This is a genomic window from Bradyrhizobium sp. USDA 223 (assembly GCF_044909005.1).
Lineage (GTDB): Bacteria > Pseudomonadota > Alphaproteobacteria > Rhizobiales > Xanthobacteraceae > Bradyrhizobium > Bradyrhizobium yuanmingense.
On record NZ_JBIYDR010000001.1, the window covers coordinates 56,544 to 114,214 of the forward strand.

The following is a 57,671-nucleotide window of genomic DNA, read 5'->3' on the forward strand; positions in this document are numbered from 1 at the left end:
GAATCAAGGTTGATCGATCCAAGGCTAACGAGCTTGGCATCACCATGCAGACTATCGGCAATGCGCTTGCCACCTTACTTGGGGGAAACTACGTCAACCGCTTCAATTTGCAGGGCCGCTCTTACCAGGTGATCCCGCAGGTTCCCCGAGGGGAACGCCTGGTGCCGCAAGCAATCGGGAGTTATTACGTAAAGACCGCGACAGGCTCAATGCTTCCGTTGTCTACCGTAGTCTCCATCGAGACCGCCACCGATCCGAACGCGCTCACCCACTACAATCAGCTCAACTGCGCGACTTTTCAGGCAGTGCCGATGCCCGGCGTCACGATCGAACAGGCTGTGGATTTCCTGGAAGCCGAGGCGAAGAAACTGCCCGCAGGCTTCAGCCACGACTTCCTGGCCGACGCGCGCCAGTATGTGCAAGAGGGTAATCAACTGGCCATTACATTTGCATTTGCACTCATCATCATATTCTTGGTGCTTTCGGCGCAGTTCGAAAGTCTGCGCGATCCGCTCATCATCATGATCAGCGTGCCGATGGCAATGGTCGGCGCGTTGATTCCGCCATTCTTTGGCTGGGTGACCATGAACATCTACACCCAGGTTGGACTGTTGACACTTGTCGGGTTGATTTCTAAGCACGGCATCCTAATGGTTGAGTTCGCCAATGAGCTGCAGCTCAAGGAGAGAGTTGACCGTCGCTCGGCTATAGAGATGGCGGCGCGGGTCCGATTGCGCCCAATATTGATGACCACGGCGGCGATGGTCACGGGCTTCATGCCCTTGTTGACTGCAACGGGAGCTGGCGCGGCGAGCCGCTTCTCGATCGGGCTCGTCCTCGCCGCCGGCATGTCTGTTGGCACTCTGATCACGCTATTCGTGCTTCCTGCGCTCTATGTCGCGATCGCGTCCGATCACCGTGACGACGCGAGCGCCGACTGCGCGAACCTCGCCAAGCTCGACCTCACCGGCGCTGCTCACGCCGAGATGGCCAGGCAATGACCCATCAAATCAATCTGGGTTTGCTCCGTGTGGCGCGCGAAGGAGCCTAGGACCGTTTTACGTTTCCTGGGACATCGAGATCTTCGGGAGCAGGGCGCCTCATCTGCTCGGCGAAGAACACTTCGGTGGTCCGCTGCTGGCTGCTCAGGCGTAACGGCGCCGGTTATTCACGGCTTCGGAACCAAGCTCGACGTCGCGGAGGGGGCAAAAGACAATTGGTGCTCTCTTGATAAAAAGGTGGACCTACCAATCATCGCGAATGGCTCGGCCTGCCATTCGGATCGTTGGTGGGGTTGCTCTGATCCGTGATGCAGGCTTCCTTTTCGTGAACAAGCCGATCACACTTGTGCCGTTGATCGCTCTCAGCGCGAAACGCGCGGTATGCCAGCTGAATGCCCTCCTTGAGCGAGGTGGTGGCGCGCCAGCCGAGCCCGGACAGCCGACTGACATCGAGCAGCTTGCGCGGCGTTCCGTCTGGGCGCGACGTGTCGAAGCTGATCTCACCGCGAAAGCCGACGGCGGCCGCAACCATGAGTGATAACTCGGCGATGCTGATGTCCTCGCCGGTGCCGATATTGACCGGTTCTGGCGAGGAATAGGTCTTCATCAAATGGATGCAGGCGTCAGCGAGATCGTCGACGTAGAGAAATTCGCGGCGCGGCTTGCCGGTACCCCACACCACGACGTTGCTGCCGCCCGCAATCTTGGCCTCGTGGAAGCGGCGGATCAGCGCGGCCATGACGTGGCTGTATTCCGGGTGATAATTGTCGCCGGGGCCGTATAGATTGGTCGGCATCACGCTGATGAAATCGGCGCCGTACTGGCTGCGATAGGCCTCGGCCAACTTGATGCCCGCGATCTTGGCGATGGCATAGGGCTCGTTGGTCGGCTCCAGCGGGCCGGTCAGCATCGAATCCTCTCGCAGCGGCTGCGGCGCCAGGCGTGGATAGATGCAGGAGGAGCCGAAGAACATCAGCTTCTCGCATCTGTTGGCATGGGCCGCCTGGATCACGTTGCTCGATATTGCGAGGTTGTCGTGGAGAAACTCGGCGCGCAGCGTGTTGTTTGCGACGATGCCGCCGACCTTGGCAGCGGCCAGGAACACGGCCTGCGGCCTCTTCGCTGCAAACCAGGCAGTCACCGCGGCCTGGTCACGCAGGTCAACCTCGCTTCGCGACACCGTCAAGAGATCGACCTGCTCGCGTGCGAGCCGGCGCATCAGCGCCGAGCCGACCATGCCGCGATGGCCGCCGACGAAAACCGTCTTGCCTTTCAGCTCAAAAGCCGCGCTTGCCATTTGCTGCGTCCTGTCTGGCTTGGACGAGATCGCTGGCGACCATTTCCTTCACCATTTGCGAGAACGACGTTTTCGGCGTCCAGCCGAGTTTCGCGCGCGCCTTGCTGGCGTCCCCGATCAGGAGATCGACCTCGGTCGGACGGAAATAGGTCGGATCGACCTGTACCAGGGTCTTGCCAGAAGCCTTATCGACGCCGATCTCCTCGGCGCCCTTGCCCCGCCATTCGATTCTGCGCCCGACCTCGGCAAACGCTAGCTCGACGAACTCGCGGACGGACCGCGTCTGGCCGGTCGCAAGCACGAAGTCTCCGGGTTCGTCGACCTGCAGGACCCTGTGCATGCCTTCGACGTAGTCGCCGGCATGGCCCCAGTCGCGCTTGGCGTCGAGATTTCCCAGATAGAGCTTGTTCTCGAGGCCGACCTCGATGCCGGCGACGGCGCGGGTGATCTTGCGGGTCACGAAAGTCTCGCCGCGGATCGGACTCTCGTGGTTGAACAGGATGCCGTTGCTCGCGAACATACCGTACGCCTCACGGTAGTTCACCGTGATCCAGTAGCCATAGAGCTTGGCGACGCCATAGGGCGAACGCGGGTAAAATGGCGTGGTTTCCTTCTGCGGCACCTCTTGCACGAGGCCGTAAAGCTCGGAGGTCGAGGCTTGGTAGAAGCGCGTCTCCTTTTCCATGCCGAGGATGCGGATAGCTTCCAACAGGCGCAGCACACCGATCGCGTCGGCATTGGCGGTGTATTCCGGGCTCTCGAAACTGACCTGGACGTGGCTCTGTGCGGCCAGGTTATAGATCTCGGTCGGCCGAATTTGCTGCACGAGCCGGATCAGGTTGGACGAATCCGTCATGTCCCCATAGTGCATTAGGAATGGCACATCACCGGCGTGCCGGTCCTTGTAGAGATGATCGACGCGCGCTGTGTTGAAGGAGGACGACCGGCGCTTGATCCCATGCACGGTGTAGCCGAGACCGAGCAAATGCTGGGCGAGATATGCGCCATCCTGCCCGGTGACGCCGGTGATCAGCGCAACGCGCCGTTTAGAATTGTGAGCCACCATGATCTCGCTTAGTTGCGACGGAAAGAGTTCGCTCTGAGAACCATTGCGAAGCCGCTTCCCGAAAATTCGAGATGCGCACGCGCGCTCCACCGTCAACTCAAGGAGCGCGATCGTTAGCCCCTGTCATACACATCGCGTAGGAATACACACCATATACATTGATTTATAAGTGGACTGTTTTATGCCAACACATCGATCTTCAGAGATGAAAGTCAGGCGACGTCGCAACGGCGATGATCCGAGGCAGGTGAGATGAATTGTAAGCGCCGGTACGCCCGCCCGGGCGCGCTTGCCGCCTGCCTATGTCGCCAACGAGACAGATGCCGTCCATCTGTGAGCCTCATCGATCCTGACGAGCATGTATGGATCCGCGCGCTCTCATCGGGGCGCAGAGGAGCGGCGGGGTTGCGGCTTCCGAATAGAAGAACCCGTCTTATCGTCGGCATAAAATTATAATCCACGCCGTTCCCTAATAGCTGGTTTGCAGTAGGCGATGCACAGCCGATGCAAGACAAAGGGACTGGCAAACGTTGGTATAGACCGTCGAACGTTTCGATATCGAAAGTTTACGTTAGTACAATGGAGCTTCGACGCCGATCTTTTAATCTTGACCGAACGTAAGTTGCCTCAGTCCGAGTATGACAAGTCTCTTAAAGCCCGCGCCGGAAATTTGTTCCCGGGAGAACTGGACAATTCAAGCTAGAGCTGCTGCGCAGGTATATCACCAGCAGACCATGTAGAGGATGTGGGCAGCGTTCTTTTTTCTGCCTGAAATGGAGAGAAGCCGAGACGAAACGTGACCCCTATCGAGGAGTCGATCCTGAGCATCGACGCAGTTGTTGCCGCATCAACTTCATCCGGTAGGCCAGTATCGCTGCTCATTTCTTTTTGGAGACTTAGAAGTGAGAGTCGTGAGGTGGCTCATCAGTAAGGGTGAGGCTGTTTGTGCCAAGCTGGACGTTGCCGTGCAGGCGCTACTGCACGTTTGGCTCTCGTCCAGGCGGTCACGGCGTTGGCGATCCCGTCGCAGCGTCATTCGACTAGCTAGCTAAAGGGTGGAATGAAGCCGACGAACAATGATGGCTGAAAGAGATCTAAATCACGCGGGCGAACGGGGATGCGATAAAGACGGCCGCGGAAGATTCCGAACTTGAAGCCCGTTGTTATCGGGCAAGCGAGTTCTATCACGGGGCTCCTATAGCGCGGACGCCGGACTCCTCGAACTTGGGCTGCATGGATAAATATGTGTGGAATTATTGGCATTTTGGGACGTGGTCCGGTCGTTGGGCAGTTGGTCGCGTCGCTCAGGCGACTGGAATATCGAGGCTACGACTCAGCGGGTCTCGCGACTCTCGAAGGTCTCCGTATCGAGCGCCGCCGCGCTCAAGGTAAGCTGAGAAACCTTGAGGAGCAGTTGAGCTACAGTCCCCCTGCAGGTCAAAGCGGCATCGGTCACACCCGCTGGGCGACTCATGGAAAGCCGACCGAGAGCAATGCTCATCCGCATGCGACGGATAATGTCGCGGTCGTGCATAACGGGATCATTGAGAATTTCCGCGAGCTGCGAGCGGAGCTGGAACGAAATGGAGCCGAGTTTTACTCAGAGACGGACACCGAGGTTGTGGTGCATCTCGTCGAATTCTACCTCAAAAATGGCTACTCACCGCAGGATGCGGTGCAGGCGTCGTTGCCGCGCTTGCGCGGTGCCTTCGCGTTGGCATTCCTTTTCAAGGGGCACGACGACCTTTTGATCGGTGCGTGCAAAGGGTCGCCCCTTGCGATCGGACATGGTAACGGTGAAGTGTACTTAGGATCTGATGCGCTCGCGCTCGCGCCTTTGACCGATACTATTACTTATCTTGAGGACGGTGACTGGGCCGTGCTTACACGCGCGACGTGCGTGATCTATGGTACAGACGGCTCTGTCGTCCCACGAGAAACATCAAAGTCTGATGTATCGTCTCTCCTTGCGGACAAGGCGAATTATCGCCACTTCATGGCTAAGGAAATTCACGAGCAGCCGACAGTTGTCGGCAAGACATTGGCGCATTATCTCGATGTGGCGGCCAAACGGGTAGCGCTGCCGGTCGCGTTGCCGTTCGACTTCAATTCCATTGAGCGCATTTCAATTACTGCGTGCGGCACGGCAAGCTACGCTGGCCACATCGCGAAATACTGGTTCGAGCGGCTGGCGCGTTTGTCTGTCGAGATAGATGTAGCCTCTGAGTTCCGCTACCGGGAGGCGCCTCTGCGCCGGGGCGATCTCGCGATCGTCATCTCGCAATCGGGCGAGACGGCCGACACACTAGCTGCGTTGCGATACGCCAAGGGCCAGGGCCTGCACACGATATCTGTCGTTAATGTCCCGACGTCGACGATTGCGCGCGAGAGCGAATCCGTTCTGCCGACGCTGGCGGGGGCAGAAATCGGCGTCGCTTCCACCAAGGCATTCCTCTGCCAGCTGATGGTACTGGCGGTGCTTGCCATCGCAGCAGGGAGAGAGCGAGGCAAGCTGTCTGAAATCGATGAATCGAAGCTCGTGCAAGAGCTCATCGAGATGCCGCGGTTGATTGCTGCGGCCTTGTTGGTCGAGCCGCAGATTGAGAAGCTCGCGCGCTATATCGCCGCCGCTAGGGCCGCACTCTACCTCGGTCGTGGCACATCGGCGCCTCTGGCGTTGGAGGGCGCGCTCAAGCTGAAGGAAATTTCCTATATCCACTCAGAAGGTTATGCCGCCGGCGAGCTCAAGCACGGGCCGATCGCACTCGTCGATGAGGCTATGCCTGTGGTGGTGATCGCACCTTACGACGGCGTTTTCGAGAAGACCATTTCGAACATGCAAGAAGTGGCGGCTCGGGGCGGCAAGATCATCCTGATCACCGATGCGAAGGGCGCTTCGGAAGCGACGGTGGACACGCTCGTGACCATCGTTCTGCCGACAATGGTCGCAAGCTTTACGCCGATGGTCTATGCCATTCCGGTCCAGCTCTTGGCTTACCATACTGGCGTCGTAAGCGGCGCGGACGTCGATCAGCCGCGTAATCTCGCAAAATCGGTCACTGTGGAATGAGGCTGCAGTGTTGGTATCGAGATGGATCTCGACGAGTTCCCAATCCGAAGTCGCTGGTAGCCGCCGTGCGGTCGTGCAACCTCAACCGATACTACCGTCAGCCCGCCTTGGTGTAGTAGGATTGGTCACCCTAGCCGCGGCGCGGGATGCCTCTGGGCTTGCAATGTGCTGGCGAAGCCGTTCAGGAGGCATTGCAATCCGCCACAGGATGCCAAGAGTTCCAGGCTTGTTGGCCTAATGATGCTCCAAGCCGTATGCTGGGATTGAACGGTCGCGATGCAGTCGTCATGAAGCACGCGCTCTACAATGCCGTTCTGCATAGTATCGCGATCTATGGGAAGGATCTGATTGGCGTCCGCAGGTGAATGGTCAATCGACCGTTCCCAACGGAGGCGGATCCTCGCACTGCTCGCTTCTCATCCGACCTAGTGAATGGCAATGGGCGAGCGCGCCGCCGTTCCATTAGAAGCAGGTCCTGTGTCCGCTAACGTGAGGGCGGCCAGCAGCATCACGTCAGGTTTTGGTAAGCCCGAGTCCCTATCTGCGCCGCATGGCCTAGCAAGCCTGAACTAGACGTGGAAACTGCATGTCTGACCGGAGTACCAATTGCCATGTATAATCGGATCAATGGCTCGTCCTATTTCACATCCTCTCCCCTTGACGAGGCTGATGAGCAAAACGACGCAGACACTTTCGCGGATGCGTTTCGGCAACTGCGCTTAGCCCCGCCAAACTCCAGCGGCACTTCGTCTTCGGCAGCACGGCCCTATTGGCTTGATTCAAGCCCGCCTGTCGTAGAGATCGATAAGAGGTCGTTCAGAAAAGCAGCAGAGGGCTATCACAGCGACGAAATCAGGAAAATCGCCGATAACCCACAAGAATATTCGGACTTCGTCTCTCAGAAAGCGGCGCGAACTGCAGAGGTTGCTGAGGAGTATGGAACAACTCAAGATTCTGTAAATGCGCGATACTTCAGCTATCAATTAGGAAACAAGAGTGTCGGTCTTCTTCGAATGGAAGGGGGCGACAGCATGACGAATTTCGACGTGGAAAAGTGGCAGGAGCTGTTTCCCGGGCGACCTGGGACGACCGGAACTGTAGATCTCCAGGTCGTTCATCCGCTTGTCGAGAACGCCGGCGATATTCTGCTCGAGCATCAACTTGGAATGGCCGGTGAACGGCCACTGCTGAATTTGCGTCCGGCTAATCCGGAGGCAAGAGCCCGTGCTGCAAAGATGGGGTTCGTTGAGGTTGACGCCGATAACATGGTTCTCGACCCAGTGAAGTCAGACAAGTGGGTGAGGAATGGCGACGGCAAGTGGCAGCGAGAAGGCACCGCTTCGCGGTATCTTCGCAAAGCTGACGACAGCCAAGACCGTAAAGTCGAGATGCCAGCGAGTGCTTCAACATACGATTATGAGGATGATTTCATGTGACCATGGAATTACCGGCATTTGGCCTCGTGGAAGAAATCGATCTAGCCTGCTCCGCACTTCTCTGCGGCGGCGTCGGCGTTTAGCTCAGAGTTCCTCGTTTGACTCAGAATGCTCTCTCCTCAGTTCTCCTTTGGCTTAGCAGTTGCTGATTGTCGCGCCTGGGAAGTAGGGCTTCTTGTACAAGCCTATTGCTGAGAATGCTCGCCTGCGGCGACGACCTGTTGTGACCCCGGGGCCGGCCGAGGGGCCGGCACGTGTGGCGCCAGCACGTTGGACGGCTGGGACCACAACTCTTCCGCAGATGAAGCTTGCGAAGAAATAATGGCGTGGGCGCCTGACGATAGTCAGTCGCAACAATGTACAGCGAAGCGGCCGCCCAACGGACAAGCCGGGCCCCGCAAGCGTCAACGGACGTAACGATGCGGTGAGCACGAGCATAGTGCAGAACGCTCTCACCAGAAGAGGGATACCCAATACATGGGCCGCTGCTGAGCGAAGCTCCATTGTCATCGTCACCGCCGTGGGGCTGCACAGCCAATCTCGTGCTTGCCGGGCCATCTCGGCACTCTGCAATGGAATATATAGCCTCGCTCCAGATGGAGCTAAGAAGTGCTTTAGCGCAACGACGGCTCTGGGTCAGCGTTACGATGAGCGTTGGCGTGGAATCAGTCGAGTTGGCGTGCCAGCATCTCTCGCAGGATAGTCTGTTCTGCAGCCTCCCATATCCGTAAAGCGTGGACGGGCAAGAAATTGCTGGCCGCTAGCATATTTACAGTAAGCCCGGGTTCGGACTGCGAAGACGTTGCAAGGTGGCGTGATTGTCGCCCACGAGCGTTTAGATCGGTGACCTTGCCCCCGGGGCTTAATCCAGTTTGAAGTTCGTTCTGGCCCACGACGAGGACCAGAGCATGAAGCGTAGCCGCTTTACGGAAGAGCAGATTATCGGGATCTTGAAGGAGCACGAGGCCGGGGTGTCGGTCGCCGATCTATGCCGCAAGCACGGCGTGAGCGACGCCAGCATCTACAAATGGAAGGCCAAGTACGGCGGGATGGACGTCTCCGAGGCCAAGCGGCTGAGGACGCTGGAGGACGAGAACACGAAGCTGAAGCGGCTCCTGGCTGACGCCATGCTGGACAATGCGGCGTTGAAGGACCTTTTGGGAAAGAAGTGGTGACGCCCGCGGCCAAGCGGAAGGCTGTCGCGCATCTCGTGGATGCCCACGGGATGAGCGAACGGCGGGCGTGTAAAGCCATCGGCTGCTGCCGCATGACCATGAGATATCGGACGACCCGAGCGGATGATGCCGGCGTTCGCCAGCGCATGAAGGCGATCGCCCAGGAGCGCCGCCGCTTCGGCTATCGGCGCCTGCATGTTCTGCTCAAGCGGGAGGGCTTTGCGATCAACCACAAGAAGCTATTCCGGCTGTACCGGGAAGAGAAGTTGGTGGTGCGCCGCCGTGCCGGCCGCAAGCGGGCGATCGGGACTCGGGCGCCGATGACGGTGCCGATGGCACCGAACGACCGCTGGTCACTGGACTTCGTCTCCGATCAGCTCACGGATGGCCGCCGCTTCCGCATCTTGACCGTGGTCGATGACTGTACCCGCGAGTGCTTGGCGCTGGTGGCCGATACCTCGCTCTCCGGGGCCCGGGTGGCGCGGGAGTTGGATCGGCTGGTCATGGAGCGCGGCAAGCCAAAGATGGTGGTCAGCGACAACGGCACCGAACTTACCAGCAACGCCATCCTGACCTGGGCCGATCGGAGCCGCGTCGCCTGGCATTATATCGCTCCGGGCAAACCCATGCAGAATGGCTTCATCGAAAGCTTCAACGGTCGGCTCCGGGATGAATTGCTGAACGAGACGCTGTTCACGTCGCTGGCTCAAACCCGCGTCGCGCTCGGATGCTGGCGCGCCGATTATAACTACACACGACCGCACTCACAGCTCGGATGGAAGACACCCTCCGAGTTCGCCTTTACCTGCCACCCGCGCCGGGATCTGGCGCTGCGCTATGCCGATGGCTCCGCGCCAGCTCCCGTCGCTACCACCGCCCAACTGGGCAAATCCAATGGCTTGAGCGAACTCAGAACTGGATAAAATCTGGGGGCAAGGTCATCGGACATGAACTCAAGCTGCAGGTTGGAATCAGATATCGCCCCGGGCGCCAGGTGCCTTCAGTGCGCTGTCGAGGCACTTAAGTAACTCTTGTCCGCCAAATGGTTTGGCGAGGAAGCCAATTGCTCCCGCGTCCAGGGCTGACGTGCGCACACGCTCGCTGGGAAAAGCGGTAATGAAAATGAAAGGTGCTTCGTAACCACGCGTCCGCATCTGTTCCAGCAGCTCCAGCCCGCTCATCGTCGACATCTGCACATCGGTAATGACACAGGATATCTCGTTCAATTGCGGCGACTGCAGGAGCGCCTCGGCCGAAGCAAATATCTGCACGAGGTAGCCACGCGATTTTAAGAGGTTCCCTGTCGCCGCACGGACTGAGGCGTCGTCGTCAACGACGGAAATCAAAGGCGTGGACAAGATGAGCCCTCCTGGCGCGGGAATAGCGGCTGCCAAAGCACTAGCCACCTTCGGCGAAAGATGGGCTGGAGAGATGAAGCTGTAAAATCATACTTGCGTTTGTTCAGGACGATTTGCACGAAGCCCCAGCGTCTCGCTCATTCTGATCAGCTCGGCGAGCGAACGGGCACGCATCTTTTTCATTACGTGACCCCGGTAGATCTTGACGGTAATCTCGGCGAGCCCAAGTTCGGCGGCTACCTGCTTGTTCATCAGGCCGGCCGTGACCAGTTTCATCACCCCCTGCTCTCGCGGGCTTAAGGTCTCAAATAAAGACTGCAGGTTCGCGACGGTTCGCTGAGCTTCCCGTCTTTTGCGATCGCGTTCGGTCGCCGCAACCACGGCATCAAGCAGTTCCTGATCGCGGAAGGGCTTGCTGAGAAAATCGACCGCACCTCCCTTCATGGCCCTGACGGTCATGGGAATGTCGCCATGACCGGTGATGAAAATGATCGGGATGTGTATGTTCAACCTGGCCAGCTCGGTCTGGTAGTCAAGGCCGCTCAGGCCTGGCAGCCGGACATCAAGAACTAGGCAGCTTGGGACGTCCGGAATTGTGCTCTGCAGCATTTCCCGGGCCGATCCGAACGCAACGACCTCCAATCCTACCTGTTTAAAGAGGTTAATAAGCGAGCGGCGCACGGAGATGTCATCTTCTACGACAAAGACGATCGCCTTCCTCGAGGCCTCGGCACTGCTACCCTGACCTGGCGAGTCAAATGGTACTGTCACTGGATGGCCTCCTTATGCACGGGCAGGACAAACTGGAAGGTCGCGCCCGGTTCATCTTTCTGAAGAAACGATAGCCGCCCTCCGTGAGCTTCCACGATAGAACGGCAGATCGAAAGTCCCATTCCAAGGCCGCTCGACTTGGTGGTGAAGAAGGGATCCAAGACGTGGTCAGCGTCCTTCTCAGCGATCCCGACGCCGCAATCGGCTACGGCAAGCTGCACGCGCCCCAGATCGTCCTTGGATGATTGAATCAGAAGTTCGCGCGGCCGGTCTGTAATTGCGTCCATCGCCTCGATTCCGTTCATCACCAGATTGATGATCACCTGTTGTAGCTGAATTCGATCACCGAGGATCCTAGGCAGCACGGCCGTCAACTCGGTTCGCAACGTCACCCGGTGGCTCACCAGCTCTCGTGTTACCAGCGCAATGACGTCCCTGACGACATCATTAATGTCTAGCGGCACCATCTCAATCTCGCCTTTCTTCGCGAGTGCGCGAACACTACGGATCACCTCGCTTGCCCGGATCGCGTCTTCGATGATCCATTCCACTGAAGAGCGCGCTTCGGCAAGATCAGGAGCTTCGCGAGCCATCCATCCGAGGCACGCATCGGCGTTCGTGAGAATAGCGGCGAGTGGCTGGTTTATCTCGTGGGCGATGGAGGTTGTCAGTTCTCCTAACGTCGTTACACGCGTCACATGGGCAAGCTCCGCCTGTGCCTTTCGCAGGTCTTGTTCGGCCTGATCGGCGCGAATAATGGCTGTGATGTCAGTGCTGACGCCACGGTAGCCCAGAAAATTGCCGTTTCCGTCGAAGAAAGGTTTGCCACTCGAGCGGACGTAGATCGGAGATCCCATCCTATTCACTGTGCGGTAGACGAGATCCCGAAACGGCTGATGCGCCTGCAACGTCGCCCGATGTTGCCGCCACTTTTCGGGCTCGTCTTCGACGTCGCACGCAATCTCCCAGCGAGGCAGGTCTATCAATCCTGTGGCCAAAATTCCTGCAGTGCTGGTGTGCTCGGATAAGCGAGTGACCCGATGATCTGGACCGGTCTCCCAGAGCCAGTCGGAAGCTGTTTCGGCGTAGTCGCGAAAGCGCTGTTCGCTTTCGCGCAGCGCGACAAGTGTGTTTTCCAGGCGTTCCCTAGCTGCGTGTTGATCGGTGACATCCATATGTGTTCCAATCAGCTCGCTGACCTTACCATCGCTAGCGACGACAACATGCGCAACGGAGTGTATGCGCCTTATCCCGCCATCTGGCAGAAGAACACGGAAGTCATATTCGAACCGCTCCTGCTCCTTTTCTCTCGCCTGGCGCTGCACCTCCTGTAACCGCGGCAAGTCTTCCGGATGGATGCGCGAGCGAATGGTCTCTATCGATACCGGCTCTTGTGGGTTAAAGCCAAACAGTCGATCAACTTCCGCGGAGCGATACACGAAATCTAGACCATGGACGTCCCAGGACCAGCTGCCTGTGTGGGTGAGATGCTGGGCCTCGGCCAGATAGGCCTCACTGCGACGCAACTGCTGTTCTGCTCTCCTCGCTGCTGTAATATCGGTAGCTGCCCCGACAAACTCGATTTCACCAGAAGCGGTTCTCGTGAGTCGTGCCTTCGCATGGATGTGCTTCACAGAGCCGTCTGGTAGCAGCAATCGATACTCGTGCTCGAAATCGCTCAAATCCCGCATCGCTCCATCGATAACCTGTTTAACCGAAGCCCGATCATCTGGGTGAGTGCGATCAACGACAAGCTGCGGCGAGGGAGTCGTTTGAGGATCTAATTGGAAAATCCGAAATGTCTCCTTTGACCAGAACGCCTCGCCGGAGGTGGCGTTCCAGCTGAAGCTGCCTGTATGACTCAACTCCTGAGCTTGAGCCAAATGCGCTTCGCTCCGCTGCAGGGCAAGTTCGGTCTGCTTTCGCTCCGTGACATCTTCGCAGGCGATAAGGACAATGGGCCGGTCGTCGGCCCAAAGCATGGCCTTGGCGTTTTCACGTACCCACAATACGGAGCCGTCCTTCCTGACTTTCTGGACGTCCCACGTGCGCGATTGTCCAATATCCTCAAGGCACGCCCGAATGCATTTGTGAACGAATGCGCGATCCTCCTCAAGAAATATGCAGAGCACGGAGTGGCCGATCAGTTCTGCAGGAGCATAGCCGAGTTGGGTCGCGCCGAATGTATTGACGTTAAGGATAGTGCCGGCTTCATCGACCATGAAGTACATGGCCGGATTGTGCTCGAAGATTGCTCGCCACCGTTTTTCACGATCCTCCAAATCCGCCGCACTCCGCTGAAGCTTGACCGCAGCCACATGCGCAGCCTCTCTTTCCTGGCGGAGCTTTCCGATCAAGTACGTTCCTACGATCGAGACAATAAAGAATGCGGCAACCACTGGAAGATCGCGGGGGTCATCGATTTGTAGGCTGAACGCGGGCGGCGCAAAGTAGTATGCGAGAGCAGCGATTGCCATGATGCAAAGCGCGGATGACGCGATGAAGCTGCCCATCAACGAGAATAGCAAGACTACTAACAAATAGGCGAACGCCGTCGCGGCGAAATGGGCATTAAGGTATACGCAACTCAATGTAACAGCGGCTAGCGTTATACCGCCGAAGGTCAACTGAGGGGCTGAACGTTTAAGACTGCTGATCTGGATAGACATTTTGAGACCGTCCGGCCTGTTCTCCGGCGGGAGAGCTATAGCATTCTAGGCAAAAATGGGGCAATCCTCGACGCTTGGATCGAGCGTGTCCGAGATTGATCACCTGCGGCCGAACTCAGCACGTGCGGGGAAAAAACGCATCATAAACGTACGTATAGTTGTCCTAAACTTTTCGATGAGGGGTCGCTGACCGTGCGGCAGTCGAAGCTGAAACGTCTGCTTTGCTCCCCTTGACGATGGCCTTACGGCAGTCGCTCGAGCCTGACGAGCAGAAATAAGCGGGCGAACCACTCATCTCGCCGGCACAGTCGGTCCTGCGGAGGAAAGCGCAACCGTCATATGTTGAGACAGGAAGGCCAAGTTGCGCGAGTGCTACTTGGCGATTAGGCCATCAGCCTAGCTGCGGAGGTCGTCTCCAATTGGTTTCGGTGGGATCGAGCGCCGACATGACACCGAGCCGACGGTGCCGTGGGCGACTCGCCGCATTCAGGTGGACGGTAGCCTTGACCGGCAAAGAGGCGCCCTGAAGAAGCCCGCACTTCTTTGATCGCGTGCTTTTCAGGGGGAGCTGCCTGGCCGCGACGCGGGAGCAAGAGCTGTGCACTGGAGAGCGCACGAGAAAGTGCCGGCTTGCCTTAACTTGGCCTGGCCGATTCGAAGTACAAGAAGTGTGAATCTTGCATTCAATTCGGGTTCGGCTGGTGGCGGTTAAGATCCGGGGACCTACTTCATTGTGCTTGTAGGGTCGATAGTGGTCGAAACTGCGGGCTGGTTGAGCCGAGCCTGCAGCGTTCCGTGCTCTAGCTCGTCTTCCCACCAGGATACGAACACGGCCGCGATGCCATTGCCGATGATGTTGGTCAGGGCACGCACCTCGCTCATGAACTTGTCGATCGAAAACACGATTGCCATGCCCGGCACAAGCGCTGGGTTTACCACCGACAATGTCGCAGCGAGGGTGATGAAGCCAGCGCCGGTGACGCCGCTTGCTCCCTTCGACGTTAGCATTGCCACAAGCAAGATCGTCAGCTGCTGGTTAAAGGAGAGATCGACGCCGAGTGCCTGGGCAATGAACAATGTTGCAAGTGTCATATAGATGTTGGTGCCGTCGAGGTTGAAGGAATAGCCAGTTGGCACCACCAGTCCGACGACCGTCTTGGAGCAGCCCAGCCGCTCGAGCTTCTCCATCAATTGCGGCAGTGCGCTTTCGGAGGACGAAGTACCGAGCACGATCAGAATCTCGCCTTTGATATAGAGGAGGAACTTGAAAATTGAAAAGCCGACGAGGCGCGCGATCAGGCCGAGCACCACCACAACAAACAGCGCGGCAGTTGCGTAAAACAGCGCGATCAGGCCGATCAAATTACCGAGTGCTGCCGGCCCAAACTTGCCGACCGTGAACGCCATGGCGCCGAAGGCGCCGACCGGGGCGGCTTTCATTACAATAGCGATTACGCCGAACACTGCGTGCGCGACGTCGTCAATCATGCCGCGCAGCCGCTCCCCACGCTTTCCCAGAGCCATCAAAGAAAAGCCGAAAAGGATCGCGAACAGGAGAACCTGCAGAACATCCCCGCGAGCGAAGGCGCCGACCACGCTATCGGGAATGATGTTGAGAAAAAAGTCGACGGTCTTCGAAGCTTCCGCCTGCTTGACGTAATTGGCGACCGCCGCAGCATCCGGCTTGACCGCAAGGCCATGGCCGATTTGGACGAGATTGCCCATAACAAGGCCCAACAGCAAGGCAAAGCTGGAGACGATCTCGAAATAGAACAGCGCCTTGAGGCCGACGGATCCAACTTTCTTCGCATCCTGAATATGCGCAATACCAGATGTGACGGTGCAGAAAATAATCGGCGCGATCACCATCTTGATCAGCTTGATGAACCCGTCACCGAGAGCCTTAATCCAGTCGTTGGTGGCTAGAGATGGCCAGAGGCAGCCGACCACGGCGCCCATAAAGATCGCGATCAGCACCTGAACGTAGAGTATCTTATACCAAGCTTGCGACGCGCGTACAGGCGCCGCAGTTGCCATGGTGGTCATGACGCTTCCTTCCCGAATATACTCGAATGTGAGCCGCCGCGCTTCAGAGGCGGCAGCGTCATACGAGACTCATCATTTTAGCCGTGTCCGATTGAAGACGGTTCCGGGAGCCGGCGCGTCCTTCCAAAGGCAGGCGTGTAGTTACGTTGTCCATTCTCGTTAAGCAAGATACGCACCAGATGCCTAAACTGCGGCCGATTGATTAGTCGTGGACAAGTCGTCTGCCTGGGCGGCATTGGCTGAGTCGAGCGCGGACCACATTCGCAAGGTCGAACAAAATAATTGCAGCGTAGCGCACATTGGCGGAGTTACGTCTCGACTGGGAGCCTTAGCGTGATCGATATGCACACAGTGCTGAGATCGATGCAACAACACGTGGCATCGGTAAAATCGATAGTTTGGATTGCACGCATTTGCCGGATGGAAGCGCGGCTTGGAAAACAAGATTGTTCGTAAAAGCCATTTGTCTCCAGGCCTGTGCTGACGATCCGCATTGGCCAGGGCGGTCACGAGGCCGGCTTCGCTCGCGGCCCCTCGCGCCTTTTGCGCCGTCGCAGAAGCAGCTTACAACGAGTTCTCGGCTATCCGTTCGTGTTGCTGCCAAACGGCGGGCTTCCTGCGGTCCGCTCCACTACTGGCGCGGCGAGCCGTCGACCAACCACACAGGCATCTCTTCGGCTGACAATTTCTAACGCTTCGTTGCAGGGCCGTCGCTGTCTGCTCGGAAACAAAGGTGCTGGAAACCTAACAGAGTGTTAGGTCCACTCCAAAGTGACGTCGCCGTCCACGCGAATTTCTCTCGCTGAGCATAGAGCTGCCACTGTTCGCACCCGGCACAGGAATTGCTGATGACAAATGAGAAGTTGCCGCCGTCGCATGAACCGAAGCGGAGCTGCCACAGGAGTTGTCGATGAGGCTTGCGATGCCGCTCTTGCTCGCACAAACGAAGCGCGTGAATTTGGCGGCCGCCACGAGCTGCCGCGCGACCAACTGGCGATTCGCGCCACCGCGCTGCGTGAGCCGCACGTGCAGGCCATCACTGTCAGGATACGTCGGCCCGCGCTCCCTGGCGGGCTGACGCAGATGGATGTGGTTTGGGCAGAGATTTCGCAATCCCTTGCGCTCACGATTGAGCTCGCCAGCTTGACGACCGTGATCCTTCTCTTGATTGGTGTGCCCCTGGCTTGGTGGCTAGCGCGCTCAAAGACCTTTGCGGGCGAGGCGGTGGCCACGTTGATCGCCCTGCCGCTGGTGCTGCCGCCAACGGCTCTCGGCTTTTGCGTCCTCGTTTTGCTCGGCCCCCACGGACCGGGTGGCGTTCTCGCCTCTTTCTGGGGGGAGCGCACGCTGGCCTTTACTTTCGCCGGAATCGTGGACGGATCGGTCCTCTCGGCGCTGCCGTTGGTCGTGCAGCCGATCCGTAACGCCTTTGTTGCGATAGGCGATTTCCCCTTGGAGACGACCGGGCGCGTTTCGCCGTTGTATGCCTTCATCGCCATCACCGCGCCACTGGCGCGATTGGAATTTGTTAAAGCCGCCGTGGTTGGCTTTTCTCATACGATCGGCACATTCGGCGTCGTGATGATGATCGGCGGCAATATTCCTGGGCGCACCAAGGTGTTGTCGGCCTACGTCGTAGACTACGTCCAAGCGTCGCGCTGGCGTGAGGCAAGTGTGGTTGCTGGTGGTATGGTGATGTTCGCCTTTGCGACAATCTTCACTTTGGCGCTCATCGACAGACACGGTGCCAGGAGGGGCACCTAATCGTCTTAGGACTGCCGCCCGACATCCGATAATGCGGGCGGCAGTCTTGCAAACTGGGCCCATCCATCCTTCCGAGGGTACAATGAACAAGCTTGCTATCGCCACGGCAGCCGCTGGATTCGCTCTCAATTCGGTGCACTCCGCGCCTCTGCCCGAAGCGGCGGCCGATGAGGTCGGCGTTTCTCAGCAGCGCCTTGCCAAGCTAGACGAGTTCTTCGCTGGCGAGATTGCAGCAAACGCGTGCCGGGCGCGGTGATTGCAATCGCGAGAGACGGCGAGCTGATTCACTACAAAGCGTACGGCCAACTCGACCCCGTAAAAGGAAGCCCATGCGGCTCGATGCGATCTTCGCGCTTGCTTCTATGACCAAACCGATGGTGGCCGTTGCTGGGCTCATCCTTATGGAGGAAGGTCGCCTTCCTCTACACGCCAAGCTTACGGATTACTACCCGGAATTTGAAAACATGAAGGTGGCAGTGCCACAGCATGACGGCTCATTGAAATGTCAAACGCAGAGTTCTGCGATCTACATCCACGATCTTTATCGCCACACATCCGGACTCACCTACGGTGCGCCCGACAGCTCAGACCAAGTGGCGCGTCTCTATCCCGGTTTCGCCGACCCGCCCCGAAGGGGCGATAAGCAGACTTTCATCGAAGCGATTACCAAGCTGCCGCTAGCGCACCAACCGGGGACGGAATTCGAATACGGCTTCTCGGCCGATGTGCTGGGAGCTGTCATTGAACAGGTCAGCGAACAGCGATTGGGCGGCTATCTCACCCGCAATCTATGGAAGCCGATCAAAATGCAAGATGCCACTTTCCATTTGTCGGAATGGCAACGCGAGCGCCTCGCGCGTTCCATTTTCGGAGGACCCCCTGACGGGAAAGCCACAAGACATCGAACTCCTCGAAAGCCAGACGAAGTTTGACTGCGGGGGAGCATGCGCATTTGCGACAGTCGGTGACTACGTGCGCTTTGGACAAATGCTGCTCAACGGCGGGGAGCTCGATCGGCAGCGGATTCTTGGTCCGAGGACGGTGCGCCACATGATTTCCAACCACCTCGGGCCAGGGATCAAAAATAAAGTCGCCAATGTGGAAGCGCACCGTGCCGGCCTCGGCTTCGGGCTTGGAGTGGCTGTACGGCTAGCCGGGGGGCTTTCGGCGGTTCCAGGCAATCCAGGAGAGTTCACCTAGACCGGGGCCTACGGCACACAATTGTTCTGCGACCCAAAAGAGCGTCTGATCGCGGTGGTCGGAACCGCGGCGCCCGGGGAGTACTACCGCGAACAAGTCCAATATATCGTCTATGCCGCGATAATCCGATGATCCACTTTCCCCCGAAAGGTTCGATGATCCGTTTTGGGTAGCAGACAGTGTTGCTAATACGGATCGATGTCGACTGAATGTAGGGGCCGTTGCCTTCTATCCGCGTCGGATGGATCGCACCAATGCTTCAAGACACGATCGCCTCCGCTATCGCGAAGAAGCTCCTGCAAGTGGGTGGGTGTCGCGATGCGCCAAGACGTCGCGCCGTGCCATCGATTGGCTTGTGCGATGAACGCTCCTAGATAATAACTTTAAACGTCGCGTCTCTTGCCCACAGCGCCGTAGCGATGACGTGCGAGGAGGCGCTTTTACCAAAGTCAGATCGAGTCGACCCAGCCCCCAAAGCAACGTCAGCGGCGCGCATCTCGGCTCGGTCCATTGCGGCGTCTCTTCCTCGCTCGACGGCCGCTTTTGGACGGCTGCAGTCGCGATCATGAGAGCTTGAGCGCCTCGTTGGTCAGAAATCGGCAAGCCTGATTGGGAGCGCGCATTGCGGTGACCGTCAACTGCACCAATTCTATTCGACAATCGGGCTGACGAGTGTCGCGATTGTAGGTTAGTCTCCGTGCAGTGGTGAATCTTCATGCTGATTTGTTCAAGTGCTCACATCTCCGCAACTGAACCATTAGCATGACAGATCCATGGCAAAGCTACTGGCAGGTGGCCAGGTTCACAATTTCGCAAATCTCAGCGGTCGCTTGATGTCTTAAGGGTTTCGCTTCGCTGGCCTGGTTCTTGCTAAACCGCCAGCAATTCGTAACGGCCACGACTACTCACTTGGAAGGTTTCATGGCTGATGCAACGGAAACGTTCTACAGCGTGATCAGACGTCAGGGTATCACGCGCCGTAGTTTCCACAAATTCTGTAGTGTGACGGCCGCGAGCTTGGGACTTGGTTCGCTCACCGCAAGCAGTATTGCCCAGGCCCTGGAAACCAAGCCGCGTGTGCCCGTCATCTGGTTGCACGGGCTCGAGTGTACCTGTTGCTCGGAAAGCTTTATCCGCTCGGGCCATCCCTTGATCAAAGACGCGCTGCTGTCGATGATTTCGCTCGACTACGACGATACGATCATGGCGGCGGCTGGACACCAGGCTGAGGCCATCCTGGAAGAAACTCGTGCCAAGTACAAAGGCAGGTATGTGCTCGCAGTCGAAGGCAATCCACCGTTGAAGGAGGGTGGCATGTTCTGCATTGACGGCGGCAAACCGTTCGTTGAAAAGCTCAGGTCGATGGCGGAAGAGGCCATGGCGGTTATCGCTTGGGGCACGTGTGCGTCCTGGGGATGCGTGCAAGCGGCCAAGCCCAATCCGACTGGCGCGGCGCCAATCGATAAGGTGCTCACCAACAAGCCCATCATCAAGGTGCCCGGGTGCCCTCCTATCGCAGAGATCATGAGTGGTCTCGTGACTTTCATCATCACATTCGGAAAGCTTCCAGAGCTCGATCGCCAAGGACGTCCGAGTATGTTTTATTCCGAGCGCATTCACGACAAGTGCTATCGGCGTTCCCATTTCGACGCTGGCCAATTCGTCGAAGCGTGGGACGATACGTACGCCCGCAAGGGCTATTGCCTGTACAAGATGGGCTGCAAGGGGCCAACCACCTACAATGCCTGTTCGGCCGTTCGGTGGAACGGCGGCGTTTCATTTCCCATTCAATCCGGCCACGGCTGCCTCGGCTGTTCCGAGGACGGCTTCTGGGACAAAGGGTCATTTTACGACCGACTTACAACCATCAAGCAGTTCGGCATTGAGGAGAACGCCGACAAGATCGGCATGGCCGCTGCCGGCGTGGTCGGGCTAACCGTCGCTGCCCATGCGGCGGTCACCGCCGTGAATCGGTGGACTCACAACCCGGATCGCGCGGCCGATAAAGGCAAACCGAGTTGAGGAGACACGACGGTGGCCGTCCAGACGCCGAATGGGTTCAGTCTCGATCGTTCCGGCAGGCGAATCGTCATCGATCCGCTGACGCGGATCGAAGGCCACCTGCGCGTCGAAGCCAATCTCGATTCCGACAATGTAATCCGCAATGCGGTCTCAAGCGGGACGATGTGGCGTGGCATCGAAGTCATCCTGCGCGGGCGCGATCCGCGCGACGCCTGGGCGTTCACCGAGCGGATCTGCGGGGTCTGCACCGGCACCCATGCGCTCGCCTCCGTACGCGCGGTTGAAAATGCACTAGGAATTACGATTCCGGAGAATGCCAATTCGATCCGTAACATCATGCAGTTGTGCTTGCTCGTGCATGATCACCTCGTACATTTCTATCACTTGCATGCGTTGGATTGGGTCGACGTGGTTTCCGCGCTCAACGCCGATCCCAAGTCGACCTCCGCACTGGCGCAGTCTATCTCGCCCTGGCCGCTGTCATCCCCCGGCTATTTCAGAGATTTTCAGATCCGGCTCAACAAATTCTTCGGGTCAGGGCAACTCGGTCCGTTCAAGAATGGCTATTGGGGGCATCCGGCCTACAAGCTACCACCGGAAGCAAACCTGATGGCGGTAGCTCATTATATGGAAGCGCTCGACTTCCAGAAGGAGATCGTCAAGATCCAAGCTATCTATGGTGGCAAGAACCCGCATCCGAACTGGCTGGTCGGCGGCGTACCCTGCGCGATCAACATCGACGGAATCGGTGCGGTGGGCGCGATCAATATGGAACGACTGAATATCGTGTCCTCGATCGTCGCCCGCTCGATCGAGTTTGTCGAGCAGGTCTATCTACCCGACATTGCTGCAATCTGCTCGTTCTATAAGGACTGGCTCCACGGCGGTGGTCTTTCGAGCAAAAGCGTGATGTCCTATGGCGACATCCCCGAAAACGCCAATGACTGCTCTGCGAAAAGTCTCAAGCTGCCGCGCGGGGTCATTCTTAATGGCAATCTCAAGGAGATACTGCCGATCGACCATGGCGATCCCGAGCAGATCCAGGAATTCGTCGCGCATTCATGGTATAAATACCCCAGCGATTGCGGTGGGCTGCATCCCTGGGACGGCATCACCGAGCCGAGCTTTGAACTTGGGCCAGAATTCAAGGGCAGCAAGACAGATATCAAGGAACTCGACGAAGGCAGCAAGTATTCCTGGATCAAAGCGCCGCGCTGGCGCGGCCACGCCGTCGAGGTCGGGCCGTTGGCGCGATACATCATTGGTTATGCGCAAGGCAAAGCCGAGTTCAAGGATCCCGCCGAGAGACTGCTGAAGGGGCTCAATCTCCCTCTGACTGCGCTGTTCTCGACGCTTGGCCGTACAGCGGCGCGGGCGCTCGAATGCCAGTGGGCGGCGCATCAGATGCGTTATTTTCAGGATAAGCTCGTAGTCCAGCTCAGGTCAGGCAATACGGCAACTGCCGACGTTAGCAGGTGGGACCCGGAAAGCTGGCGTAAGGAGGCCAAGGGTTACGGGTTCACTGAGGCGCCTCGCGGTGCACTCGGCCACTGGATCAAGATCAAGGACGCTAAGATCGACAATTATCAATGTGTCGTTCCGACGACGTGGAACGGATCTCCTCGGGATTCCAAAGGCAATATTGGCGCTTTTGAAGCTTCGCTAATCGGTACCCCGATGGCCGATCCGCAGCGGCCCCTGGAGATCTTGCGCACCATCCATTCCTTTGACCCGTGCTTGGCTTGCTCGACCCACGTGATGAGTCCTGAGGGCCAAGAAATGGCTTCAGTCAAAGTGCGTTAGGTCCATGCTGAATAGGGCTCGGAAGCTCCTCGCCGCCGACGATGCTGCACCGACTGATCGTAGCATTGGCGGTGGCGTCGCCTACGTTTATGCGCCGGTGCGACTGTGGCATTGGGCTAACGCGGCGGCCATTCTGGTACTAAGTTTAACCGGCTACCTTATTGGGACCGGCACACCAGCGATGAAGGGAGAGGCAAGCGGCAATTTCCTGTTCGGCTATATCCGCTTTGCCCATTTCTCGGCGGGATATGTGGCCAGCGTTGGCTTTCTTCTGCGCATCTACTGGGCCTTGATGGGAAATGCGCATGCCGTCCAGATCTTTTGCGTGCCGCTCTGGCGCGGGTGCTTCTGGCGGGAGGTGTATCAGGAGATACTCTGGTATGCGTTCCTTACAGGGGATCCTGACAGGCGCCCCGGGCACGATCGCCTTGCTCAGCTCGCAATGTTCTTCATGTTTACACAGACGATCACGTTCATGGTCGTCACTGGGTTTGCACTTTATGGGCAAGGTGCCGGTACTGACAGCTGGCAGTACAAGGTGTTCGGCTGGGTGTTTTCAATCTGGCCGAACAGTCAGGACGTCCACACCTTGCATCATCTCGGCCTGTGGGTCATCGTGATGTTCGCGCTGGTCCACATCTACGCGGTGATCCGGGAATACATCATATCGCGGCGCAGCTTCTTTTCCAAAAGATCGGCTGAGCGCGGGTTTGGCGATTGACCGGGAAGCGAATGCTCAACCCGAAAGACAAAAAACGGATCCTCGTGCTCGGCATCGGCAATATCCTGTGGGCCGATGAGGGCTTCGGCGTGCGAGTGGTCGAAGAGTTTCATAGCCGCTACGCCGTCGATAATAATGTCACCGTCCTCGATGGCGGTACCCAGGGACTCTACCTCGTCAGTTTTCTTGAACAGGCCGATTGCCTGGTCGTGTTCGATGCCATCGACTATGGATTGCCGCCCGGGCAGTTGGAGCTGGTACGAGATGGCGAAGTGCCAAAGTTTACTGGTGCCAAGAAAGTGAGCCTGCATCAGACCGGTTTTCAGGAGGTCTTGAGCGCGGCCGATTTTCTTGGCCGCCGCCCGCGAGAGCTCGCTCTCATCGGCTGTCAGCCATTGGACCTGGAGACTTGGGGCGGTCCTCTGACCGCGCCGGTGCGCTTTCAGATTGCGCCTGCGATTGAACTGGCTTGTCAGCTCCTAGCGCAGTGGGGCTCGCCGGCAAAACCGCGGGGAGCGCCGCTGCCTGCATCAGAACGGCTGTTGGCGAACAGCATCGACCATGCGAATTATGAGATGAGGGCGCAGCCCGTCTAGCGGCCTGCGACTGACAATGTGCCTTGGCCTGCCAATGACGATTGCCGAGACCGACGGTATCACGGCGCTGTGCGAGTATGGCAATGAACAGCGGCGCGTCTCGGTCATGCTGCTCGCCGATGTACCGGTCGGCGCCAAGGTGCTCGTTCATATCGACAGCGCGGTGCGGGTTTTGGACGACAATGAAGCAAGACTGATCTCGGAAGCCCTTGTCGGGCTTGAGGCCAGCCTCAACGGCCAGGACATCGATCGATTCTTTGCGGACTTGATCGGTCACGAGCCACAATTGCCGGAGCACTTACGCTAGCCGTTCCGCTCGCTTGCGCCGCCTGAAGGGATCTCACAGTTCGAATTCCAATCGCACGTAACGTTTGCCTGGAAAATATCAGGCGCTTCGCCGTCGGTCCGAGTGCGAGGCGCGGCCAGAGCATGATTGGCATGCGCCTTGCTAACCGCCTGCTTGCAGAAACGAACAACATGAGAAAGGCGTCTGATGAAATTGCAGCCGGCGCAGCATGGTTCGGCGCGACCCCCTCCGTCCGACTTGGAGGGCGTCAGCGTCGATGCGCGTCTAGCCGCGCACGCTCAAGTGGGGGTGACTGTGATGCCGCTGTCGGCGGCCGAGCTCCGGATCATCCAGCTCGCATTCTTCCTTCTTGAAGTTGTCAAGAGGTTTCGGCAAGGCACGCAAGGCGCAGTGGTTTTCCGCATCGTTAATGGCACACGAGTCGGCAGGCTCGGTCGACGTAGACCGTCGACGCCGAACCCATGCTCTAGGCACGATGAACTCTGCCTGATCGGCAAGAGATCGGGCCGTTTGCTTGCGATCAACTGCATCTCCGTACCGATCATTAGGGCACACGCCGCCAGCACTTGCGTCGGCAAGTGCATTGCCCCTCGATGCGGACAACGGAACCTCGTATCATGAAACCAGCGATCTCCGTTGTATCCGGCGGCGCCGACCGGGCCACGAGCGACCTTGCCACTGGCTCTGCAAGTCTCGATGTATTCCATACCGGCCCCATGAGTGCGCTCGCCGGCGGCGCCTGGCGCGATGCGGACGAGCGTGGAAGTAACTATCCGAACGCCACCTTGCTGTTAGCAAACGCCGCTGCTGCCGTTCGCGGTCAGAGAAGCGGTGCTCGGACACAACTGTACGGACTCGCAAATCTTAGCGATGGCGAACGCAAGTTGATCGACGAATTGCTCGGAGAAGGTGAGGTGGCCGGCGTGGTTGCGCTGCCAGATGGCTCTTTGGCGCAAATCCGGGAGTCTGTGCTTGCGGGAATCTGGCGCTTGCGCATCGGCACCGAGCCCGCGCATGAATATGTTGAGGTCGGGTCGATTCCGCAGATTGTTCGGCGTGCCGCAACTGACCTGACGTCCGCCGATCTTGTGATCGGCATGCCGCCGAATGGCGCGATGAACGTTCAACCGGTGCTGGCCGAAATACGCGAGCGGGCGAGGGTCTGGCGATTAGGCATGCACGCCCATGTCATCAATCTGATGTCACTGCCAATGAGCATTATGGATTTGGCATTCCTACAGCAAAGCTTGGGCAATGGACCGGTCCAACTCATGTTGCACGGCTACGGCACCTGCCGAGTGCAGGCGACCGGGATCAGGAATGTCTGGTCCGTGCAGTTCTTCAATTCTACGGACGACATCATCCTTGATACGCTGGAGATCGGCGGCGTGCCGATTGTTGCGTTGGCTGCCGATGAGGATTTCCAGGACTCAGCCGAGCGCATGCAGGAAATTATCGAGGCGTACTTCACATGAAGACGTCGGGCATTCGGCATCGGGTGGGATCCCGCAGACGGCGCATGCGCATGGACTATAGCTTGCGCGGGATGATGGCGGAGTGTTGCGCATGAGCCCTGTTGCCCGCAACAAAATCGATGTCCACATATTGCTAGCTGCCGACGTAGTCGCCTCGGTCGAGATCCTGCCGCGAGTCCGGCCACCGCTGGCGCGGATGTTCGCCGGAAAGGAGCCCTCGACAGTGCTGACCGTGCTGCCGCGGCTTTTCGCGTTGTGTGTCGCTGCGCAGAAAACTGCATTATTGTCCGCCCTCGAGACGGCGCGCGACGAAGTGATCACCCGCGCAACAAGGCAGCAGCGGATTGCACTTATCGTTACTGAGCGCATCGCGGATTTGGCACGGAGCCTTTTTGTCGGACATCTTACGTTAGATGTCGCCAGTGCGGCAGCAATCCGCTCCCTGATGTCGGAACTGTCAGCGTTTGTCCGCTCCGCACAGCCAGCCTGGAGCTCCGCTCAACGCGAAGCAACCGCGCGGATTGTCGCTGCGCTGGCCGCGCTCGGTCTACATGAGGGGGAGGCGCTGAGGTCTGGTAGCCCGCTGGCGCTTCGCGTTGCGGCGCTTAATGACGTCGACGTGAAGTCAATCCCGGCGGGGCACTCATTCCTGTCTGTTGCTGACGACCTCAACATCACGAAACGGTTGCTCGGGGATGACTCGACGTTCTGCTATTGTCCCGATGTTGACGGACATGTGCCCGAGACGGGTCCATGGGCGCGCCAGGTCAGCCGGGATCGGCTCCCGCTGGGACCCTTCGGTGCGGCCGAGCGGCTGATGGCCAGAATTAATGAAATCCTCCGGCTATGTGCCTGGCTCAAGGCCGGCGCTCAGATTGGTGCCGCGGAGCATGGGATCATCGAAAGATATAAGCTAGGGCCGCGCCGTGCAGCGGCCGCGGTCGAATGCGCTAGGGGCCGTCTCTACCACGCGGTTGAACTCGATGCTCAGGGCCGAATATCCCGCTTCGAATTCCTTGCGCCGACGGAGTGGAATTTCCACCGGCGCGGACCGCTTGTACGGAACCTGCAAGGCGCGGTGCTGACGGCTCGAAGACGCGAAGATGCAGTTCATGCGGTGATTGCATCGCTCGATCCGTGCGTCGCGTTCACCCTCAACCTTAGCGAAGTTCGCGATGCATGAAATGGCGATTTGTCTTGGCATCATTCAGATCGCCGAGGAGAAGGTACACGAGCGATCCTCTTCGCGGGTGCGGAGCATCTGTCTGGAGATGGGAGCGCTGAGTCATGCGGCGCCTGAAGCGATCAGGTTCTGCTTTGCTGCCGCTGCAAGGCGGACCATTGCCGAGGGCGCGGCTCTTAACATCGTCGAACTGCCAGGCGTAGCCTGGTGCATGAGCTGTTCGAAGAGCGTCGAAATTACTCGGCGCGGTGAGTGCTGCCCTTGCTGCGGCAGCTATCACCTGCAGGTGACCGCGGGCGAACAGATGCGCGTGAAAGAGCTGGAGATCGATTGATGTGTACTGTTTGCGGCTGCCACCAAGGGACGCCGTCCACAAAACGCGCCGAGCCGAATGATGCGGAGATGCATGAGCGATCCCTTCAGGACGATCGCGATTGCCATTCTACCCTTCCACCGGGCGAGCGACGGCCGCCGCCGTCAAACCACCCTGGTGATAGCTATAATCGCTCTCCTCGCTCAGCCAATCACCAGCCGCATAACGCGCAGGCGCGTCCGAGCGGCGTCGATCCGCCTGATTTGAGGGGCTGTGGCAAGAGCACAAAGCGGCTCGTTGAGATTGAGCGCGATATCCTGGACAAGAATAATGGAATTGCGGCGAACAATCGCGCGCTCTTCGTAGCCGATGACCTGCTTGTATTTAATCTATTGTCCAGCCCCGGTGCTGGCAAAACGACACTGCTCGTCCGCGCGGTGTCCGAGCTCAAGCGCAGCCGGTGGGTCGGGGTCATCGAAGGGGACCAGCAGACCTCGAACGATGCCAAACGTATTCAGGCCGCCGGCGTCCCAGCCGTTCAAATCAATACCGGCAAGAATTGTCATCTCGACGCTGCAATGATCGGCGAGGCTTATCGCTGCCTGCCGCTGCTCTCGGGCGGTATTCTCTTCATCGAGAACGTGGGTAATCTGATCTGTCCCGCTGCCTTCGATCTTGGCGAAACCTGCAAAATCGTAGTGTTCTCGATTACTGAAGGTGAAGACAAGCCGCTCAAATATCCTGATGTGTTTGCCGCTTCGTCGCTCATGGTGATTAACAAGATTGATCTAGCGTCGCTGCTCGAATTCGATGTGGGCAAGGCCATCGAATACGCCAGACGGGTCAACCCAAAGATCGACGTGATTGTAGTTTCGGCTCGGACTGGCGAAGGCTTTGCCGCGCTCTACGCCTGGATCGATAGACAGGCGGGCCGTCAGAGGCACGCGTTCGAGGACAATGGGCAATGAGCGCCGCAGCCACGTGCGACGGAACACGGCTGCGCGTGGTCGTGAGTGGGGCAGTGCAGGGGGTCGGCTTTCGTCCTTACGTCTATGGACTTGCCGTTCGGTACGGATTGGCGGGGTTTGTCATCAATGGCCCTGAGGGGGTTATCATCGAGGTTGAGGGCCACCGCGCCTCGGAGTTTGTCGCCACGTTGCCGCTCGAGGCGCCTCCATTGGCACGCATAGTCGACATCTGCGTTCGCGAGACTGCGGCGCTCGCAGCGAAGGGCTTTTCGATCGGTACGAGCGAAGCCGGCAAATTGTCAACGCAGATCGTCGCTGACGCCGCGGTCTGCCAGCAATGCCTCAAAGAGCTATTCGATCCAGAAAATCGGCATTACCTCTACCCCTTCATCAGTTGCTGCCATTGCGGCCCACGCTACACCATCGCCGAACGGCTTCCGTACGATCGCCGCAACACTGTGATGAGGGCTTTTAGTTTGTGCGCCGCGTGCGCGGCTGACTATGCCGATCCGGCAAGCCGCAGGTTTCACGCGGAGGCGATCGCGTGCCCAGCATGCGGTCCTCGGCTCAGCCATGGGATCAGCGATATTGTCGCGGCAATCGCGCGGGGGCAGATCGTGGCGATAAAGGGGCTGGGCGGATACCAGCTTCTTTGCGATGCGCGTAATCAGGATGCCGTGCAGCGTTTGCGCAGGAGAAAGCACCGCCTTCAGAAGCCGTTCGCGGTTTTGGTCGACTCCGTCGAGCGCGTCAGCGAGATCGCGGAGGCGAACGCGCCCGAGCTAGCGCTGCTAAAATCCGTAGCACGTCCCATCGTCCTCCTGCCATCGCGCAACAATCTGGCGCCCGCCATAGCACCTGGTTTATCGCGAGTTGGTATCATGCTGCCCGTAGTGCCGCTGCATCACCTCATCTTCCATGCGCTTCGCTCGCCAGGTGCACGTGCGGGGTCTAGCCCGGTCATGGTGGCCACCAGTGCCAATCTTTGCGGCGAACCGCTCCTGATTGACAACGCGCAGGCGCTGCGGCGGCTCAAGGGAATCGCCGATCTTGTCGTGACCCATGATCGCGATATCTTGACGCGTGCTGATGATTCCGTGGTTTCGGTGGTGGCTGGCCGGCCGCAATTCGTTCGTCGTGCCCGTGGCTATGTTCCCGAGCCGATCCGGCTTGCGAGATCCGTCCCGCCCGTGCTCGCCGTCGGCGGCGAACTGAAATCGACCGTCACCATCACCCGGGACAACCAAGCGTTCGTCTCTCAGCATATTGGCGATCTAAATACGGCCGAAGGCATCCGTGCGTTCGAGAAGACGATCCGACACCTCACATCGAGCCTTGACGTGGAACCTGTCGCTTTCGCCCATGATCTGCATCCCCATATGGCTTCTACCCGCTTTGCGCAAGCAAATGCTCGCGCGCTGATCGCGGTCCAGCATCACCACGCACACGCTGCCGCAGTGATCGCCGAGCATGGGCATGTGGGACCAGCGCTTGCCTTGGTGCTCGATGGCCATGGCTTCGGCTCCGACGGCGGTAACTGGGGTGGCGAACTATTGTTGTGCGAAGGGACGTGGTCCCGTCGCATCGGGCACTTAGCGCCTCTGCAGATGCCTGGTGGAGATCGTGCAGCCCGCGAGCCGTGGCGTATGGCGAGCTCAGTCTTACACGGGCTCGGCAGGGGCAACGAAATCGGGCAGCGTTTTGCAGCACAACGGCAAGCCGCGTATGTGTCGGACTTGCTCGATCAGCCGGGCGGGATCACCACGACCAGTGCGGGACGGTTGTTCGACGCGGCAGCGGCGCTGCTCGGGATTGGGCATTTGCAGAGCTATGAGGGCGAAGCAGCGATGAAGCTCGAAGCGCTGGTGCGGCGGGCAGCGATTCTCGAAGCCGGCTGGACGATCGATGGCGGCGTGCTGTCGCTTCATCCGCTATTTTCGCGGTTGATTGCTGATGACATTGACGCCGCAGGCGGAGCCGGGCTGTTTCATGGCACTTTCGTCGCCGCCTGCGTCGAGTGGGTCACGTGCGCCGCGCGGACAACCGGCGTCAACACCGTCGTTCTGAGCGGGGGCTGCTTCCTGAACGCGGTGCTCGCGGACGAGATCCCGCGCGGTTGCAGCGCTGCCGGTCTTACACCGTTGGTGCCGCGGCGGCTGCCGCCCAGTGATGGCGGTTTGAGCCTTGGCCAAGCCTGGATTGCCGCTCTACAGATTGCTCAACAGTCGTCCGCCGGGAGAGGATCTGCCTGACATGTGTCTTTCGGTTCCGGCGAGGATCGCGAAAATTCTACCCAACGACGTGGCTCTCGTGTCGATCGACGGCATCAGCCTGGAGATATCGATTGCCCTCGTCGACGAGCTCGATGTCGGCGATTACGTCCTCGTCCATGTCGGCTACGCGCTCGCCAAGATCGATCCGACAGAAGCCAAACGCACGCTGGAGCTCCTGCAGGAGCTAGGCAGCGCCGCGCAGGAACGCCGGTCATGAAATATTCTGATGAATTTCGCGACAAGATCATCGCGCAGGGACTTGCGCGTGCGATTGACGCTGAGGTGAGTTCGCAAAGAGCCTATCGGTTCATGGAATTTTGCGGCGGACACACTCATGCGATCTCCCGCTATGGCCTCGAGGATCTGCTGCCCGCGAACGTCCGGATGATCCACGGGCCCGGTTGTCCCGTCTGCGTTCTGCCCGCAAGCCGAATCGACATGGCGATCCGGCTCGTCGACCGACCAGAGGTCACTCTCTGCGTCTACGGCGACTTGATGCGCGCGCCCGGGTCGCAAGGACAGTCCCTGTTGCGAGCCAAAGCGCTGGGCGCTGACATTCGGATGGTTTACTCGACGCTCGACGCTATCCGGCTCGCCGAACAGATGCCGGGCCGCGAGGTGGTCTTCTTTGCCATCGGATTTGAGACCACGACACCCCCAACGGCGAACATGATCCGGATTGCCGAGAGCAAGCGGATGGAGGGCCTGAGCGTGTTCTGCAATCACGTGCTTACACCCTCTGCGATGCACAGCATTCTCGAGAACCCGAAGATCCGCAACACCGGTGGCGTCCCAATTGACGGCTTCATCGGGCCTGCACATGTCAGCACCATTATCGGTACGCAGCCTTACGAGCCGCTGGCAGAACAGTTCGAGAAGCCGATCGTGGTTGCGGGATTTGAGCCCCTCGACGTGCTGCAAGCTATATTGATGCTGGTGCGGCAAGTGAATCAACACCGCTATGAGGTAGAAAACCAATACAGCCGTGCAGTGACACGCGAAGGCAATCGGCGCGCCAAGGGCGAGGTGTCGCAGGTATTCGAACTGCGTGATCAGTTTGAATGGCGGGGGCTTGGACTCGTACCCAACAGCGGACTGAAGCTGAAGCGGTCTTATGCAAAATTCGACGCCGAGACACGTTTTGCGACCCGCGATATGCCTGTCGCAGACAATCCGGCGTGCGAGTGCTGTGCGATCCTGCGTGGCGCCAAACGGCCGGTCGATTGCAAGTTGTTTGGAAACATCTGCACGCCGGAAACGCCGATAGGGGCCTGCATGGTGTCATCAGAAGGGGCTTGTGCGGCGTATTGGACCTATGGCCGAGTTCGCGATGAACAGGTGAGGCAGAGGTCATGAGCGTGAAATCCTATCCACGCAAGCTCGACGTAAAGAACGGGCGCGTTGAACTTTCCCACGGATCCGGGGGCCGTGCCATGGCACAGCTGATCTCCGACCTTTTTCACCAAGCCTTCGGTAATGAATGGCTCGCCCGCTGCAATGATCAGTCGGCGTTTGACGTTTCGGCAGGCAGGATGGTGATGACGACCGACGGCTATGTGGTTTCACCACTGTTCTTTCCCGGCGGCAATATCGGGTCATTGGCTGTGCACGGCACGATTAATGATATCGCGATGTCTGGTGCGCGTCCCCTCTATCTGTCATCCAGCTTTATCATCGAGGAGGGTTTCCGGTTTTCGGATCTGAAGACGATCGCGGATTCGATGGGCGCGGCAGCACGCGGGGCCGGCGTTTACATCATTGCCGGGGACACCAAGGTCGTCGAGCGCGGCAAGGCAGACGGTCTGTTCATCTCTGTGGCCGGGATCGGGCTTGTGGCCGATGGGCTGGATCTCTCCGCCGACAAGGTAAGGGTCGGGGATCGTGTGCTGGTGTCCGGAAGCCTCGGCGACCATGGGGTGGCGATCATGTCAAAACGTCAGAACGTCGCTTTTCAAACCGAAATCGTCTCGGACTCAGCAGCGTTGCATCATCTCGTAGCGGTCATGATTGCCGCCGGCGGTGGCGGCATCCGGGTGATGCGCGACCCCACGCGCGGCGGGCTCGCTGCGACTCTCAACGAGATTGCGCATCAATCCGACCTCGGGTTCCATTTGCAGGAATCAACCATTCCGGTGAAGCCTGCGGTTGCGGCTGCCTGCGAACTTCTTGGACTAGAGCCGATCCATGTCGCCAACGAGGGCAAGCTCGTTGCGATCGTCGCGCCTGATGCGGCCGATGCCGTACTTGCTGCCATGAAGGCGCACCCGCTCGGGTCCGATGCAGCTGATATTGGCGAGGCGGTGGCTGACGATCACAAATTTGTGCAGATAACCACCTGTTTCGGCGGCCGACGCCTCGTCGACTGGCTGTGGGGCGAACAATTGCCTAGGATCTGTTGAACAGGGTGCGCACTCTGCGGCTGACGGCGTTTCAGAAACGTCCACTGATACAGCTCCTTCACGCCTTCGACGTCCACGACCTCGGCGGTGGCCCGCAAGACGTGGCAGCGAAGGTGCTCGCCTCCGACCACGCCCACCGTCCTTCGGTCGAGTGGAAGGACTCGCATGCCCGTCGCAAGGCTAACCGGCTCATTCATGATTCCACCGCCCTGGTCGAGCGCGGTTATCTGAAACTTCTACGCGGCGTGTGAACGGCCCCAATCCCCAAAGCCATCGTCCCGGTAAATTAACCCGCGCCCGCTGGTAGCGCCTGGCTTCCCATGGTTGCGACCCTGTTCCTCGAGAAGGCGCTCGATCGGCGCAACGCTGATCGTGCACGGCCGCAACTCGCACGAGCAGCAACCGAATCCGCCTAACTGCCGCCGACTCCCATACAGCCAGCCTCAGCAGCGGAAGAGGCCGACCGGAAGATCGTCGCCCACAGAACGAGCGTAACTCTCGAGAGCGAGCCTGTGGCTGCCAACTGGCTGCCACAGGGATGAACAACGACTTCACGGGAGGTCCGGCGAGAAGTTCGCAAGTTGGATTCAGGCTACAGCTCTTCTAGTATTGCCGTATACAGTAGTCTCGAACTGAAGATAGCTTCCGACCGAAGGTTGGGTCGGCAAAGGGCAAGATCTGTGTTGCCCGGTAGCCGCCAATCCCATTTCAGCGGTCGATCCAATAGCAAAGGTTGGCGAGACCGGCCTAGGTGAGCGCACCAGCGAGGCGCCCCGTAACGGCATCCTGCTCATTGACCATAAACGTGAGAGCCCAACCCTTCGACATTCCCGGGAAGAACTCGGCATAATTCGACAGATTTGGGATGACGCTTGGCAGGCCTTGATCTTCATGCTGGCGAGGCAAGCCGTTTCTGGCCGCCATCTCGACTGTCTCCTTCTTGAGGACGCGCCGCACGAGCCCTGTCCGTCGTTCAACCACATACGGATGAACTTGGCACAATCCAGGGCCGTCGAGTAGAGGCCGTGCCCTCCCATGTGGACCTCGGGGTCCTGCGGAAGAATGAAATCGGCAAGCGCCGTGAGATTTCCGTCATCGTCCCGCTGGAATGGGTCATGGTGAACGCCGAGTCCTCCATACCGAGGGGCTCGAAGATGCGCTCGTTCATGACCTCTCCGAGTCGCTTGCCGGTGATCGCTTCGACCACCTGACCGGCTCAGTCGATGTTGGAGCCGTACTCCCACTTCTCGCCGGGCCCGAACAAGCGATGCGGTGATAACGCTGGGTTGGCCATGCTCCTGAGCGAGCCGGTTGTAGGTCTCGTTAAAGAAATTGTAGCCACGCCCGCTGTGTGGAGCAGCAGCATGCGCGAGTGACGTTGCGGTTCGGCGGACGCAGCTTGGGGTTGCCACTGTCATCGAAAGCCCTCGATCACCTGCAGCTTGCCGATGGCCGGCGCATAGGTCTTTGCCGGAGCGTCGAGGTCGAGCTTGCCTTCCGCCAGTTGCAGGCACGCCGTCCCGGTGATCGCTTTGGTGGTCGAGAAGATCGCAAAGACGCTATCGGTCGTCATCTCCTGGCCGCCGCCGAGCTGCCGCTTCCCCGCGGCTCCTTCATGGATGTTTTCCGTGCCGATCGGTTGTCACTGCCACCACGGCGGGAACGCCAGGCGCTGAATTGACCGTCCTCTTCAGCACGTCATCGCAAGCCGATTTCAAGTCCGTCGTTCTGCTTTCCTCCTCATGTTGGCATTACCGTCGGCGTCGCCGGAGAGGGCTCTGCGAAATTTCGCCCTCGCTGCGTGTGTCAATCGGCAAAGGATGTCTATGATCGGTGATTTTCCATATCGCAGCGGCTTTGAGGACTGTTCAGGCTAGGGTGGTGGGTTTACCTAAGGCTGCGTGGCAGGCGACTTTCAGGGAGGGGGAACGTCGACGTTGAGGCAGGCTCTGCTGTTTGACCCCAAAGGAGATCCGATCCGGCAAGACCACAAAGTCTTGTCAACGACTGGGACGAGATCCGCGACTGGTCGAACCAGGTCTATATGCCACACCGCGTATCCCCCACGGGCAAGCTGGCCCGCCCCGGATTCCACTATGCACTCGGCGCAGATCGGGCGGATTACTGTCACCCGCTTTGCCTACGGCATTCCCGTCAATATCAAGGAGTCGCAGGACGCGGGCCATGCGGTTGTCCTGACAACGATCGGTGACAACGCAACGCACTTCGTCGATGCGACCCGAGCTGAGGCAATCGCCATCGGCGAGAGCTCCGCCGTCGATTGCAGCCGAACAGACTACAATGTCGACTTCGATCCTGATCATCTCCAGCTCAATCTGACCATCCCGCACAGCGTGCTCGAGCGGGTTTGTCGCGACTGGTTCGGCTTCGTGCCGGACAATGTGCTCTGCCAATACAAGACCCGGATCGGAGGCAACAATTCGAGCTGGTTGGCTTTGATGGAATACATCGTGCGCTGCATCACCGATGCGCCCAGCTGTCTTTGCACGTGACCGCGTCGGGCGACACCTCGAGCAGACGATCTGTATCCACTTGTTGAACGAATGGGCCAGCCGCGCCGATCTGGACCGAGAGAACCCCCGCAAGCGGCTTGCCCCTCGCGCGGTCAGGCTTGCTGAACAATATATGGCCATCATGCGCCGAGTGCATTTCTTCGGGAGTAGCGACATGCAAGGCGTCAGGCGCGATCTGTGCGGTTCGGCTCCGGGACAGAGCGTGTCGAGTGTGGCCTATGCCTGGGCTACATAAACCTAGGCGAGTTCGCGCGCGCTTACCGCGCACGATTTGGCGAGCGACCACCGGAAACGCTCTGGCGCCGTTGACTCCCCAGACCATCGTCGGCTCCGCACCCGCTTGCTGTTTGAGTTTAGCGCCACGTCTCGGCGTTTGCTGGGCCACGGACAGCGGGTCGGCTGGCTCGGCCCGGCAAATTGCGCCGCCTGCCCAATTATGATGATGCATCGATCCCGGGCGCTCCCGAACTTGAGGCCAGATCACGTCGAAGAACGCGAGGAAGAACTAGGATCTGTACCTAATTAGCGAACCCTGATTGGTTCGCACCGAGTTGATTCGGCGCAGTGGACTTCGATGCGCAAAGGGCTGTTCTGGCTCAACGACAAGCAGTGGCCTCAGATAAAGCCGCATCTGCCCACGAACCAGCCTGGCCCGGCGCGCGATGACGATTGACGCATCATCAGCGGCATCATTCACATGCTTCAGTGCGGCGCACGCTGGCGCGATTGCCCGCCAGACTATGTTCCGTACACGACGATCTGCAATCGTTTTAATCGCTGGGCCAAGCGCGGACATTGGCAGGCGATCTTTAAAGCACTCGTCCGCTGCGGCAACAGCGCCCTTCCGTATCCGGGCGGGGCTTCGTTCATTTCGTTTGATCCTTGTGAGGCTGGCGTGACGTTTTGCGGAATAGCCGCGGCATGAGGTCTTCGATCCTGCTATGGGGATGCCGTTCAAGTACTTTGAAGGTCTGCTGCGAGATAGACAGTAGCTTTCTGCGTCCGAAAGCCGATATGAGAAGTAGGAGAGTATATCTTTGGAGGAAGGCGCGGAGCTCGCGCCGGGACTGCCGTTTTTGAGACGATACCGACAAAGTTGGTGGGATTGTCGTGCTTGAAACCAAGTTCAGGTGCTTCTCGGCCTCGGGCGGCTGGAGATTCCATCTGCTTTGATTGGCCTGCCTCTTGCAAAGTTCAGGCAAGTCGCAGACGCGATCTCTCATGTGACTCTTTGAGACCAAATCCAGCGCTTCGTAGCTTCCGTCCAGTTCGCAAGAGCTTGGCCGGCCGACCCAGTCCAGGACATGCCCCTAAATAAGTCGCTCCTCCTCGCGCATCACTCTCCATGACATGTTATCCTCGGCGTTTCCCCATACCTTAGTGGCCAGCGTGTCGGCAGGTGATCCTTTTCTTTGGCTTGAGAGGAGGAAGGCGCCGCGCGCATTGAGGTGGGCTCGCAAAGAGACCCGTAAGACACTAGTGACCCTACAATCGGATTGGCGCTATAGGCGCTTCCACCAGGGCGCGCTCACCATCAGGAAGGGCCGAGACGACATCCCGAAGGTTTCCTTGGGATGGCGCGGCCTAGACAATTTCACCCGAGACGAGAAGCACGTGCGCGGCGTCTGGCGTCGTACCACGCTTGATAGCTATCGCACCAAAGAGCCGCAATGGGAAACTATTCTGGACGTGGACGCGTTAGCTGCGAAGGAGAAGAAGAATTGGGTTTTTAACGGAGACACCAGATGCCTACAGCCCGAAGAGCGGCTGTGCTTGGTCAAACTTTTCGATGGCGGAAGGGAAGCTGCATTTGTACGCGAGTTTGACCAAGATATGAAGGCCTTCGTCAAAACCGGCTTCAATCTCCCTGAGGGAAAGCAGGATGTCGACTGGGTAGACCGCGACACTATTCTGGTTGCGCGAGATTGGGGCAAAGGGACCATGACACGTGCCGGTCATCCCTTCGTCTTGAAGGAGGTCAAGCGCTCTCAGCCGCTCGCGCAAGCACGCGAGGTCTTTCGCGGCGAACGGACCGATTATAGGATTGAGCCATTCGTGCTGCGAGACAATGAGGGCGCGGTCCATGCGACCGGCGCCATACGAGTCACGAGCCGCGATGAGCGGGAGTATATACTCCTGGGACCCAAGGGACCAATCAAGCTCCGTCTGCCCAAGCGCGCGGAGATCGGCGGCATCACCGGTGGCCGCCTGCTCATTAAACTTGATAAAGGCCTTGATGAAGATTGGGCGCCGTTCGGTGGCGCCGGCTTCAGGGGCGGCTCGATGATCTCGTATGATTTGGCGGAATGGAAGCGGGATCCGCTGCATGCCAGGCCCTCGCTTGTCTTTCAGCCCGGGCCTCGACAGGAACTCAGCGGCTTCCTCATCAGCAAGAGCTTGTTGATACTCACAGTCCTTGACAATCTTCAGGGCAAGGCATTCACCTACAAGTACGACCGCGGCACTTGGCGGGTCACGTCCATTCCACTTCCAGAAAATGCGAATGTCAGCCTGTTAACCGCTTCCGATACTTCCGATCGAGTAGTGTTCACCGTCTCCAACTACCTCAAGCCGACGTCACTCTGGTACTTTGACGCCGAGACCGAACACCTTGAGTCCTTGAAGGTCGCGCGTGAAAGCTTCAACGCGTCTAGACATGTCGTTGAGCAACTCAAGGCGACCTCGCGCGACGGAACGCGTATTCCTTACTTTTTGGTGCGGCCCCGTAACGCCCGTCTCGACGGTTCAATTCCTACTCTTCTCTATGGCTATGGCGGCTTTGGGCATCCCCTCCTGCCGTCCTATGATGGGGTCATGGGACGACTCTGGCTCGAACAGGGCAACGCATATGTCGTCGCGAACCTGCGCGGCGGCGGCGGGCTAGGGCCGCACTGGCACGAGGCTGCCCAGGGAGCGTCGAAGCAGCGCACATGGGAGGACTTCATCGCAGTTGCGGAGGACCTGATCAGGCGGAAGGTCACAAGTCCGCGGCGGCTGGGAGTGGTCGGCGCCAGCCAAGGAGGCCTGCTGGTGGGAACCGCGCTGACCCGGCGCCCCGATCTCTTCAATGCAGCGATCGCGCGGGTACCGTTGTTCGACATGCTTCGGTTCACCAAGCTGACATTGGGCGCGCTCTGGAGGGGTGAATATGGCGATCCCGCCATTCCCGACCAACGCGAATGGATCCAGCGTTACTCGCCTTATCAGAAGCTGGTGCCAGGCAGAACCTATCCGGCTCCGTTCATTCTCAGCGCGACTAACGACGACATCGTACATCCAGCACACGGCCGCAAGGCAGCCGCCAGGCTGCGTGCGCTTGGCCAGCCGTATTTCTACTATGAGGATTTCAAGGGCGGACATGGGCCCGCCACTCCTATCGAAAGTGCTCGCCAGGATGCGCTCATCTACATCTATGCACATCGGCGGCTTGTCGATGGTGGGTGAAGTGGAGCACGATCAGCTCGTCAGTTGTTACTTTCACCAACGCTGACTAACATCAGCTCGTGCAGCCCTCGGCAGCTTTGAGAACTTCTCAGTGGAGGCAAAGTGGCAGTCGGCTGGAGACCCTTTCGATATTCAGGCAGCGCGCAAGGGAAGTCGCTAATTAGGCTCAGACCCCGCATGCCGACCAGCGCCTTGAAAAGCGGTGCCGGGTAATGAGCCATCGTTCGGCCGGCGCCTCCTAGGGTCTGTACCTAATTAGCGAACTCTGATTCCTTCGCACCGAGTTGATTCGGCGGGCGGCTTCGATGCGCAAAGGGCTGTTCTGGCTCAACCACAAGCAGTGGGCTCAGATAAAGCCGCATCTGCCCACGAACCAGACTGGCCCGGCGCGCGATGACGATCGGCGCATCATCAGCGTACCATTCACATGCTTCAGTGCGGCGCACGCTGGCGCGATTGCCCGCGCGACTATGGTCCGTACACGACGATCTACAATCGTTTCAATCGCCGGCCAACCGCGGACATTGACAGGCGATCTTTGAAGCACTCGCCCGCTGCGGCAAGGACGGCGTGACTTTGTCCATCGACTCCATCACGATCAAAGCGCATCGCTCGGCGAGCGGCGGAAAAGGGCGAGCATGAACAGGCGATCGGCCGCTCGCGCGGTGGGCGGATCACCAAAATCCACGCGCTGAGCGACCCTGATTGCAGGCCTTGCGCATTTGATCTCACTCCATGGCAAGCCGCAGATCTTACTGCAGGTCGGCCCTCTTGGAACTCGCGCCGCCGATGTCTACCCTCTTTGGCGACAAAGGCTACGACGGCGTCGGCTTTCGTGCCGAAATCGTCAATCGCGGCGCAAAGCCCGTCACTCCAAACAAATCCGACGGGTAACCCTCCACACCTTCAGTAAGCGTGCCTACAAAAGGCGCAACGTTCTCGAGCGCTGTTTCAGCCGTCTAAGGATTTCAGGCGTGTCGCAACCCGATGACAAACTCGCCAGGAATTTCTTGGCTACCATCCACCTCGCCGCCATCACTGCCTATTGGATTACTTCAGCCTGAACCCTAACAGTCGAGTTATAGCCAGTGTTTTGACAGGCCTGGCCCATGGCATGAGTTGACGCATGAAAACTCGTGCGATTGTGGCCTCGAATGTGCGTCAGATCCGCTGAGATCAAGGTGTTTCACAAAGCTAAATTACCCACGAGGCCGGGATTGACCGCTCCTACATGAGTGGCCTTGAGCCGCCATGGGAAGACCCAGACAATTGATTTTCTCGACCGTATCGCCGAAAAAGCTGGACGTCGATTTTTTTGATGTTTGTGCAGCCGCCCAAACGCTGCGAGCTCTCCCGGTGGACTGGGGCATTCTGTTGGCACTGGAAAGTGCGACCGGCGCGGCCTAACGCGGTAACTTAACGTCCCCATGTTTGACGGAAGCTATCCGCTCATTCAGGTCGGCTAGCCCGCCGGCCTTGGGTTTATTGCAGTCGACCGGCGAGCCGCGGTTCGGAAGGATGACGATCTTTCATGTAGATTCTGGTCTACACGACCGGGCGGCTCTCCACTTAGCCGAAGATAACATCATGGGACGGACCCGCATCGGCTTGCTGTTCCAAGTTCGTCTTGCTGCGCGGGCTGCGATGTACTGCCGTACGCGAACTTCGTCGTCGCGCGCGTGTTATGAAGGTGCAGCATCTCACAAATCCGTCACCGATGTTTGCGTTGGATGCAGCCGCAATCAGTCCCGCAATTTCTCGACTGCCATGTTCGCAGGTCTAGCTTTGGGAAAGCTGACCGGGCGCCGAGCCAAGCCGCATTGCTCTCCTATCCAGGACAGCCTGCCGGTCCTCGCTTCAGGCGTTGAGGCCTTGCGTATTGTGGTTTGACGTCCAGCTCAGCACTTGACCGGGATGTAGTCATGGCACTGCGGAACGGCCGACGAGAACGGTGAGCAGACCGTCGCCCCACAGCCGCTGCGCAGCTCTCTTGGCATCCTCCAACGTCACCCCGTCGACGATGGCGTCGTGCTTTTCGAGATAGTCGATCGGCAGCTTGTCAAGCTGGTGCTGCAACAGCGTTCGCGCCAGCTTCGATGATGTGTTGAGAGCCAGTATCTGCGAGCCCTTCAGATAAGACTTTGCATCGTCGAGTTCCTGCTGGGTTGGCCCTTCCTCGGCAATGTGGCGGGCCTGCGTCTCGATCTCTTCGACCGTTCCGTAGGCACGGTCGGCGCGCGTGCCGCTACCGCCGACGAAAACGGCCGAATGATTCATCCAAACCAGGTGCTGACCGACGTAATAGGCCAACCCGCGCTTATCCCGGACTTCGCGGAACAGCCGCGAGGTCGGACCGGCACCGCCAAGGATGTGGTTGACGACACGGGCCGCCATGAAATCGGGTTCACTGCGGCGGACGCCCGGACCGCCGAAAGCCACGACCGTCTGCGGTACGTCGAGCGGAATGAAGACCCGCTGCGGCGGCTTTGCCGCGACCACGTGAGGAACCGGCGTTGAATCCGAGCTGGCCGGCAGGCCGCCAAAACTGATGTCGAGCAGTTTGGAAAGGGCATCTGGATCGACGTCGCCAACCACCGCTATGTTGAGCGTGTCTTTGGCGATCACGCCTCGGAGGTAGCCCTTGAGATCCGCTACCTCTATCTTCGGCACGCTCTCGAGGGTACCTCTGGCCTGCCGAGCATAAGGATGATCCCTGAAGGCGACTTCGAAGAATTTGCGATTTGCGAGCGACGCCGGATTGGTCGAGTGATGTCGAAGGTTCGCAAGCACTCCGGCACGAATCCGTTCGACATCGGCTGGGTCGAAACGTGGTGAGGTTAGCGCCATCCGTAAGAGGTCAAAGGCTTCCTCCTTGGTGTCCTTGAGCATGTGCAAGCTACCGCGGAAGTAGTCGCGATGCGATGCAAAGCTCAACTTAATGGCGCGGCCATCGAGCCGCTCGTGAAAGGCCTTGGAGTCAAGATCGCCGGAGCCTTCGTCGAGCAGGCTAGCCACCATGTGCCCAACACCGGGCTTTTCGGCGGGATCCTGCGTCGCGCCGCCGCCGAAGGCATATTCCACCGTGATCAGCGGGACAGTTGCATCCTGCACCAACCATGCCTTTATACCGCAAGGCGAGACCAGCCGTTTGATCTTGGCCGCGGAAAGCGTGCTGCTGGCGGCAAACAAGCTTGGCCAGGCGAGCGTCGCGATTGACAGCGATGCTCCGGCGAGGAGAACCCCCCGTCGTGTGTAACAATAGGTCATGATCGCTTCTCCGCGTCTTTTTGGGATCGCTCTTTAGTGAGATAGCCTGTTACTGAGCGCTTCTTGTCGAGCCATTTGCGCGCGGCCTCGAGCACCTGTGCGTCACTAACAGCGCGGATGCCGTCCGGCCAGCCTCGGATCTCGTCGATGCTCTGTCCCGTCGTGAGCCGGCTGCCGTACCAGAGCGCAAGCTGTTCCTGGTCGTCGTGAGCATAGATTGCTTGCGCGATCAGCCGCGTCTTGACCCGCTCGATATCTTCGGCGCTCGCCGGATTATGCGCAATGCCGGCAATCACCTCGTCAATAGCGAATTCGAGCTGCCCGAAGTCGATGCCGGGTTTTGGTATGGCTGAAATCTCGAGTAGCCAATGATCGAGCTGGGCGGCCTCGTAGCCCGCCGAGGCGCTACTTGCGAGCTGCTTGTCAATTACCAGCGCGCGATAGAGATACGAATTGATGCCACCGCCCATCAATTCCGCGAGCACGTCAAGCACTGCGCTTTCGCCCGCACCCGCGGTGCGCGCCGACGGCACGAGATAGTAGCGGTACAGCGCTGGCTGCTCAACGCGGGCATCGGCCAGCGTCACGTTGCGCGGCGCGGCCGGCGTCGGCTCCTGAGGTCGCAAGCGTTCTGCGGGGATCGATGGTTGCGGGGGGATGCGGCCAAAACTCGTCTCTACCAGCGGGCGGATCTCGCCCGCCTCTACGTCACCGGCGATGATCAGGATAGCGTTGTTTGGTGCATAGAACCGCTTATAGAAGCCGAGCGCGTCCTCACGACCAAGCTCTTCGATCTCCTGCCGCCAGCCGATAATGGGGCGACCGTATGGGTGGTTAAGGTAAAGCGCCGCCATCATCTGCTCGACGAGCCGCGCACCCGGATCGTTGGCGGCCCCATTTAGTTCCTCGAGCACGACATCGCGCTCGGACGACACCTGTTCATCTTCGAGGATGAGACCGGTCATGCGGTCGGCCTCAAATTCCAGCATCTTTCCGAGCTGCCCGCGCGGAACATGCTGGAAATAGCCGGTATAGTCGGTCCAGGTGAAGGCATTTTGGTAGCCGCCGACGCGCAGCACGGCCTGGTCAAATTCACCGGGCGGATGTTTGGATGTGCCCTTGAACATCAGATGTTCGAGGAAATGCGCCAGCCCCGATTTTCCAGGTGGCTCGTCGGCCGAGCCGACTTTATACCAGATCATCTGAGTTACGACGGGCGTCCGATGATCCGGAATCACCACAACCTCGAGCCCATTCTGAAGCGCAAAGCTGGCTGGTCGATCCCACCTCGCCTGAGCAAGAACGCCGCCCTCGTGTGAACCGTATCGGTTAGGAGTAGTGCTATCCCTCGTTCCGTCTTCGACCAGCGTAGTCCGCGTCATCGGGAAGGCACCTGCGGCGGTCTCCTTTGTGTTGGCGGTGACCGAACTCCGATCGCTCATGGTAACGCCTTTCGTTCCATATATATGCACCGACTGTGGCGGAGCAGAACAAGACTTGGCGGCCGCACACCGTCCGAAATGCAATGAAGCAAAGGCGAGGCCATTTGCCATGGGATGCGCCAGGGCGCGCGCCACCTGGATATAAAGCAGAACCAACGCTTATCCTGTCCAAAGGGCCGCTGTCGCCATGTCGTGAACACGACATGGCGCAAGCAGCCCTACAATTTGCCGAGATTGTAGAGCGACAACTTGCTCACATAGATTGGGCTGAGAGTTGATACGACAGCTAAACTTGTTGCAGCTTGCTATTAGACGTTTCGCTGCTGTGTCTTTTCCATATTCTGGAGTTACTACTCTGACGGTTGGTTCGCACGGAAACGGTAGAGCCAACGAGCGTCAGCTCCTTCAGGAACGTCCGCTTCTCCCGCTTGGTCGGCTCGGATCAATCACCCATTCCAGTGCGCTTATGTGGATCTGCTGCCGTGAGTTAGTGCTGCCGAGCATCGAACGCCACGGAGAGATCGAGCTCCAACTGATCCTACTCCTTGCGCCCGAGCATCTCGTCTGCTCCGCCGATCGCGACTCGCCGACAAGAACGGAGGCCTCCTTGCGTGCAAGGTCTGGTGTCCAAGGGCATCGTGAGGACCGATGGTGACGAAGCGGTGCCGACCGAACGCTGGGTACTTGAGAACGTATGTCGCTTTGTCGCGTTGACGTTTACGACGGGAAACGGCACGCCTTGATCATCCGTATGTAGCGATACCGGATACCGTTGATGACGAAGACCAAAGAGATGTCTAATGCCTGGACGTATACGCGTCGTACGATGCTGTTGGGCAGTAGCTTCTTGGGTAGCGCGTTGTTCGGGGGCGTTACGGTGCCTACACCCAATCGGCCGCAGCGCAAGGTTGCTATGGTGTTGAAGGCGGCCGACTCTCCCTTCGTCGTTGGGTGCACACAAGACGGCATTACCTCGTTGCGTTATCGTAACGATGCGTATGACACGGATTATGTTCTGCCTGGAGCCGTGCTGGGGACGGCTCACGCTAGAGTTCGGCGTGCCGGATCCGAGTGGCATACGCTTCGAACCGGCGTTGATGCAACGAAGCCGATGCATAGCGCGGCCCTCGAACTAGCAGCCCGCGATGCTGGTGTCCTTCTCACGACCCGCCTCGCAGTCGACGAGGCTGGACTGACGTGGGAGATCATGCTGCGGAACGACGGCATGGCGAGCGTGGAGGTTGGCGACCTCTATTTACCCATGCCGATGAACACCGAATTTCCGGCAGGGCAACCGGTATCGATGGCTGTTTTGAAGCACAGCTTCGTCTCGGGGCATGGATCGCACATCCTCTGGATTCGCGGCAACAGCACCGGTCCGTTCCTCATGCTCTTACCGGAAGCGGACACGTCACTGGAATATTGGGATGTCCACAAGGATTCGGCCGAAGCCAGTGGGACGTGGTGCGCCTACATCTTGGGCGGGGCGGCCGCCGGCGAGGCAGTGGCGGGCGGGACTCGCTGGCGACAGCCGACCCATTCCCTGTCCCTGTCGCCGGCCGAGCAACGGCGTTACCGTCTCCGCTTCCAGTGGGTTGCCGATTACGAGGCGGCGCGCAGGGCTATCGCGGACGCCGGTCTGGTGGACGTGGAAGTAATGCCGGGCATGACGGTTCCCAACGACCTGCATGTCGACATCGCGCTCGCGTCCTCCATTCCGGTGGAGCGAATTGAGGCGGAATTTACCGGCGACACGGTGGTGCAACGGTTGCCGGATCGGGCTGGCAGGCGACTGTGGCGGGTTCGCTTTTCGCGATTGGGCGAGAACCGGCTGACTCTGCACCAGCCGGGTGCGCGCCAGACCTTTCTTGAATTCTTCGCTACCGAGCCCGTCGAGACGATGATGAAGAAGCGCGCAACCTTCATCGTGAAGCGGCAGCATCGTGACCCGTCCAAATGGTACGACGGTTTGTTTGGCGAGTGGAATATGGAGACGCAGGTCCTGCTTGGCCCGGACAATTACGACCGGATCAAGGGCTGGCGCATCTACGAGGTGACGTGCGACGATCCCGGGCTGAGCAAGCCCGCTTACCTCGCGACCAAGAATGCCGAGCATCCTGATGTGGCGGAAGTGGCGGCGCTGGATCGGTATATAGATACGTTCGTCTGGGGCGGGCTGCAACGTACCACACAGGAGGCATACGCCTACGGCCTCTACGGTATACCCGATTGGAAGCAGAACAGGGAAAGCAGCGATCCCGGCCCAAAGGGCCGCCTGCATATCTGGCGGCCTTATGACTATCCGCACATCTTCGCGATGTATTTGGCCATGCACCGCATCGCGCGTGACCATCCCGCGATACCCACCCACCAGAGCGCACGAGATTATTTGGTACGCGCCTACGGTACGGCGCTGGCCATGTTCACGGTGCCGATGCGCGTGGTGATGTGGTCTGCCTACCGCACCGGCATCTGCAACGAATGTGTGATCCCCGAACTGGTTTCGGCGCTCACGACGGCGGGCTTGACGCGCGAGGCGGCGACGTTGGAGGCGCACTGGGCGCGTAAGGTGCGCGCCTTTGTCGATCCGAAGGCGGACCTGTTCAAGTCTGAATATCCGTTCGATTCCACAGCCTTCGAATCAACGCAGGCACTGGCGCGCTCGGCCCTTGACGACCCTGTCGCCATGGGGGTTTCGAAGGCGGCAGCGCGTGCCTTCGCCGAGCGTCAGATCGCTGCAAATCTGTTCTGCCGTGGCTGGCTGGAACCTGCTTATTACTACCTGGGCAGCGATTATCGCCGCACTGCGGGTGACGCCTATACGCTGACTTACATGGCGCAGATGGGTGGCTGGGCGCTGCTTGATCATGCGCTGAACGATGCGGACGACCCGCATCCGCTCCTTCGTCTCGGCTATGCGTCACAACTCAGCGCGTGGGCTTTGCTGAACAGCGGCCCTGCGTCGGCCGGTCATGGCTATTGGTATCCGGGCGAGGAGAATGACGGCGCGGCCGGTGGCGGCTTCGAGCCCGCGCCGAGCGGGACCACATGGCTCGGTCAGCCGCATCACCGTGGAACGTGGTATTACTCGTGCGAGATCGACCTGGGATTTTGTGGGGCGGTCCGCGCTGCTGCGACAATCGTTGCCGACGATCCCATCTTTGGGCAGGTTTGTCATGGTGGCATCATGGAGACGTTCGCTCACACCCTGCGTATCTGGCCACGTGATGGCGTGCGTCGACGGCTCAACGTGCGGCTCCAGTCTCTCCGATTGGACTTGGTGCTGCTCGACGCCCGATTCCGGGCGGATCGACCGATCATTCTGAATTTGGGGGAGGGGTGGATCAGCCTTACGCCTGAGCCCTTTGCCCCATCTGCATCGGGAGTGACGTTCGAATTGCGGTACGATGACGGGAGAAAGCGCAAGGAAGTCGTCGACATCACGGACAGCCAGATCGTCATCCGCTTGCCTGCGGCGCGCTTACCGCGGGTTCAACGCTAGGTTACCGATTATCGGGTGCGATCGGCACTTATGGCCTGCTGTTCCACGAGGCTTCCGAGGCGATGACGATCATCCCCGCAAATCCCGAGCATCTGGCGCACGTATCCGCATCGCCGCGGTGCTGCATACCTCGGGTTCGGCGATGAACCACCATCCGCGCATCCACATGATCGTGCCGGGGGGCCGACGGCAAATTCAATATCGTTGAAATATGGAAAACGTGAATGCCGTGGCCGCCCTCTCCCGGGAGAATCGCCTCTAGGCTATCAATCGGCACTGGAATGGGACCCCCATCGGCGTCCAACAGGGGCTCTGACTCATATGTGGAACGGCCCGGGCTGCAAGATCTTTCTCTGGTTGAACAAGGGATGACGGTGCGGTCATATGTTCGGCCCGTAAACGTGGCGCCTGGCCGCTGGCCACGATGATATCCGCGGAAGCAATCGCCCAGTCAATTTCTCCCGCTCGAAGCGCAGTGAGTCAGGCGGTCTGATCGCTACCGGGAATGTCGTCATTCGGGGGGCATCCAGATTTGCACCTTTCTCCTCGGCAGCTTTCTTCTTCCGCCGGGGAACTATTAGGATTAGGTTTTCAGCATTGCAGCCGGCTCCTGATAGATGCCGCCTCTGACCAACAAGGCCCAGATGGTGCGCGCAACCTTATTGGCGAGCGCCACCGATACGACGTTGACCGGCCGTCTTTGCAGCAAAGTCTGAATCCAGAGCGGGACTTTCAAGCCTCGTTTAGCAAGCTTGATGATTGAGGTCGCACAAACGATCGAGAGCGTTTGTAGTTGCCGATTTCCACGCTTTGATATCGCCCGAGCCTTTCTTTCCCGCCGCTTGACTGCGACCTCGGCGTCAGCCCCCGTCCAGGCCGGAGGATGACGATGGTCCCGATCCATCGGCGCCGCCCCCCGCGGCGCCAGTTGCGGCGGCCGCGGTTTCTGTGTCATCCGCTCGCCGCACGCGCGGCGCGAACTTCCATGTCGCCGGCGACGGCGCCCTGGCAAAGGGCTGGAAGGATCGCGCGCGCGACAATATCTCCGCGATCCGGCTTGTCGCCGTGATGGTCCACTTCCTGGTAGCCAAATTTACCATCAATGGTCATTGGCCATCAACTCCAGAACCGCTTCGCTTGATAGGCAATCCTGCGTAACTGGCAAATTGCCATCTTTGCTGCTTGAGAACTTCGCTGGGTGGTCAGCTTTTCTGCGACCCGAGACCGCAATTCGGAACGATTTGTCGCTATCGCGCAGTGTCGACGGGTTAAGCTCAGGGAGCAAGGTCACACGGTCCGCTCGGCATCTGGGGGTTTGAAATCCTGCGAAGCCTGTCAAATATCGCTGAATTCCTGCACCATTTTATCGGCTGCGTCGCGATATCACTGCTCGCTTCCGATAAGAAGGGCGCGTCAGGCAGGGAGTTTTCAAATGAAGGTCGGAGTCCCAAAGGAAATCAAGGCGCACGAATATCGCGTGGGCCTTACTCCTGGAGCTGCCCGCGAATACGTGGCAGCAGGCCACAGCGTGATGATCGAGACCAATGCGGGCGCTGGCATTGGTGCAACCGATGACGATTATCGCAATGCTGGCGCAACGATTTTACCTTCTGCCGTTGAGGTATTCGCCTTGAGCGAGATGATCGTAAAGGTCAAGGAGCCTCAGCCGTCCGAATGGTCTCAGCTGCGTGAGAATCACATCCTCTTCACTTATCTGCATCTGGCTCCCGACCTGGACCAGGCCACCGGCCTCCTGGAATCAGGATGCACCGCGATCGCCTATGAGACGGTAACTGATGCGCATGGTGGTCTACCACTGCTGGCGCCGATGAGCGAGGTCGCGGGTAGGCTTGCGATCGAAGCGGCGGGTAGCGCCCTAAAGCGGAGTACAGGCGGACGAGGACTGCTGATCGGTGGGGTGCCCGGTGTTCAGCCTGCCCGAATCGTGGTGATCGGAGGTGGCGTCGTCGGTACGCACGCGGCACGCATGGCGGTCGGTCTGGGCGCAGAAGTGACCATCATCGATCGTTCGATAATCCGGCTCCGCGAGCTGGATGAGCTATTCGAAGGACGCGTTCGCACCAGATTTTCAACCATCGAGTCCGTAGAGGAAGAGGTTTTTGCGGCGGATGTGGTGATTGGTGCCGTGCTCGTTCCAGGTGCGAGCGCGCCGAAGCTGGTCCGCCGGAGCATGCTGAGCTCGATGCGCAAGAGAGCGGTACTCGTGGACGTCGCTATCGATCAGGGCGGCTGCTTTGAGACATCACACCCAACCACTCACGCTGATCCAACTTACGAAGAAGATGGCATCATTCATTATTGTGTGGCCAATATGCCCGGCGCCGTTCCGCTGACCTCGAGTCAAGCACTGAATAACGCAACTCTGCCGTTTGGTTTGGCTCTGGCCAACAAGGGGTTTTCCGCCGTACTGGAAAATCCACATTTGCGCGCAGGCCTCAACGTCCATCGAGGCCGGCTAACTTACAAAGCGGTGGCCGAAAGCCTCGGGCTGCCCTTCTCACCCATCGAACAGGCGGCGGCGTGATCCCAAAGGCCCTCATGGCCGTTTCCTCCGTGACTAAGCCACCCTTTGGGGTGGCTTTTTTTCGGCTACATCAATCGGCTGACCGCTGCCGGCATCTACTTTGACCGCGAAGCGTAGCGGAGGATCACCAGACGAACACCTGGCTTCAGTCGCCTGCACGAGGGGGAGCCAGTGTACTTTTGCCCCATACAGCGCATGTGCCGGTTTCGCCGGCAATACGGGGCAACTGAAAATGCGTCCCGCGGGCCCCGAGAGGGACGCGCATCACGGGTGTGACTGTATCTGGAGCGGCCGCCGCGACCTTCTGACTGGCTGCGGCGAGGCGGACCGGTGAGGACCTGCCGGTTGCTGCCCGTGATGCTGTCGCGTAAGCCGCGGCTGTCCCGGTGAGTGGAATCAACAAGATGCGCTCTGGGTTAGACCCGCGGGGAACTCTGTGATGCCGCGCGACGCATCGATCTTAGCCGTGGCACGGCGGCGTTGGGGAGGATCTCAGATCGTCCCCTTAAGTCTGGCAACGGTCGTTCACCTGATCGCTAACTGCTGTGAATCGACCATGCGCAAATCAAAGCATCGAGATCAAGCCGCCACGGCCCTTGTAGGATTTGCGACAGCGTGTCGACGCGGCGATTTGCGTTATTGAAAATACTCTAGACGAATCAAGCTCAAACTGTCTGGCACAAGACTTGATAGCAAGACACTGTCCCGCACCTTTTGCTTATGGAATCGCAGTGATGGCTTACAAGATAATCGCGTCCCAGTGCACCGTCTGCGGTGCGTGTGAGTTCGAGTGTCCCAATGCCGCGATCAGCCTGAAGAACGACATATATGTGATCAATCCGTCCCAGTGTACCCAATGTGAAGGGCATTTTGACGCGCCACAATGCGCCGTCGTTTGCCCGGTGCCCGATACATGCGTGCCGGCAAAGGTCGGGTAGCCGACGAGAGGAGCTCCCGTACGAAACATAATGAAAACGCTATCGACACCGCCGCCTTTCCTATCCGTCTCCTGTTTTCTCACATGCTAGCCGCGAGTCCGTGGTGACTTGCGCGAGTCGCTCGCAGAGCTTGCGGCGTAATGAGCGTGCCGTCCCGAGACCCCGGCAAAGGGACAGGAGTGGGCTTTAGTGCTTCTAAATTTTTCTAGCAAAAGTTCTTCACGACTAAATACAGCCGTCACCGCATTGCTAGAATGCGCCAGCTTTTCACTCCGACTGAAGCCGGGGGCGCGATGCCCGAGGCTGAGATGATGCACGGGAGAGCGACATGGATGGTCGCGGCGATACCAACGTCACCAAGGCCGCTTCGGCGATCGAAGCTGACGATGCGGTCGACCAGCGCCTGGGTGAAACCGTGCGGCTGCTGCGGCAGCGCGCCGGCCTTTCGATCCAGGACGTCGCCAACAAGACCGGCCTGTCCACCGGCATGATCAGCCAGCTCGAACGCGCACGCGCGATGCCCTCGATCCGCACGCTGCGCCTGCTCGGCATCGCGCTCGACGTCCCCATCTCCTATTTTTTCGAGAGCAGCGATCCCGCCGACGGGCAGCGCTACATCGTGCGCAAGTCCAACCGGCGGCTGCTGCGACTCACCGCCAGCGGCGTCGTCAAGGAAGCGCTGACCCCGGAAGGCAAAGGCCAGCTCGAGCTCTACGAGCTCACGCTCAATCCCGGCGCCTCCTCCGGCACCGACTTCCTGCAGCACACCGGCGAGAAGGCGGGCTACATCCTCTCGGGCAGCCTGCGGCTTTGGCTCGACAACGAGGCCCATGTGCTGGAAGCCGGCGACAGCTTTCGTTTTCCGAGCATCGTGCCGCACATGTTCGACAACCCGACCCAGCAGGTGGCGCGCGTGATCTGGGTGACGACCCTGCGCCAGACCGATTCTCCGGCGTTTGAGGCGTCCTAGCATTCCAGTATCCGGTCGAGTTTCCGGCGTGACTACAATGAACTTCCTGCGGGCCGCACTGAACGCCCAGCGCAAGGCGCGCGGCGAGCAGGAATTCTCCACCCGCAAATTTTTGAAAAGAGACGGTTGGCTTAACATTGCCCAGGACATGCTCAAGCGCGGCTTCAATGTCGGCTTCTTCGGTGGCGAGAGGAAGCGCAACCAAGTTTTGGAGATGGCGCTGTTCCAGCCGAGCCTCTGCGTCCTCGACGAGATCGATGCTAGCCTCGACATCGACGCGCTGCGTATCGTCGCCAACGCAATCAACCGCTTGCGTTCGCCGGGTCGACGGCTCGCAAGGAATGCGTCCATCTGAACGCCGACTTCTGCGACATCGATTGCGAATTCTAAGTCATGACGGGTCACAAACTGTATGGCCCGACTGGGGTCGGGGTACTTTACGGCAAGTCTGAGCACTGGCCTCGATGTCGCCCTCCAATGGCGACGGGGAGATGATTCGCGAGTTCGCGTTCCAGTGTCGTTTACGGCGATCCGCCACACCGGTTCAAAGCGGGTACGCCGCCGATCGTCGAAGCCCATCGGTTTCGGCGCCGCTGTCGATTACATCAATTCAATAGGCAAGGTGCAGATCCACACGCCCGAGAAGATACTGCTCGCTTACCCGGAGGAGGGGCTCAGGCCATCAACTTCGTGCGCATGATCGGGACGCCGGCCGAGAAGGGCCGATCATTTCGTTTGAAGTGAAGGGAACACATGCGCATGATATTGCCACCATCCTTGACCGCGCCGGTGTAGCCGTGCGGGCGGGGGCGCACTGTGCGATGCCGCTGCTCAAGTGTTTCGGCCTGCTGGCGACGTGCCGTGTGTCCCTTGGACTACAATACATGCGAAGAGCTCGATGTGCTGTGCGTGCCCTTATCAGGCCGTGGCAACTGCTCGCGTGACCTGGCGAGCGTTCACGTGGCGAGGCAGCTCGCGTTGAGCTCTGCAGCATGGATCGTGCACGTCATCATCATCGCAGCAGGTGAGCATCTGTAGGTTTCAGTAAGTATAGAAGCATTGGCAAGCCTGTGTCGGCCAGCCGGCCTTGCGGCCGACTTCCGCCTTCAATCGCAGAGCGCTGCAGTCGCGGATAAGATCCAGAACTGGGTAGGGAATTTCAGGCAGAGCCCGCCTTGTTCCATTTCGAACGGGGCCACACCAAGAGTTCTCTGCGAAAGCGTGATGTCGGATTCGCAACAACGCCCGTGTCACCGCACGAGGCTCGCTAAGTAGTTTTGATTGTTGCAGTTTTGGTGCTCGCGAGACACTGGCATGCTGGTTGCAAAAGTCTTGGATCAAGAAGCCGCCCTCGCAACAGCAAACCTTTGAAGGACATCAGATGAGTCTCGCCACGACCCAGAGCACCGCAGAAATCAGGGCTCGCAACAAAGAGCTGATCGAGGAGGTGCTGAAGGTCTATCCGGAGAAAACCGCGAAACGGCGTGCCAAGCACCTCAATGTTCACCAGGCCGGAAAGTCAGACTGCGGCGTGAAGTCCAACATCAAATCCATACCTGGCGTGATGACGATCAGAGGCTGCGCCTATGCAGGGTCAAAGGGGGTGGTCTGGGGACCAATCAAGGACATGGTTCATATCAGCCATGGCCCCGTCGGCTGCGGTCAGTATTCGTGGGGCTCGCGTCGCAACTATTACGTTGGCACCACGGGTATCGATAGCTTTGTGACCCTGCAGTTCACCTCCGACTTCCAGGAGAAGGACATCGTATTCGGCGGCGACAAAAAACTGGTCAAAATTCTTGATGAAATCCAAGAGCTGTTTCCACTTAACAACGGCATCACGATCCAATCGGAATGCCCGATCGGATTGATCGGTGACGATATCGAAGCCGTGTCACGAGCGAAATCCAAGGAATATGGCGGCAAGACCATCGTGCCGGTCCGTTGTGAGGGCTTCCGGGGCGTGTCGCAGTCACTGGGCCATCACATTGCGAACGATGCGGTGCGCGATTGGATTTTCGGCCATCTCGAGGGCGATGGCAAACCCAAGTTCGAGCCGACGCCGTACGATGTTGCGATTATCGGAGACTACAATATCGGCGGCGACGCCTGGTCATCACGAATTCTGCTGGAGGAGATGGGCCTGCGGGTAATCGCGCAGTGGTCCGGCGACGGCTCACTGGCTGAGCTCGAAGCAACGCCGAAGGCAAAGCTTAACATTCTGCATTGCTACCGTTCGATGAACTACATCTCACGCCACATGGAAGAGAAGTTCGGTATCCCGTGGTGCGAGTACAATTTCTTCGGACCATCAAAGATCGCAGAGTCATTGCGCAAGATTGCGGGTTATTTCGACGACAAGATCAAGGAAGGCGCCGAGCGGGTAATCCAGAAGTATCAGCCGCTCGTGAATGCGGTGATCGCTAAATATCGGCCTCGCTTGGAGGGCAAGACGGTGATGCTGTACGTCGGCGGGCTCCGTCCGCGTCATGTTATTGGCGCATATGAGGACCTGGGGATGGAAGTCATTGGCACCGGATACGAGTTCGGTCACAACGATGACTATCAGCGCACAGCTCAGCACTACGTGAAGGACAGCACGCTTATCTACGATGACGTCAATGGCTATGAGTTCGAGCACTTCGTTGAAAAGCTCCAGCCTGACCTTGTAGGGTCGGGTATCAAGGAAAAGTACGTTTTTCAAAAGATGGGTGTGCCGTTCCGGCAGATGCACTCTTGGGACTATTCGGGTCCATATCACGGCTATGACGGATTCGCGATCTTTGCGCGCGACATGGACATGGCTGTCAACTCGCCGATTTGGAAGAAAACGAAGGCCCCCTGGAAGGAAGCTTCGAGGGCCAAGCTCCAGGCTGCGGAATAAAGCAACTCATCTCGCTTGGGAAAGCCGGGCGATACCAATCTCGACGATAGTGAAGGATTTCACCAATGGCGCAGAGTGCCGAGCACGTGATCGATCATGTCGAACTGTTCCGCGGTCCAGAATACCAGCAGATGCTGGCCAAGAAGAAGATATTCGAGAACCCTCGCCATCCCGCCGAGGTCGAACGTATCAAGGAATGGACGAAAACCGCCGAATATCGCGAGAAAAACTTCGCGCGAGAGGCGCTAGCGGTAAATCCGGCCAAGGCGTGCCAGCCGCTTGGCGCCGTATTCGCATCTGTTGGCTTTGAGCGCACGTTGCCCTTCGTCCACGGCTCGCAAGGCTGTGTGGCCTATTACCGCAGTCATTTGTCGCGGCACTTCAAGGAGCCTAGCTCCTGTGTCTCTTCGTCAATGACGGAAGACGCTGCCGTATTCGGCGGTCTGAACAACATGATCGACGGGCTCGCGAACAGCTACAACATGTATAAGCCCAAGATGATTGCCGTTTCCACAACCTGCATGGCCGAGGTGATCGGCGATGACCTCAACGCCTTCATCAAGACTTCGAAAGAAAAAGGCTCGGTTCCGGCGGACTTCGACGTGCCGTTCGCCCACACGCCGGCGTTCGTCGGCAGCCACGTCACCGGCTATGACAATGCGCTCAAGGGCATTCTGGAGCATTTTTGGGACGGCAAGGCCGGAACAGCGCCGAAGCTTGAGCGCAAACCGAATGGGGCGATCAACATCATTGGCGGGTTCGATGGCTATACCGTTGGGAACCTTCGCGAGATCAAGCGCATCTTGGAATTGATGGGCATCCAGCATACGGTTCTCGCCGACAATTCGGAAGTCTTTGATACTCCGACCGACGGCGAATTCCGGATGTATGACGGTGGTACGACGCTGGAGGATGCGGCGAACGCGATTCATGCCAAGGCGACTATCTCCATGCAACAGTGGTGCACGGAAAAGACGCTGCCATTCGTGGCGGAGCATGGCCAGGACGTCGTATCCTTCAACTACCCGGTGGGCTTATCTGCAACGGATGACTTCATCGTCGCGCTGTCACGCCTCAGCGGCAAGGAGATTCCCGAGCAACTTGCGCGAGAACGTGGCCGCCTGGTGGACGCCATCGCCGACTCCAGCGCGCATGTTCATGGCAAGAAGTTCGCGATCTATGGCGATCCGGATCTTTGCTATGGATTGGCTGCGTTTCTGCTCGAACTCGGCGCCGAACCGACCCATGTGCTGTCTACCAACGGCAACAAGGCATGGCAGGAAAAAATGCAGGCGCTGCTTGCAAGCTCGCCATTTGGACAGGGCTGCCAAGCCTATCCCGGCCGAGACCTCTGGCACATGCGCTCACTTCTGTTTACCGAGCCCGTCGATTTTCTGATTGGCAACACCTACGGGAAGTACCTGGAGCGTGATACCGGAACGCCACTGATCCGCATCGGCTTTCCGATTTTTGATCGGCATCACCATCACCGCTCCCCCCTATGGGGCTATCAGGGCGGCCTGAATGTGCTGGTGAAGATCCTGGACAAGATCTTCGACGAGATCGACAAAAACACCAACGTTCTTGGCAAAACGGACTACAGCTTCGACATCATTCGCTGATGAGCGACTGCGCGTGCCATCGCCCAAGCAATGGACGATGGCACGAGCACATGGTCGTTGACTTTGCAATTTGTTCGCCCTGAGAGGAAACAGGATGAGTTCACTAGCGGCCACGGTCCAGAATATCTTCGACGAGCCGGGCTGCGCCAAGAATGGCAGTAAGTCGGAGGCTGAACGCAGGAACGGCTGCACCAAACAGCTGCAGCCGGGTAGTGCTGCCGGGGGCTGTGCTTTCGATGGCGCCAAGGTTGCGCTGCAGCCGTTCACCGACGTGGCTCACTTGGTACATGGTCCGATCGCGTGCGAGGGCAATTCCTGGGACAATCGGGGTGCGGTGTCGTCCGGCTCGGATCTGTGGCGCACCGCATTCACAACCGATTTGAGCGAAACCGATATTGTATTCGGAGGCGAGAAGCGGCTTTGCAAGGCGATCAAGGAGATCATCGACAAGTACGATCCGTCCGCCATCTTCGTTTATCAAACCTGCATCCCAGCGATGATCGGCGACGACATCAACGCAGTCTGCAAGGCGGCATCTCGAAGATTTCTAAAGCCGGTGATCCCGATCAATTCTCCGGGCTTCGTCGGTTCGAAGAACCTCGGCAACAAGCTGGCCGGCGAGGCCTTGCTTGACTATGTGATCGGTACACGAGAACCGGACTACACCACCCCGTACGACATCAATCTGATCGGAGAATACAATCTTTCGGGCGAGCTCTGGCAAGTGAAGCCATTACTAGATGAGCTTGGAGTGCGAATTCTCTGCTGCATCTCAGGCGACGGCAAATATCGCGAAGTCGCTTCATCTCATCGCGCACGGGCGTCGATGTTGGTGTGCTCAAAGTCCATGATCAACGTCGCACGCAAGATGGAGCAACGCTACGGGATTCCATTCTTCGAGGGTTCTTTCTACGGTATTCAAGATTCGAGCGAATCGCTACGGCAGATTGCCCGCTTATTGGTTGAACGCGGCGCCCCGACAGATCTGCTCGGGCGTACCGAAGCGTTGATCGCGCGCGAGGAAGCGTGGGCCTGGGGTGCGATCGAGCCGTATAAGCCACGGTTCGAAGGCAAAAAGGCCTTGTTAATGACCGGCGGCGTCAAGTCATGGTCGGTCGTTGCGGCACTCCAGGAAGCCGGGCTTGAGGTAGTCGGCACCAGCGTAAAAAAATCGACCAAGGAAGATAAGGAGCGCATTAAGGAGCTCATGGGGCATGATGCCCACATGATCGAGAATATGACGCCGCGCGAAATGTACGAGATGCTGAAGGGCGCAAAGGCGGACATCATGCTATCGGGCGGAAAGTCGCAGTTCGTCGCGCTGAAAGCGGCGGTGCCTTGGCTCGATATCAACCAGGAGCGTTGCCACGCCTATATGGGCTATGTCGGAATGGTCAAGCTGGTGGAGGAGATCGATAAGTCGCTCTCCAGTCCGATGTGGAAGCAGCTACGTCGACCTGCGCCATGGGAGGCGTTGGCCAAGGCGATGGAGCAGATGCAATCGCCCGCGACCGCGCTCGCCGACCCGGCGCTCGCCGAAAAGTCGCGCCGCGCCAGGAAGATCTGCATGTGCAACAGGGTCGATCTGGGCACGATCGAGGATGCAATCT

The 57,671-nt window shown here is 58.8% G+C and carries 40 protein-coding genes and 6 pseudogenes (2 of these 46 cut by a window edge); 35 read left to right on the forward strand and 11 right to left on the reverse strand.

The genetic code is table 11. From position 1 onward, the window contains the following. Window positions 1–1,001 carry the 3' portion of an efflux RND transporter permease subunit gene (locus ABIA40_RS00280; RefSeq protein ID WP_225173803.1) on the forward strand. The gene continues 2,101 nt to the left of window position 1, outside the view, so only the last 1,001 of its 3,102 coding nucleotides appear in the window; its start codon lies beyond the left edge, outside the window; its stop codon occupies window positions 999–1,001. Window positions 1,002–1,251: 250 nt separating this feature from the next. Here the strand turns inward: ABIA40_RS00280 and ABIA40_RS00285 are convergent, their stop codons facing one another. Together ABIA40_RS00285 and gmd are read right to left on the reverse strand one after the other, a co-directional pair. Beyond that, entirely contained in the window at window positions 1,252–2,298 is a 1,047-nt protein-coding gene (locus ABIA40_RS00285) for a GDP-L-fucose synthase (protein WP_050991968.1), read from the reverse strand. Continuing rightward, window positions 2,279–3,364: a GDP-mannose 4,6-dehydratase gene (gmd, locus tag ABIA40_RS00290; protein WP_035999104.1), complete on the reverse strand. Its 1,086-nt coding sequence runs from the start codon at window positions 3,362–3,364 to the stop codon at window positions 2,279–2,281. Before gmd ends, ABIA40_RS00285 begins: the two co-directional genes overlap by 20 nt. 1,243 nt (window positions 3,365–4,607) lie before the next feature. Between gmd and glmS the strand changes: the two genes are divergently transcribed. From glmS to ABIA40_RS00305, 3 genes are all read left to right on the forward strand, one after another. After that, window positions 4,608–6,434: a glutamine--fructose-6-phosphate transaminase (isomerizing) gene (gene glmS, locus ABIA40_RS00295; RefSeq protein ID WP_035999107.1), complete on the forward strand. Its 1,827-nt coding sequence runs from the start codon at window positions 4,608–4,610 to the stop codon at window positions 6,432–6,434. 611 nt (window positions 6,435–7,045) lie between these two features. Beyond that, complete coding sequence (locus ABIA40_RS00300; RefSeq protein WP_225124683.1) at window positions 7,046–7,870, forward strand: Effector protein NopP; 825 nt, start codon at window positions 7,046–7,048, stop codon at window positions 7,868–7,870. A 908-nt stretch (window positions 7,871–8,778) separates the two neighbouring features. Next, window positions 8,779–9,968, forward strand: a protein-coding gene (locus tag ABIA40_RS00305) for an IS3 family transposase (RefSeq protein WP_225174769.1) whose coding sequence is annotated in 2 segments (ribosomal slippage) — window positions 8,779–9,028 and window positions 9,028–9,968 — 1,191 coding nt in all. Because the reading frame shifts where the segments join, the coding sequence is not laid out codon by codon here. A 48-nt stretch (window positions 9,969–10,016) separates the two neighbouring features. Here the strand turns inward: ABIA40_RS00305 and ABIA40_RS00310 are convergent. From ABIA40_RS00310 to dctA, 4 genes are all read right to left on the reverse strand, one after another. Continuing rightward, window positions 10,017–10,403: a response regulator transcription factor gene (locus tag ABIA40_RS00310; RefSeq protein WP_035999163.1), complete on the reverse strand. Its 387-nt coding sequence runs from the start codon at window positions 10,401–10,403 to the stop codon at window positions 10,017–10,019. A gap of 87 nt (window positions 10,404–10,490) precedes the next feature. Further along, window positions 10,491–11,174, reverse strand: coding sequence for a response regulator transcription factor (locus tag ABIA40_RS00315; RefSeq protein ID WP_035999112.1), 684 nt, complete (start codon window positions 11,172–11,174; stop codon window positions 10,491–10,493). Continuing rightward, complete coding sequence (locus ABIA40_RS00320) at window positions 11,171–13,843, reverse strand: PAS domain S-box protein (RefSeq protein ID WP_404538101.1); 2,673 nt, start codon at window positions 13,841–13,843, stop codon at window positions 11,171–11,173. Before ABIA40_RS00320 ends, ABIA40_RS00315 begins: the two co-directional genes overlap by 4 nt. A 723-nt stretch (window positions 13,844–14,566) precedes the next feature. Then, complete coding sequence (gene dctA, locus ABIA40_RS00325; RefSeq protein WP_225124680.1) at window positions 14,567–15,889, reverse strand: C4-dicarboxylate transporter DctA; 1,323 nt, start codon at window positions 15,887–15,889, stop codon at window positions 14,567–14,569. 1,083 nt (window positions 15,890–16,972) lie between these two features. Here dctA and ABIA40_RS00330 point away from each other — a divergent pair. From ABIA40_RS00330 to ABIA40_RS00405, 16 genes and pseudogenes are all read left to right on the forward strand, one after another. Next, a complete protein-coding gene (locus ABIA40_RS00330) occupies window positions 16,973–17,653 on the forward strand; it encodes a molybdate ABC transporter permease subunit (protein ID WP_404546112.1) in 681 nt (226 codons plus the stop codon). An 82-nt stretch (window positions 17,654–17,735) separates the two neighbouring features. Then, window positions 17,736–18,985, forward strand: a pseudogene (locus ABIA40_RS00335) (serine hydrolase domain-containing protein). 789 nt (window positions 18,986–19,774) lie between these two features. Next, entirely contained in the window at window positions 19,775–20,875 is a 1,101-nt protein-coding gene (locus ABIA40_RS00340) for a hydrogenase small subunit (protein ID WP_035999169.1), read from the forward strand. 12 nt (window positions 20,876–20,887) lie between these two features. Further along, window positions 20,888–22,678, forward strand: coding sequence for a nickel-dependent hydrogenase large subunit (locus tag ABIA40_RS00345; RefSeq protein WP_225173801.1), 1,791 nt, complete (start codon window positions 20,888–20,890; stop codon window positions 22,676–22,678). 4 nt (window positions 22,679–22,682) lie between these two features. Further along, the gene (cybH, locus tag ABIA40_RS00350; protein ID WP_035999123.1) at window positions 22,683–23,399 is read left to right on the forward strand and encodes a Ni/Fe-hydrogenase, b-type cytochrome subunit; all 717 of its coding nucleotides are present in this window, start codon (window positions 22,683–22,685) and stop codon (window positions 23,397–23,399) included. 11 nt (window positions 23,400–23,410) lie between these two features. Continuing rightward, window positions 23,411–23,995: a HyaD/HybD family hydrogenase maturation endopeptidase gene (locus tag ABIA40_RS00355; protein ID WP_404538105.1), complete on the forward strand. Its 585-nt coding sequence runs from the start codon at window positions 23,411–23,413 to the stop codon at window positions 23,993–23,995. A gap of 16 nt (window positions 23,996–24,011) precedes the next feature. Beyond that, window positions 24,012–24,302: a HypC/HybG/HupF family hydrogenase formation chaperone gene (locus ABIA40_RS00360; RefSeq protein WP_035999129.1), complete on the forward strand. Its 291-nt coding sequence runs from the start codon at window positions 24,012–24,014 to the stop codon at window positions 24,300–24,302. Window positions 24,303–24,919: 617 nt separating this feature from the next. Continuing rightward, window positions 24,920–25,777, forward strand: coding sequence for a hydrogenase expression/formation protein (locus ABIA40_RS00365; RefSeq protein WP_035999136.1), 858 nt, complete (start codon window positions 24,920–24,922; stop codon window positions 25,775–25,777). Between the two features lie 91 nt (window positions 25,778–25,868). Next, window positions 25,869–26,960: a hypothetical protein gene (locus ABIA40_RS00370; RefSeq protein WP_035999139.1), complete on the forward strand. Its 1,092-nt coding sequence runs from the start codon at window positions 25,869–25,871 to the stop codon at window positions 26,958–26,960. Then, window positions 26,953–27,294, forward strand: a complete 342-nt coding sequence (gene hypA / locus ABIA40_RS00375; protein WP_035999141.1) for a hydrogenase maturation nickel metallochaperone HypA — start codon at window positions 26,953–26,955, stop codon at window positions 27,292–27,294. Before ABIA40_RS00370 ends, hypA begins: the two co-directional genes overlap by 8 nt. Further along, window positions 27,294–28,241 carry a hydrogenase nickel incorporation protein HypB gene (gene hypB / locus ABIA40_RS00380; protein ID WP_050991967.1) on the forward strand — a complete coding sequence of 316 codons (948 nt, stop codon included), beginning with the start codon at window positions 27,294–27,296 and terminating at the stop codon, window positions 28,239–28,241. The genes hypA and hypB overlap by 1 nt, the downstream gene beginning before the upstream one ends. Beyond that, window positions 28,238–30,493, forward strand: coding sequence for a carbamoyltransferase HypF (gene hypF / locus ABIA40_RS00385; RefSeq protein ID WP_404538109.1), 2,256 nt, complete (start codon window positions 28,238–28,240; stop codon window positions 30,491–30,493). Before hypB ends, hypF begins: the two co-directional genes overlap by 4 nt. Window position 30,494: 1 nt before the next feature. Then, window positions 30,495–30,731: a HypC/HybG/HupF family hydrogenase formation chaperone gene (locus ABIA40_RS00390; RefSeq protein ID WP_225124671.1), complete on the forward strand. Its 237-nt coding sequence runs from the start codon at window positions 30,495–30,497 to the stop codon at window positions 30,729–30,731. Beyond that, window positions 30,728–31,870: a hydrogenase formation protein HypD gene (hypD, locus tag ABIA40_RS00395; protein WP_225157489.1), complete on the forward strand. Its 1,143-nt coding sequence runs from the start codon at window positions 30,728–30,730 to the stop codon at window positions 31,868–31,870. The genes ABIA40_RS00390 and hypD overlap by 4 nt, the downstream gene beginning before the upstream one ends. Further along, window positions 31,867–32,913, forward strand: a complete 1,047-nt coding sequence (gene hypE, locus ABIA40_RS00400; RefSeq protein WP_404538113.1) for a hydrogenase expression/formation protein HypE — start codon at window positions 31,867–31,869, stop codon at window positions 32,911–32,913. Before hypD ends, hypE begins: the two co-directional genes overlap by 4 nt. A gap of 5 nt (window positions 32,914–32,918) precedes the next feature. Beyond that, window positions 32,919–33,164: a DUF2285 domain-containing protein gene (locus ABIA40_RS00405; RefSeq protein ID WP_225124710.1), complete on the forward strand. Its 246-nt coding sequence runs from the start codon at window positions 32,919–32,921 to the stop codon at window positions 33,162–33,164. Between the two features lie 336 nt (window positions 33,165–33,500). Here the strand turns inward: ABIA40_RS00405 and ABIA40_RS00410 are convergent. Then, window positions 33,501–34,631 (reverse strand): annotated as a pseudogene (locus ABIA40_RS00410) (serine hydrolase domain-containing protein). 378 nt (window positions 34,632–35,009) lie between these two features. Here ABIA40_RS00410 and ABIA40_RS00415 point away from each other — a divergent pair. The 5 genes and pseudogenes from ABIA40_RS00415 (at window position 35,010) to ABIA40_RS00435 (ending at window position 40,298) form a co-directional block, all read left to right on the forward strand. Then, complete coding sequence (locus tag ABIA40_RS00415; protein ID WP_370157556.1) at window positions 35,010–35,426, forward strand: hypothetical protein; 417 nt, start codon at window positions 35,010–35,012, stop codon at window positions 35,424–35,426. Between the two features lie 595 nt (window positions 35,427–36,021). Beyond that, window positions 36,022–36,274, forward strand: a pseudogene (locus ABIA40_RS00420) (transposase); the annotation flags it as partial. Window positions 36,275–36,797: 523 nt separating this feature from the next. Further along, entirely contained in the window at window positions 36,798–38,891 is a 2,094-nt protein-coding gene (locus ABIA40_RS00425) for a prolyl oligopeptidase family protein (protein WP_404538115.1), read from the forward strand. A gap of 305 nt (window positions 38,892–39,196) precedes the next feature. Next, window positions 39,197–39,955: pseudogene (locus tag ABIA40_RS00430) on the forward strand (IS5 family transposase). Between the two features lie 187 nt (window positions 39,956–40,142). Then, on the forward strand, window positions 40,143–40,298 hold the full coding sequence (locus ABIA40_RS00435; protein ID WP_157784109.1) for a hypothetical protein: 156 nt from the start codon (window positions 40,143–40,145) through the stop codon (window positions 40,296–40,298). A 513-nt stretch (window positions 40,299–40,811) separates the two neighbouring features. Here ABIA40_RS00435 and ABIA40_RS00440 read toward each other — a convergent pair. Next, the gene (locus ABIA40_RS00440; protein WP_404538118.1) at window positions 40,812–42,158 is read right to left on the reverse strand and encodes a M16 family metallopeptidase; all 1,347 of its coding nucleotides are present in this window, start codon (window positions 42,156–42,158) and stop codon (window positions 40,812–40,814) included. Then, window positions 42,155–43,540, reverse strand: coding sequence for a M16 family metallopeptidase (locus ABIA40_RS00445; protein WP_404546114.1), 1,386 nt, complete (start codon window positions 43,538–43,540; stop codon window positions 42,155–42,157). The genes ABIA40_RS00440 and ABIA40_RS00445 overlap by 4 nt, the downstream gene beginning before the upstream one ends. Before the next feature lie 835 nt (window positions 43,541–44,375). On the opposite strand from ABIA40_RS00445, the gene ABIA40_RS00450 reads away from it, so the two are divergent. Both ABIA40_RS00450 and ABIA40_RS00455 read left to right on the forward strand, forming a co-directional pair. Beyond that, on the forward strand, window positions 44,376–47,102 hold the full coding sequence (locus ABIA40_RS00450; RefSeq protein ID WP_404538120.1) for a DUF5695 domain-containing protein: 2,727 nt from the start codon (window positions 44,376–44,378) through the stop codon (window positions 47,100–47,102). Window positions 47,103–47,244: 142 nt separating this feature from the next. Further along, entirely contained in the window at window positions 47,245–47,310 is a 66-nt protein-coding gene (locus tag ABIA40_RS00455) for a hypothetical protein (protein ID WP_370058635.1), read from the forward strand. A 375-nt stretch (window positions 47,311–47,685) separates the two neighbouring features. On the opposite strand, the gene ABIA40_RS00460 is transcribed toward ABIA40_RS00455, so the two are convergent. Together ABIA40_RS00460 and ABIA40_RS00465 are read right to left on the reverse strand one after the other, a co-directional pair. Further along, window positions 47,686–48,057 (reverse strand): hypothetical protein, encoded by a 372-nt coding sequence (locus tag ABIA40_RS00460; RefSeq protein WP_404538123.1) that lies wholly within the window; start codon window positions 48,055–48,057, stop codon window positions 47,686–47,688. Then, window positions 48,054–48,212, reverse strand: a complete 159-nt coding sequence (locus ABIA40_RS00465; protein WP_404538126.1) for a hypothetical protein — start codon at window positions 48,210–48,212, stop codon at window positions 48,054–48,056. The genes ABIA40_RS00460 and ABIA40_RS00465 overlap by 4 nt, the downstream gene beginning before the upstream one ends. Before the next feature lie 322 nt (window positions 48,213–48,534). Between ABIA40_RS00465 and ald the strand changes: the two genes are divergently transcribed. The 8 genes and pseudogenes from ald to nifE form a co-directional block, all read left to right on the forward strand. Further along, window positions 48,535–49,647, forward strand: coding sequence for an alanine dehydrogenase (gene ald / locus ABIA40_RS00470; protein WP_036014931.1), 1,113 nt, complete (start codon window positions 48,535–48,537; stop codon window positions 49,645–49,647). A 734-nt stretch (window positions 49,648–50,381) separates the two neighbouring features. Continuing rightward, on the forward strand, window positions 50,382–50,585 hold the full coding sequence (locus tag ABIA40_RS00475) for a 4Fe-4S binding protein (RefSeq protein WP_036014930.1): 204 nt from the start codon (window positions 50,382–50,384) through the stop codon (window positions 50,583–50,585). 328 nt (window positions 50,586–50,913) lie between these two features. After that, window positions 50,914–51,555 carry a cupin domain-containing protein gene (locus ABIA40_RS00480; RefSeq protein WP_225124661.1) on the forward strand — a complete coding sequence of 214 codons (642 nt, stop codon included), beginning with the start codon at window positions 50,914–50,916 and terminating at the stop codon, window positions 51,553–51,555. Further along, window positions 51,552–51,889 (forward strand): annotated as a pseudogene (gene sufC, locus ABIA40_RS00485) (Fe-S cluster assembly ATPase SufC); the annotation flags it as partial. The gene ABIA40_RS00480 and the pseudogene sufC, both read left to right, overlap by 4 nt. After that, window positions 51,879–52,473: pseudogene (locus ABIA40_RS00490) on the forward strand (aminotransferase class V-fold PLP-dependent enzyme); the annotation flags it as partial. The pseudogenes sufC and ABIA40_RS00490, both read left to right, overlap by 11 nt. A 463-nt stretch (window positions 52,474–52,936) precedes the next feature. Next, window positions 52,937–54,439 (forward strand): nitrogenase molybdenum-iron protein alpha chain, encoded by a 1,503-nt coding sequence (gene nifD / locus ABIA40_RS00495; RefSeq protein WP_036014927.1) that lies wholly within the window; start codon window positions 52,937–52,939, stop codon window positions 54,437–54,439. 65 nt (window positions 54,440–54,504) lie between these two features. Next, window positions 54,505–56,061 carry a nitrogenase molybdenum-iron protein subunit beta gene (gene nifK, locus ABIA40_RS00500; RefSeq protein WP_404538131.1) on the forward strand — a complete coding sequence of 519 codons (1,557 nt, stop codon included), beginning with the start codon at window positions 54,505–54,507 and terminating at the stop codon, window positions 56,059–56,061. Between the two features lie 94 nt (window positions 56,062–56,155). Next, window positions 56,156–57,671, forward strand: the 5' portion of a protein-coding gene (nifE, locus tag ABIA40_RS00505; protein ID WP_404538134.1) for a nitrogenase iron-molybdenum cofactor biosynthesis protein NifE. The gene runs 128 nt beyond the window's last position; 1,516 of the gene's 1,644 nt are visible here — the first part of the coding sequence; it begins with the start codon at window positions 56,156–56,158; its stop codon lies beyond the right edge, outside the window.

Coding starts and splice junctions, on each gene's coding strand:
- hypD (WP_225157489.1), top strand. CDS start 30,728: ATGAAATATTCTGATGAATTTCGCGACAAGATCATCGCGCAGGGACTT.
- ABIA40_RS00450 (WP_404538120.1), top strand. CDS start 44,376: ATGACGAAGACCAAAGAGATGTCTAATGCCTGGACGTATACGCGTCGT.
- nifK (WP_404538131.1), top strand. CDS start 54,505: ATGGCGCAGAGTGCCGAGCACGTGATCGATCATGTCGAACTGTTCCGC.
- ABIA40_RS00330 (WP_404546112.1), top strand. CDS start 16,973: ATGGATGTGGTTTGGGCAGAGATTTCGCAATCCCTTGCGCTCACGATT.
- ABIA40_RS00370 (WP_035999139.1), top strand. CDS start 25,869: ATGAGCCCTGTTGCCCGCAACAAAATCGATGTCCACATATTGCTAGCT.
- gmd (WP_035999104.1), bottom strand. CDS start 3,364: ATGGTGGCTCACAATTCTAAACGGCGCGTTGCGCTGATCACCGGCGTC.
- ABIA40_RS00390 (WP_225124671.1), top strand. CDS start 30,495: ATGTGTCTTTCGGTTCCGGCGAGGATCGCGAAAATTCTACCCAACGAC.
- dctA (WP_225124680.1), bottom strand. CDS start 15,889: ATGACCACCATGGCAACTGCGGCGCCTGTACGCGCGTCGCAAGCTTGG.
- ABIA40_RS00435 (WP_157784109.1), top strand. CDS start 40,143: ATGGGAAGACCCAGACAATTGATTTTCTCGACCGTATCGCCGAAAAAG.
- ABIA40_RS00475 (WP_036014930.1), top strand. CDS start 50,382: ATGGCTTACAAGATAATCGCGTCCCAGTGCACCGTCTGCGGTGCGTGT.
- ABIA40_RS00285 (WP_050991968.1), bottom strand. CDS start 2,298: ATGGCAAGCGCGGCTTTTGAGCTGAAAGGCAAGACGGTTTTCGTCGGC.
- ABIA40_RS00320 (WP_404538101.1), bottom strand. CDS start 13,843: ATGTCTATCCAGATCAGCAGTCTTAAACGTTCAGCCCCTCAGTTGACC.
- nifD (WP_036014927.1), top strand. CDS start 52,937: ATGAGTCTCGCCACGACCCAGAGCACCGCAGAAATCAGGGCTCGCAAC.
- ABIA40_RS00415 (WP_370157556.1), top strand. CDS start 35,010: ATGCACTCGGCGCAGATCGGGCGGATTACTGTCACCCGCTTTGCCTAC.
- hypF (WP_404538109.1), top strand. CDS start 28,238: ATGAGCGCCGCAGCCACGTGCGACGGAACACGGCTGCGCGTGGTCGTG.
- ABIA40_RS00440 (WP_404538118.1), bottom strand. CDS start 42,158: ATGACCTATTGTTACACACGACGGGGGGTTCTCCTCGCCGGAGCATCG.
- ald (WP_036014931.1), top strand. CDS start 48,535: ATGAAGGTCGGAGTCCCAAAGGAAATCAAGGCGCACGAATATCGCGTG.
- ABIA40_RS00340 (WP_035999169.1), top strand. CDS start 19,775: ATGGCTGATGCAACGGAAACGTTCTACAGCGTGATCAGACGTCAGGGT.
- ABIA40_RS00300 (WP_225124683.1), top strand. CDS start 7,046: ATGTATAATCGGATCAATGGCTCGTCCTATTTCACATCCTCTCCCCTT.
- ABIA40_RS00355 (WP_404538105.1), top strand. CDS start 23,411: ATGCTCAACCCGAAAGACAAAAAACGGATCCTCGTGCTCGGCATCGGC.
- ABIA40_RS00360 (WP_035999129.1), top strand. CDS start 24,012: ATGTGCCTTGGCCTGCCAATGACGATTGCCGAGACCGACGGTATCACG.
- ABIA40_RS00480 (WP_225124661.1), top strand. CDS start 50,914: ATGGATGGTCGCGGCGATACCAACGTCACCAAGGCCGCTTCGGCGATC.
- cybH (WP_035999123.1), top strand. CDS start 22,683: ATGCTGAATAGGGCTCGGAAGCTCCTCGCCGCCGACGATGCTGCACCG.
- hypB (WP_050991967.1), top strand. CDS start 27,294: ATGTGTACTGTTTGCGGCTGCCACCAAGGGACGCCGTCCACAAAACGC.
- ABIA40_RS00460 (WP_404538123.1), bottom strand. CDS start 48,057: ATGACACAGAAACCGCGGCCGCCGCAACTGGCGCCGCGGGGGGCGGCG.
- hypE (WP_404538113.1), top strand. CDS start 31,867: ATGAGCGTGAAATCCTATCCACGCAAGCTCGACGTAAAGAACGGGCGC.
- hypA (WP_035999141.1), top strand. CDS start 26,953: ATGCATGAAATGGCGATTTGTCTTGGCATCATTCAGATCGCCGAGGAG.
- ABIA40_RS00365 (WP_035999136.1), top strand. CDS start 24,920: ATGAAACCAGCGATCTCCGTTGTATCCGGCGGCGCCGACCGGGCCACG.
- ABIA40_RS00465 (WP_404538126.1), bottom strand. CDS start 48,212: ATGACCATTGATGGTAAATTTGGCTACCAGGAAGTGGACCATCACGGC.
- ABIA40_RS00425 (WP_404538115.1), top strand. CDS start 36,798: ATGTTATCCTCGGCGTTTCCCCATACCTTAGTGGCCAGCGTGTCGGCA.
- glmS (WP_035999107.1), top strand. CDS start 4,608: ATGTGTGGAATTATTGGCATTTTGGGACGTGGTCCGGTCGTTGGGCAG.
- ABIA40_RS00445 (WP_404546114.1), bottom strand. CDS start 43,540: ATGACGCGGACTACGCTGGTCGAAGACGGAACGAGGGATAGCACTACT.